This window comes from Vandammella animalimorsus (assembly GCF_002288875.1).
In the GTDB taxonomy this organism is placed as follows: Bacteria; Pseudomonadota; Gammaproteobacteria; order Burkholderiales; family Burkholderiaceae_C; genus Lampropedia; species Lampropedia animalimorsus.
Window position 1 is genome coordinate 1 of sequence record NZ_NTBH01000012.1, and the last position, 56,356, is coordinate 56,356.

A 56,356-nucleotide genomic window follows, 5' to 3' on the forward strand; every position below is an offset into this window, starting at 1 on the left:
CCGCCAAACTTCTTGGACAGCACGGTGGCGATCGCTGCAGTCAGCGTCGTCTTGCCATGGTCCACGTGACCAATCGTGCCCACGTTCACGTGGGGCTTGGTGCGCTCAAACTTACCTTTTGCCATTTCTCAAACCTCGAAAGAAATGAATTACCAGAGACAAAACAACAAAGCGCCACTGCAAGCGGCGAATTGGTGCCCATGGCGGGAATCGGACCCGCGACCTCTCCCTTACCAAGGGAGTGCTCTACCACTGAGCCACATGGGCACTTTGAAATCAAACAACCAGGGCTTGAACTACTCACCAAAACGCTGAGCAACGAACGGCGCGCGCTTTGGAGCGGGAGACGGGAATCGAACCCGCGTCATCAGCTTGGAAGGCTGGGGTTCTACCATTGAACTACTCCCGCACAGCCCAAATTCTCGAAACACCAATCCAAGCAAAAGCCTGCTGGTGGAGGGAGCTGGATTCGAACCAGCGTACTCGTAAGAGGGCAGATTTACAGTCTGCTGCCTTTAACCACTCGGCCATCCCTCCGAAACGTTGCACTATAGCACAAAATTTCTGGCAACAAACTTTTTTGCGTGCACTTTACACACAACGAGGCTGGTTGCCCCAATCTGCAGGGGTACACGGCGCTGTGATTGGCGCAGGCCTTCCTTTACGATGGCGGGCTGCTGTCATCTGGGCTGCGCCGCTCTGCAAAAAGAGGATTTCTTCAAGGCCTTGCCCTGTTCATCTCGCTTGCTTTGCCATGACCTCCGCCCCCAGGCCCCCTTCGCCACCCTCCAGCCCTGCTGCTGGCGCGGCTTACAAAGCGCCTCGCCTGCATTCGCCTGCACGCAGGCTGGTGCTGGGCGTGGCGCTGGCATTGGGCATTGTGGTTTCTCTTACGGTGGCCCTGTCCCAGCGCCTGGGCCGTGAGCACCATGCCGCAGCGCAACAGAACTGGCAGCTGCGCCAGGCTCTTGAACAGCTGCAGCACGCGCGCGATCTGAACGCAGAGCTGCTGCGCCAGACGCAACCGATCAAGTCGATCATTGATGCGCCAGCGGCCGTGCCGCACCCGCCAGGAGCCACGCCGCTGCCGTACTACAGCAATGAGCTGGTTTGGGCACTAGAAGATTTGCTTCGGTTGCTGCCAGAGGCATCAACAACGCAACCGTTGCTCATGCAAAGCCAGCAACGCGCGCTGGCCAACCATGCGCTGGCAAAAGACTGGATTGCAGCGCAAACAACCGATGCGCCCTCCAGCGGCCACACGGCAATGGACGCACTCTACAGCCTGCAGCAGCAGGCCGTGGCCATTGGCAATGATTTGCGCACCGCACAGATCATGCTCAATCAGGATTTGCGCGACGTTTCCACCCATGCGCTAACAAAAACCAGCCGCTACCTGAGCATCTGGTACCAGCTCAACCTGTTGTGCGCCGTGTTGTTTGTCACCTGGCTGGCTTGGTTCATCTACCGCCATTTGTACCGCCCCAGCACCGCATTGAGGCAGTTGCTGCACGCCTATGCTCAGCAGCATTACGAGAAGGCCAGGCAGATCGGCCCCACACTGCTGCAGGACATTTCTCCCCAGCTGCGCCCAGCGCTGGGCACCGTTTTGCGGCTGCTTACCGAAAGCGATCGGCTGGCCCAGGAGGTGGCACACCAGACCATGGGCATGCGCGTGTCGCAGCAATTGCTTGAGTTGGCCAAAACCATCCCTGGCGTGATTTTTCAGTACGAGTATCTGGCCGACGGCACCCGCATTTGCCATTTCGTCAGCCCCAAGGCCGCCACTTTCTTCGGCCAGCACAGCAGCAAGCAGCAGGATGGCCTGGACGAAATCGCGCTGGCTGCAGAGCACGCGCTGCCCACCAGCGATCACGCTGTACCTCTGGCGCTGACACGCAGCCTGGGCGCACGCATCATGCAACAGCCCCAGGCCACTGATGCCTTTTCCTACGACACGCGCATCGCCTTGTTCGACGACGAGCAATGGGTGCGCACCCTGGCCAACACGACCTTGCAAGCCAATGGCTCGCGTTGGGTCAACGGGGTCTGGCTGGATGTGACCGAACACATGGCGCAGGAGCGCGCATTGGCCCAGGCTCGCCATGAGGCCGAACACATGGCCGAGAGCAAGGCGCACATGCTGGCCGTGATGAGCCATGAAATCCGCACGCCGCTCAACGGCATCCTGGGCATGACGCAGCTGACCCTCAAGGGCCGCCTGGATGCTGCACAGCGCGAGCGCCTGGAACAAGTGCTCAGCGCAGGCCAGCACCTGCTGGGCATCATCAACGATGCGCTGGATCTTTCCAAGATCGAGAGCGGGCAGCTCACCATCGAGCAAACCCCCTTCTCGCTGCAGCGGCTGGTGGCCGATGTGGCCGACCTGCTGGCGCCGCGCGCGGCGGAAAAGGGCCTGGAGTTCTGGATCGACATCCCGCACACGCTGACCGACCAGCTCATCGGCGACCCCTATCGCATCCGCCAGATCCTGATCAATTTCGTGGCCAACGCCATCAAGTTCACGCCCGCAGGAGAGGTCTCCATCCGCGTCAAGCAGCTGGCCAATCAGGATTCGCACTCGCTGACGCTGATGTTCGAGGTGCACGACACCGGCATTGGCATTGCCCAGGAAGAGCAGCAAAACCTGTTCCAGGCCTTCCGCCAGGCCGATGCCTCCATCACCCGCCGCTATGGCGGCACCGGGCTGGGGCTGGCCATCTCCAACCAGCTGGCACAGCTGCTCGGCGGGCAGACCGGGCTGCACAGCCAACCTGGCTCGGGCAGCATGTTCTGGTTCAGTGCCCAGGTGCTCAAAAATCTCGAGCGCGTGGATGAACGCGAGCAGGTCCATCGGCAGAACAACTGGCTGCAAGGCCAGCGCGTGCTGGTGCTGGAGAGCCATCAGTTCGCGCGCGAAGTGCTCTGCAACGTGCTGCGCCACCACTTCAACTGCGAGGTGCTGGCATTCGGCTCGGGAGCACAAGCACTGGCCGCCCTACAGACGAGCGGCGAGGCTGGCGCCCCCGCCGCCCCATCTTTCGATCTGAGCATCATCGCTGCACGCCTGATCGATGGCGACGCATTCACCCTGCTCAAACAGGCCAGCGCCTGGCGGCGACAGCTGGGCAAAATCTGGCTGGCCGCACCCAAGGATTTCGGCGAGCTGCCCGCCCCGCTGGAGGCAGTGGGCGTTGCCCGCATCGTTTACAAGCCGCTGAGCGCCGCTGTGCTCTACAAAGCCGTCTGGGAAAAGGCTTCCGCACTGCCGCCGCTGCCCACGCCCAGCCCCAAGCCCCGTCCAGGCATCCGGCAATTCGTCGAGCCCTCCGCCGCTGCAGAGGCCCCACCGCCCGCGCGCGCCCAACCGCCAGCTGCCAGCGCAGCCCCGATACCGACCGCGCCCAGCCAGAGCCGGATGGCCGCTGCACCAGCCACACAGGCTCAGGCCGCAGACGCCCATGCCCAGCACAGCCACGACGAGCCCGCCGAACCCGCCGAACCCGCGCCGCTGCGCATTCTGGTGGTGGATGACAACGCGCTCAATCGCGACATCGCCCAGGCCTTCCTGCAAAGCCATGTGCGCATCCCCATCGCTGTGGACCTGGCCGACAACGGTCAAGCCGCCGTGCAGGCCATCGCCCAAAGCCCCCTGCCCTACCACGCCGTGCTGATGGACCTGCAAATGCCCATCATGGACGGCTACAGCGCCGCGCGCGCCATACGCGAGCTGCCCCAGGGCAAACGCACCCCCATCTTCGCCCTCTCGGCCTACCACGGCACCCAGGAGCGCAAGGCCGCGCTGGCCAGCGGCATGAACGATTTCATCGAAAAGCCCCTGGTCGAAGAGCGGCTGTGGCACATGTTGGAGCGCTGGGACATCCTGCCCGCCAGCGACGGTGCCGACACGACCCGCCGCGCGCACATCGACGCCAGCACCGCGCCTGCGGCGCTGCCGCCAGCAGCGCGTCCTGCCCCTGCAACGCCACCACAGCCATCACCGCAGCCAGCGGCTCCTGTCCCGCCCCCCTTCCTGCCCTCCGTCTGGCATGAGCTGTGCCAGGCGCTGGGCTCGGCGCGCGCGCAAGGTCTGGCGGAACAATTCCTGCAACAGACCGCACAGCTCATCGAACAATTCGACCACGCCGTACAACAGCAGGACTGGGCCCAGGCCCGCGCCGCGACCCACAAACTCAGCGGCACGGCCGGCTCCTTTGGCCTGCAGGCGCTTGGCCAGCAGGCCAGCGCGCTGGACGAAGCCCTCAAGCAACCCGCGCCCTCATTGCCCAGCGGCTGCGCCGCCGCCCTGGCCCAGACCTTTGCCAAAGGCCAGGCCGCGTTGCAGGCGGCCATGCAGGCCGGCTGCGATGCTGGGTGAGCGCCCCTGCTGTACCCCACCAGCAAAATCGCCCACGCACCACGCTCGCCCCAGGGCGCGCTGGGCGGCAAGACGCGGCCGGCCGGGGCCATGTACAGCGCCGATAGAATGGCGCGTTGCCACGACATCGCCCCATGCCCGGCACGCGCACCCAATCCATGCGCCCGGCGGTGTGCGGCGGATGCGCCCCTCAACCGGGGCGCGCTGCTTTTTCTCAGTCCATTCCCATGCAAGAAAAATACGATCCCGCAGCGGTCGAAGCCGCCGCACAGGCCCACTGGCGTGCACAAGATGCCTACCGCGTGCGCGAAGACGCGGGCAAACCCAAGTACTACGCCTGCTCCATGCTGCCTTACCCCAGCGGCAAGCTGCACATGGGGCACGTGCGCAACTACACCATCAACGACATGCTCACGCGGTCTTTGCGCATGCAGGGCCACAACGTGCTCATGCCCATGGGCTGGGATGCCTTTGGTCTGCCCGCCGAGAACGCCGCGCTCAAGAACAAGGTGCCACCGGCGAAGTGGACCTACGAAAACATCGCCTACATGAAGGGCCAGATGCAGGCCATGGGCCTGGCCATTGACTGGAGCCGCGAGATCGCCACCTGCGACCCCGATTACTACCGCTGGAACCAGTGGCTGTTTTTGAAGATGCTGGAAAAAGGCATCGCCTACCGCAAAACGCAAGTCGTCAACTGGGATCCGGTCGATCAAACCGTGCTGGCCAATGAGCAAGTGATTGACGGGCGCGGCTGGCGCACCGGCGCGCTGGTGGAAAAGCGCGAAATCCCTGGCTACTACCTCAAGATCACCGACTACGCGCAAGAGCTGCTCGACCATGTGCAAATGGGCAACCCCAAGGCCACGCTCACCGGCTGGCCCGACCGCGTGCGCCTGATGCAAGAGAACTGGATCGGCAAGAGCGAGGGCCTGCGCTTTGCCTTCACGCACAACGTCAAAGACGACAGCGGCGCGCTGATTGGCGATGGGCGCATGTACGTCTTCACCACCCGGGCCGACACCATCATGGGCGTGACCTTCTGCGCCGTGGCGCCAGAGCACCCGCTGGCCGCCCACGCCGCGCAAGGCAATCCGCAGCTGGCCGCCTTCATCGAAAAATGCCAACAGGGCGGCACCACCGAAGCCGAGCTGGCGCTGAAAGAAAAAGAGGGCATGGACACGGGCCTGACGGTGACGCACCCGCTCACCGGCCAAGCCGTGCCGCTGTGGGTGGGCAACTACGTGCTGATGAGCTATGGCGACGGCGCCGTGATGGGCGTGCCCGGCCACGACGAGCGCGACTTTGCCTTTGCGCAGAAATACGGCCTGCCCATTCAGCAAGTGGTGCAAGTAGGCGATGCCACCTACGACGCCAGCCAGTGGCAAGAGTGGTACGGCGACAAGGAACATGGCGTGTGCGTGAACTCCGGCCATCTGGACGGCATGAACTACGCCACTGCCGTGAACACCGTGGCCGCCGAGTTGGCCGAAAAAGGCCTGGGCGAGAAAAAAACCACCTGGCGCCTGCGCGACTGGGGCATCAGCCGCCAGCGCTACTGGGGCACGCCCATCCCCATCATCCACTGCGAGCACTGCGGCCCGCAGCCCGTGCCCGAGCAAGACCTGCCCGTGCGCCTGCCCGAAGACCTGGTGCCCGATGGCAGCGGCAACCCGCTGGTGAAAAGCGAGGCCTTCCACGCGGGCGTGACCTGCCCCAAATGCGGCGCGCCCGCGCGGCGCGAGACGGACACCATGGACACCTTCGTGGACAGCTCGTGGTACTTCATGCGCTACTGCGACCCGCACAATGCCGAGCACATGGTGGCCGAAGGCACGCAGCACTGGATGCCGATGGACCAGTACATCGGCGGCATCGAGCACGCCATCCTGCACCTGCTGTACGCGCGCTTCTGGACCAAAGTGATGCGCGACCTGGGCCTGGTCAAGATCGACGAGCCCTTCACCCGCCTGCTCACGCAGGGCATGGTGCTCAACCACATCTACAGCCGCCGCACCGCCAAGGGCGCCAAGGAATATTTCTGGCCCAAGGACGTGGAGCACGTGCTTGACGACGCCGGCAAGGTCATCGGCGCCAAGCTGAAAAACGCGGTGGACAGCGCCGACGGCCCGCTGCCCGCAGGCACGCCCATCGACTACGAAGGCGTGGGCACGATGAGCAAGTCCAAGAACAACGGCGTCGATCCGCAAGACCTCATCACCCAGTACGGCGCCGACACCGCGCGCCTGTACACCATGTTCACCGCGCCGCCCGAGCTGACGCTGGAGTGGAACGACTCCGCCGTCGAAGGCAGCTACCGCTTTTTGCGCCGGGTGTGGAACTTCGGCTTCAAGCTGCACGGCATGGCGGGCGTGACGGCCGCCATTGCCGCGCTGCCAGCGAAAGACGCGCCACAGGCCGATTTCGGCAAGGCCGCCAAGGCGCTGCGCCACGAAATCCACAGCGTGCTGCGGCAAGTCGATTTCGACTACCAGCGCATGCAGTACAACACCGTTGTCTCCGGCGCGATGAAGATGCTCAATGCGCTGGAGGCCTTCAAAGGCGATGCAGGCAATGCCAGCGCAGCCGCTGACGATGTTGCACTGGCCGAGGGTTTCGGCATCCTGCTGCGCGTGCTCTACCCGGCCACGCCGCACATCGCTCACGCGCTGTGGCAGGCGCTGGGTTATGCCAAGGCGCTGGGCGACTTGCTCGACGCCCCCTGGCCCAAGGCCGATGCCGCCGCGCTGGAGCAGGACGAGATCGAATACATGCTGCAAATCAATGGCAAGCTGCGCGGCAGCATCACCGTGCCGGCCAGCGCCGACAAGGCCGCCATCGAGGCCGCCGCGCTGGCCAGCGAGGCCTTTGCGCGCCAGGCCGCAGGCGCTGCGCCCAAGAAGATCATCGTCGTGCCCAAGAAGCTGGTGAACGTTGTGGTGTGATGCGCCCCGCGTCCATCCACCCCCATCCCCAGGTCACCCGAGGAGCCCCCATGCAACGCCGCCGATTCCTGACCATGAGCGCCGCCGCCGCGGCCAGCGCCACCGCCGCCGCCAGCCTGGGCGGCTGCGGCTTTGCGCTGCGCGGCTCGGCCAAGTACCCGTTCAAATCTGTGTTCCTGCATGCGCCCGAGGCCTCGCCGCTGGCGCGCCAGCTGCAGCGCACACTCGAAGGCGCGGGCCTGACCGTGCTGCGCACGCCCAGCGATCCGGCCCTGGCCGAGCGGGTGTTCGAGCTGCTGCAAGAGCAGCACGAGCGCGCCATCGTCAGCCAGACCTCAAGCGGCGCCGTGCGCGAAATGCAGCTGCGGCTGCGCGTGCTCTACCGCCTGCGCGATGGCGACGGCCTGCAAGCCAGCGCATCGGCCCAGGGCGCTCAAGTCGTGGAGCTGCTGCAAACCCGCGAGCTGAGCTACGACGAATCCCAGGCCCTGTCCAAGGAGGCCGAGCAGGAGCTGCTGTTCAAGGACATGCAGACCGAGCTGGTGGCGCAAATCGTGCGCCGGCTGGCGCACTGAGCGACCTGATCAAAGCGCCTGTTCAAGCGCTTGCACACGCCGGCCTGGGGCCATGGGCGGCGCGCCCTGCCGACCTGAGCCCGAGTCAGTAGAATCGCCGCCTTGTCTCCCAACCCGCCTGCGGATCCAGATTGCCGCCAGCGCACTGCCCCGCACGCCCTCTCCATGTCCAGCGACGCGACGCCTTCTGCACGAGAAATCTTCATCCTGGGGAAAACCAAGGATGGCCGGACCTTCCGCCCCAGCGATTGGTCCGAACGCCTGGCAGGCGTCATGAGCCAGTTTCGCCCCCCGGGCTCGCCGCGCAGCAGCCACCTGGTCTATTCCCCTTGGTGCGTGCCCACGGTGCTGGACGGCACGCGCTGCGTGGTCGTCAACACCGCCTTGCGCGAGCACGAGCCCATGGCCTGGAGCTTCGTGATGAACTTCGCCCGCGACAACGACCTGGAAGTGCTCGAAGCCTGCCTGCTGCCCGACTCCAAGGGCTGAGCACACAACCTGGGCACAAGGCCTTGCTGCTCCCGCCGCCCAACCACGGGAAAACCCCTGGCCCGCAACGGCCCGATCAGCTCTGAGCAGTCCCCATAATGGGCCGCCCATGCTGGCCTGTATGCGCCAGCCCCGCCAGCCCTTGTCGGGGCCGTTTGGCCCCGAGCCTGTCTGGCCTTTCAGCTCAGGAGACACCCATGACGCCCATCCGCTTGCGGCGTGCGCCGCACCGCCGCTTTTCTGCATCCCGCACTGGCGCGCCGTGGCCACACAGCATGCTGGCCGGGCTGCTGGCGCTGACGCTGGCCGCCTGCGGTGGCGGCAGTGACGGCGACGCCTTGCCTCCGCCCGCTGCCTTTGATTTCGAGCGCGCCGTACAACAGCTGGCCAGCGCCAGCGTGCCTGCCGCGCAGATTGGCCTGCCCACTTCGGGTGCGCAGGTGGTGGCCGTGGATGCGCCGACCCCGGTGCGCGGCGTGCAACCGCCTGCGGCCGTGCAGGCCAAAGTGCACATTGCAGCGGCGCGGGCCGGCGACCCGGCCATCCACATGGCGCTGCTGCTGCCCAAGCAATGGAATGGCAAGGTCGTAATGCTTGGCGGAGGGGGCTACAACGGCACGATCCCCAATCTGCACAGCTACTCGGCCGCGCCTGCGGATCAAGGCCCGTTCCCGCTGCTGGAAAAGGGCTATGCCGTCTTTGCCAGCGACTCAGGCCACCGTGCCAACGCCGCCGGTAGCCGCGACGGCAGTTTTGGCGTCAATGATGCGGCGCTGGAGAACTTCTCCTACGCGGCGCTGAAGAAGGTCAGCGACACGGCCAATGCGCTGCTCACCGGCTTTTATGGCCGCGCGCCCACGCAGCGCTATTTCATCGGCGGCTCCACCGGCGGGCGCGAGGCGCTGGCCGTGGCGCAGAAATGGCCGGCCGACTGGGATGGCGTCGTGGCCTGGTACCCGGCCTGGAATGCGGCCAGCCTGGATTTGCAGTTCGGCTGCATCAGCCGCGCCTTTGCCCAGCCCGATGCCTACCCCAGCCTGGCGCAGCGCAAGCGCCTGCGCCAGGCGGCCCTGGCCCAGTGCGACGACCTCGATGGCCTGAAGGACGGCATCATCAGCCACGTGGCAGCCTGCAATGCGGCCTTCGACCCGGCCACGGCGCAGTACCAGGGCCAGCCGCTGCGCTGCGCCTCGGGCGGCAATGAGAGCGATGACTGCCTCTCGGACGCCATGATCGCTGCGCTGAAGGTCTATGACAGCACGATCTCCTTTGCCGCCTTTGCCACGCCGCAAGGCAGCGGCGAGACCCAGTACCCGGGCTTCAACATCTGGGGCTCGGAGCTGGGCGAGGAGGGCAGCAGCCCTGTGCAGCCAGTGGTGAATCTGCTGGCCATGAACACCACGCCCCCGGCCAGCCCTGCACCACTGACAGCGCCGTATTGGGCGGTGTTCTGGGACCAGTGGGTGCGCCACTTCGTCACGCGCGATGCCGGGTTTGACTCCCTCTCGCTGGATCCGCAAAACCCCGGCCCCTGGGCCGAGCGCATCAATGCCCTGATGCGGCTGCAAGACGTCAACAGCACCGACCTGAGCGCCTTCGAGCGCAAGGGCGGCAAGCTGCTCATGGCCCACGGCAGCGCCGACGTGCTGGTCAGCACCCGCGCCACAGCGCAGTACTACCAGCGCCTGCAGACCACCATGGGCGCCGAGACCGTGCGGCGCTTTGCACGCTACTACGAGGTGCCTGGCTACGGCCATGCGGCCAGCACCACCTTCAATGCCAGCTGGGATGCGCTGGGCGCGCTCGATCGCTGGGTCACCCAGGGCCAGGCCCCCAGCGCGGAGATCGTCACAGACACGGTGGGCAAGCCCGGCCGTACCCGCCCGATGTGCGAGTACCCCAGCTGGCCGCGCTACAAGGGCCAAGGCGATGCAGACCGCGCCGAGAGCTTTGCCTGCGTGACGCAGTAAGCTGCCGTCTCTGGCCGGCGCACCAGCAAGACCGACGCCGGCCAGCCCCGCCGCACATCAGGCCGGCTGCGCTGTCTGGCTCGATTGCGAGGACTGGGGCGACTGCTCTGCCTGGGCCGGCTTCATGCTGCCGGTGCGGCTGGCGCGCGCATGCCAGGACAGCGCCTCGTCCAGCAGCATCGGCGTGTGCTTGCCAACGCTGCCATGCAGCGCGCGGTCGAAGTAGTCCTGCAGCAGCGGCTGGTAATCGGGCGCGGCGCAGTGGCCGATGATGGCCTGGGCGCGCTCTTTGGGCGAAAGGCCGCGCAGGTCGGCCAGGCCGCACTCAGTCACCAGGATTTGCACGTCGTGCTCGGTGTGGTCCACGTGCGAGACGGCTGGCACGATGCACGAGAGCTCGCCGCCCTTGGCCGTGGCATTGGCCATGAAGATCGACAGATAGGCATTGCGCGCAAAGTCGCCCGAGCCGCCAATGCCGTTCATGATCGACGAGCCATAGACGTGCGTGGAGTTGACGTTGCCGTAGATGTCGGCCTCGATCATGGCGTTCATGGCAATCACGCCCAGGCGGCGGATGAGCTCGGGGTGGTTGCTCATCTCCTGCGGGCGCAGCACTATCTTGTCGCGGTAGAAGTCGATGTGGTCGACGAACTCGCGCTCGCCCTCAGGGCTGAGCGACAGCGCCGTGGCCGAGGCGTGCACCAGCTTGCCAGAACGCAGCATGTGCAGCATGCCGTCCTGCAGCACCTCGGTGTAGGCCGTCAGCTGCTCGAACGGGCCATCGTTCAGGCCGGCCAGCACGGCATTGGCGATGTTGCCCACGCCCGATTGCAGCGGCAGCAGGTTCTTGGGCAGGCGGCCGAGCTTGACCTCATGCTTGAAAAACTCGATCAAATGCCCGGCAATTTGCTGCGAGGCCGCATCGGCAGGCTTGAAAGCCGAGCTGCGGTCGGACTTGTTGGTCGGCACCACGGCAATGACCTTGTTCGGATCGCAGCGCAGGTATTGCTCGCCGATGCGGTCCTGCGGGTGCAGCAGCGGAATGGGCACGCGGTTGGGCGGCACCTGGGTGCCGTAGTAGATGTCGTGCATGCCAGCCAGCGCCAGCGGCTGGTATTCGTTGACCTCCAGGATGACCAGGTCGGCCAGATCCAGCCAGGTCTTGTTGTTGCCCACCGATGTCGAGGGGATCAGCCGGCCATCGGGCAGAATGCCGGCGACCTCGATCACCGCCACGTCGAGCTTGCCGAAAAAGCCAAACCAGACATACTGCGCCACGTGCGAGAGGTGCATGTCGATGTACTGGATGCTGCCCTCATTGATGCGCTTGCGCCCGATCGGGTCGGACTGGTAGGGCAAGCGCGTGTGGATGCCGTTGACCTTGGCCAGCGCGCCGTCGATCTCCGGCGCCGTGGAAGCGCCAGTCCACAGGTCGATCTTGAAGTTCTTGCCCTGGGCATAGAGCCGCTCGATGCGCTCGGCCAGCGCCAGCGGCACGGCCTTGGGCGCGCCCGAGCCGGTAAAGCCGCTCATGCCCACATTGGCCCCCTCGGGGATCAGCTCGGCGGCCTGCTGGGCCGACATGATCTTGCTGTGCAAGGCGGGACATTGGATGCGATCAAAGGCTGGCACGGGGTTCTCCATCAAAACATCATGAACAGGGCTGGCGACAGGGATGCGCCGCCCATGGGTGAAAACCCTGATTTATAAGCCCTGTTCACACCGCCGAAAGCGATCGCGTTGGCGACGGCCGCGCCGCGACACAGCCGCTACGCTGCGCGGCCATGAGCCATACCACCCCATCCTCTGCCCCCGACACTGCCCCTTACGTGCCCGAGCTGCGCCGCTACCAAGCCTGGCTGGCGCAGCGCCACGGCCTGCACTTTGACGACTACGACGCGCTGTGGCGCTGGTCCACCAGCGAGCTCGAAGCCTTCTGGCAAAGCATCTGGGACTACTTCGACGTGCAATCGCCCACGCCGCACCAGCGGGTGCTGGCCGAGAACGTCATGCCCGGCGCGCGCTGGTTCGAAGGCGCGCAGGTCAACATGGTGCAGCAGATGCTGCGCCACGTGCAGCCAGCCCACGCCGCCGGGCTGCCGGCCATCATTGCCGACAACGAGCTGGGCCAGGTCACCACACTGAGCTGGCCCGAGCTGCGCCGCCAGGTGGCGGCGCTGGCGCTGCACATGCAGGCGCTGGGCGTTCAGCCGGGCGACCGCGTGGCCGCCTACCTGCCCAACATCGCGCAAACCATCATCGCCTTCATGGCCACGGCCAGCATTGGCGCCGTCTGGAGCGTGTGCGCGCCGGACATGGGCATCAACGCCGTGCTGGACCGCTTTCGGCAGATCGAGCCCGTGCTGCTGCTGACTGTGGACGGCGTGGTCTACGGCGGCAAACAGCTCGAACGCCAGCAGATCAGCGAGCAACTGCGCGCCGCGCTGCCCAGCGTGCGCCACGCCATCGTCGTGGGCAACCTCGATGCCGACGTGCAATGGGCGGGCTATGCCAACTTCGCCGAGCTCACCGCGCGCGACGATGCAGCCGTGCGCGACTTTGCGCCGCGCTGGCTGCCCTTCGACCACCCGCTGTGGATCGTCTACTCCAGCGGCACCACCGGCCTGCCCAAACCCATCGTGCATGGCCACGGCGGCATGATGCTGGTGCAGCTGCAATTGGGCGCGCTGCACAACGACCTGGGCTGCAGCTACGCGCCCAACAGCTTTGGCGAGCGCTACCACTGGTACAGCTCCACCGGCTGGGTGATGTGGAACGCCCAGGTCGCCGGGCTGCTGCGCGGCACCACATTGGTGATCTACGACGGCAGCCCCAGCGGCCCGCGCGAGCAACCGGACATGGGCGTGCTCTGGCGCTTTGCCGCGCGCCACCAGGTCACCTTCTTCGGCGTTGGCGCGGCCTTCTACGGCCTGTGCGCCAAGGCCGGCCTGAAGCCGCAGCAATGCGGCGACCTGCGCCGCATCCGCGCCCTGGGCAGCACCGGCTCGCCGCTGAGCGAGGAGGTGCAGAACTGGGGCACCGCCTTCATGCGCGAGGCCGGCGTAGCCGGCGAGAACGGCCAAGGCATCTGGTGGTGCAACGTCTCAGGCGGCACCGACTTTGCCGGCGCCTTCCTGGGCAGCCACCGCGACCTGCCGCAAACCCCAGGCCGGCTGCAATGTCGCATGCTGGGCGCAGCGGTGCAGGCCTGGGACGAAGCCGGCCAGGCCGTCATCGACCAGGTTGGCGAGCTGGTCTGCACCCAGCCCATCCCCTCCATGCCGCTGTACCTGTGGAACGACGCCGACGGCAGCCGCTACCACCACAGCTACTTCGACACCTACCCCGCCGGCAAGGGCCGCAACCCCCACGGCGGCGACCTGCCGCCACAGGCCGGCTCCGTCTGGCGCCACGGCGACTGGATCAGCATCGGCGCCGATGGCAGCTGCGTCATCTACGGCCGCTCCGATGCCACCATCAACCGCCACGGCCTGCGCATGGGCACCAGCGAGCTCTACAGCGCCGTCGAAGCCCTGCCCGAAGTGCTGGACTCGCTGGTCGTCGACCTCGAATACCTGGGTCGACCCAGCCACATGCCACTGTTCGTCGTGCTGCGCCCCGGCCTGGAGCTGGACGAAGCGCTGCGCCAACGCATCGCCCAGGCCATCCGCCAAGCCCTTTCACCGCGCTTCGTGCCCGACGCCATCGTGCAGGTGGCGCAAGTGCCGCGCACCCTCAGCGGCAAAAAACAGGAACTGCCCATCAAAAAACTGCTGCTGGGCCAGCCAGCCGAAAAAGTCATCCACCGCGAAGCCATGGCCAACCCGGAATGCCTGGACTGGTACCTGGCCTACGCTCAACAACATTGCCAAACCCAGGCCGCGCAGCAGTCGCCACAGACCTGAGGCCGCACCCGGCCACCCCCAGTGGCACAGCATCACAGCGACGCAAGGCGGCGCGGTCAGCAAAGCCCAGCCGCCCAAACAAAAGCCCAGCTTTGATTGAAGCTGGGCTTTTTAGGGTCTGCTCACCAAACGTCTTCGTTGTACTGGTCATAAATGACCACGCCCGGATAGTTTTCGCGCACGAATTCTCCGATCTGGATGATCTCGTCGGTAAAACGACGATCCGGATCATCGCCAAAACCAATGGCCAACTCCTTGTTGTAGGAGAGAAAGTTCTCGGGCAAGGCGGCTTTCTTCTTCAGGATTTTTTGCAGCGCCCCCAGGCTGAGCGTCATCGAGTCCTGCTCGCGAATTTCAAACTCCACCCGCCAGCCCTCTTTTTCCAGCACCACCAACGTCACATCCGGAAAATCCAGCTGCTCGGTGCAAACGGCGTATTGCCCGATCCACGGAAACTTCTGCTCCAGGTCATGCATGAGCGAGTCATTGTCGATGCAATCCGATGGATCGTACAAAAGGGCGAAAAGATTGAACATGGCGGATCAAGACGGGACATCATCAAACCATCGCTGCCGCTTCAATGGGAGCGCTCAATTCATACACTCAAATGACACCTGGACGCAAAACCAAGAGTCAACCAGCATGCACAAATTCACGAATCAGCCAAAGAGAGAAATTGCTTTACCAAAGGGTAAGAGCGGACCAGCTCCAGCTCGGCAGCATCACTTACCGGCTCGAATCTCTCTATCTTATAAGCCGCACAAGTCCAATATTTTGCCAAATCAGGATTCAAAGGCAATCCAAACCGCCCCAGCTCATAGCAACGGGAAATATAAAGGCATGCACTTGTCTGAAATCTATCGGCAGCCAACCTGATCAGCAACATACCAAGAGCCGGCTCAGCTTCGACCAACTCCTCTCCTTCGATCAACATGCTGCCCGCATTCCACAAGGACTCAACATATCCAGCGCATGCAGCTTTCAAATAGTATTTCATCGCCAATCTATTATCTATTGTCCCAAATCCTCCATTCGCAAAACAAACACCCTTATGGTTATATTTCCACAAAGCCTCGATCTCTTTATTAAACATAAATCAAACACTCGAACAAAATTCATTTATCTACCAGAACATCCCGCCACAACAAGAATTGAGTTGCATTGCGACAATTGACGGCCATGAATTTGGGGCACGGATTTTCAGTCCACCATGCCTTCGTACAGGTGTCAAGCTCGTAGGCCATGGCGCAAGGCTTCGCAGAACAAAAAAGCGCACGTCCCATGGCCGGGAAGTGCGCTTTTTGCGTCAGCCGCCCGCCGTTGGGCGGCTGCTGGTGTGGGCTTCAGCCCTGTGGGCGGATGAGCACGTATTGAGCCCAGTCATCACGGCGGATGAGCACGCTGATGGGGCGCTTGGCATCGGCCTTGCGCAGTGCGGCATCAAAGTCCTGGCGGTTGAGCACTTCGGTCTGGCCGATGGCCAGCACCACATCGCCCACCTCGATGCCGGCTTGTGCGGCAGCGCCGCTGACGGCGCTGATGCGCACGCCGCCGCGCACGCCGAGGTTTTTCTTCTCAGCCTCGCTCAAGTCCTGGGCGGCCAGGCCAAAAGCGTTGGCCTTGGCCTGTTCTTGCTGCGATGCGCCGCCGCTGCGCGGGCTGCCCGCTTCGTTGGCGCTGGCAGGGGTTTCGCCCACGGTGATGGCCAGCTGCTGGGTCTTGCCGTGGCGGAAGATTTGCAGCGTGCTTTGGCTGCCGGGGGCGGTGCTGCCGACCAGGCGCGGCAGGTCGGAGACGCTGTCAATGGCTTTGCCGTTGAAGTGGGTGATGATGTCGCCGGCCTGCAGGCCAGCGCTGGCCGCTGGCGAGTCGGGCTCCACGGCCGAGACCAGGGCACCGGCGTTGCGCCGCTCCAGCCCGAGGGATTCGGCCACCTCGGCGCTGACCGGGCCAATGCGCACGCCGATGCGCCCGCGCACAACGCGGCCGTTGCCTTTGAGCTGCTCGCTCACCTGCATGGCCTCGTCGATGGGGATGGCAAAGGAGATGCCCATGAAGCCGCCCGAGCGCGAGTAGATCTGGCTGTTGATGCCCACGACTTCGCCGCGCATGTTCAGCAGCGGCCCGCCGGAGTTGCCGGGGTTGACGGCCACGTCGGTCTGGATGAAGGGCAGGTAGCTGCCGGTGTCGCGCTGCTTGGCGCTGACGATGCCGGCGGTGACGCTGTTTTCCAGCCCGAAGGGCGAGCCAATGGCCATGACCCACTCGCCGACTTTGAGCTGCTCAACGTTGCCAATGCGCACTGTAGGCAGGTTGTGCGCTTCGATCTTGATCAGGGCCACGTCGGTGCGCTCATCGGAGCCTATGACCTTGGCCTTGAATTCGCGTTGGTCGGTGAGGGTGACGATGACATCTTCCGAGCCCTCCACAACGTGGTGATTGGTGAGGATGTAGCCATCGCCGCTGATGATGAAGCCCGAGCCAACACCGTTGGGCACGGTCCTTGATTCGGGTTCGCCGCCGCGTGGGCCGCGGCGCTGGGGCGGCATGCCAGGCACGGGCAGGCCGAACTGGCGGAAGAATTCCATCATGTCTTCGTCCATGCCGGGCAGGCCGCCACGCAGGCCGCGCATTGGCACGCGGGCAGTGGTGCGAATATTGACCACCGAGGGCCCCACGCGCTCGACCAGCTGTGTGAAATCGGGCAGGCCGCTGACCACGGGTGCGGGCATGGCGATCGCTGGCGCGGCCAGTTGCTCGGCCCGGCTGGGGCTGGTGTGCAGCGCCAAAGCGCCGCTGGCTGCCAGCAGCAGCGTTGCCACGGCGCCAGCCACGCGGTGCGCACGGCGCTGCGGCGGTACTGCGGCCTGGGCGGCGGAGGTAGTGGAAACGGTGTGATGGGAGTGGTGCATGGTGGATTCGACCTCTTGTGGTGCTGCAGGAAAAAATCCGGGGCCAGCCTTTGATGGATTACCTGGCCCTGCGGCCATGTCTGTGAAGCTGCCCAGGGCATTTGGTTCCAGCCGGCGGGTGAAAAAAGTGCGGCGCTGGGGTGCAGAGAAAAACTGAAAGCGGCCACGGAGCTCCGGCGAAACACAAAAGCCTGCCCTCACTGTTGACATGCACGCCGCACGCAATCACTCCGCACACGAGCTTGCAGCGTACAAAAGAGTAGGCCCGGCGCATGCCGGGCCTGTCGAGCTTCACAGGGGCTTACTAAACACGTTGCCGAGAAATGAACGCACAGCCCCATTGGCGCCTGTTCACCCTATGGCTTACTTCGCCCCGCCAAGCTGGCATTGCGCAGAAACGGGGCCGGCTGTTGCAGCGCCTGGGGGGTATTGGCGTAGTGGCGATTGAGCAGTTCGTCGAGTTGCGGATCGCGGATCAGCACACCTTGATCCAGCGCTGACGGCGCAGCCCCAATGGCGCCAGCAGTGACGGTGGTCAACGAGCTGGCTGGCGCGGCCTCTTGGCGTTGCGCCGGCGCACTGGCCAGTTGCTGACCGCCTTGGCCTGGGCCGGAAAGCAGCGAAAAGCCATGCCAGCCCATGGCGGCCACGGCCGCCACCGAGGCCAGGCCAGCAGCGACTTTCCAGCGCAGCACGGCGGCATTGGCGGCCTCTTGCGGCGCTTCGTCCGCAGTGGGCTGCAGCGCCTGGATACCAGGCTGCCCGGGCACGACAGCCTGAGATGCCTGCTGCGCTGCAGCGCGCGTCAAGGCCTCAGGGGTCTGCTCGGCCAAGCGCACTCGCAGACGCTGCAAAAAGACCGCCGCATCACTGGCAGGCGCTGCTGGCTCGGCCGGCCTGCGCAGGCATTGGCCGATGAGCTGGTATTGCTGCCAAGCCAGCAAGGGCTCGGGCAAGCCGCTATCGCCATGCGTGCGGCACTGGGCATCAATGTGCTGCATGAGCTGGTTGCACTGCTGGGCCTGCAGCTCACCATCGGCCAGCGCCGAGAGCCATTCACGCACTGTCTCTGGCGCAGCGCTGGCAGGCTGTGCGCCACCGTTCGCAGCGCGGGTAGGAGAAGGGCTAGGGGCAGTCATGGGCATTACCTGCTGGAGAGGACAAAGGCATTGATTGGGTTTTGAGGCGCTTTGGTTTGGAGCAAATGGGGCAAGGCGCTGCGGAGTGCTACCAGCGCTTGCCGCTGCGGTTTTCCAGCAATGGCTTGACTTTGCTGGCAATGGCTTCACGGGCGCGGAAGATGCGCGAACGCACGGTGCCAATGGGGCAGTTCATGGCCTGTGCGATGTCCTCATAGCTCAGGCCGTCGATTTCGCGCAGTGTGATGGCCTGACGCAAATCGTCGGACAGACCTTCCATGGCTGCATTGACGGCCGCCGCAACTTCCTTGGCGGCCATGATGGTTTCGGGCGTCTCCGCAGTGCTTGGTTCCCACAGCGGCGCAGAAGTTTCCTCTTCATCATCGCGCTGACGCAGCGCGCTTTCACTGATGGCCGGATTGCGTCGCTGATCGGCCAGGGCTTTCTTGGCGGTGTTGATGGCAATGCGGTACAGCCAGGTGTAGAACTGAGCATCGCCGCGAAATTGGTGCAGCGCACGGTAGGCGCGGATGAAGGTTTCCTGGGCAATGTCTTCGATCAGCCCAGGGTCACGCACCATGCGGCCGATGAGCCGTTCGATGCGACGCTGGTATTTGAGCACCAGCAACTCAAAACTGCGTTGATCGCCAGCCAGGGTGCGCTCGACCAGTTGCCAATCGCTGGAGGCTTCACGGGGTGCCGGGGGCGTGTCTGTCATGAGGGATGAAAAAGAAAACGGGCGCCTGCCGGGCATGGAGAGCATGTTGCTCAATGTCTCATCGCAAGCTTACGGGCGATCTGCTGCGATGCGCCAGGCGCCAGGAAGTTCAGTGCCTGGCCCCAGAGTAAGGGCGCAGGCGCTGCCAATGGTATAGCGTGCGCCGCACATCGCCCCACAGCGCAGGAGCCTGCGCCTGCTCGATCCATAACCAGCGAGGCGCAGCGCTGCCATCTGGTCTGCCTGGGGCCTGTAGCCATGCGGCGTTGCCTTGCCGCAGAAGCATGAAGTGCTGCCCATCCCAAACGATTTCAAGATCCAGCCCAGCCTGCGCATCAGCGGCGCTGGCCGAGCCGCCAGACTCAAGAATTTGCTGTTGACCTGCGGCCCAATGCCATGCCGCGCCATCCCAAAGCAGCATGCCTTGCGCACTGCGCAGCCAGTGCCGCCAGGCCAGGACGCTGCAGGCCAGCGAGGCTGCCATCAGCAACAGGCCAATCGCCAAAGCCTGTGGCCGGCCCTGCCAGCCAGCGTACAGGCTCCAGAGCAGCGGTGGCAGCAAGGCCATACTACAGGCGACCAAGACGAAGAACCCCGCCCTCGCGCTGCGGGTGACGGGGTAATGAAGGCTGTGAGGGGCGTAGCGCATGGGGGATGGCCTATCCACACCACACAGACCACGGTCACCACGCAGACGCGCGGTACCTGCTGAGTCTTAAAGCCTGTTCAAAGTCTCGGCGTGAGTGGGCAATAAGTGGTTTGGGAGGAGCTGCAAGGCACAAGACGCAGCCATAGCTGTGGCTATGGCAAGGCTTTGAATGCTGCAGACCGCCCCAATCCGCTTGGCAAACTACCGAGCAAAGACTTTGGGCCTGCTCTTAGACCCGCTTGAACACCAAGGTGCCATTGGTGCCGCCAAAACCGAAGTTGTTCTTGACGGCCACATTCAGCTTGGCATCCCGCGCAGTATTGGCGCAGTAGTCCAGATCGCACTCGGGATCGGGGTTGTGCAAGTTGATGGTGGGCGGGATTTTCTGATCGTGCAGCGCCATCACGGTAAAAACGCTCTCCAGCCCCCCGGCGCCGCCGAGCAAATGGCCTGTCATGGACTTGGTGGAGCTGACCACGAGCTTGTGCGCATGGTCGCCGAAGGCCGCCTTGATGGCATTGCTCTCATTGACATCACCCAGGGGCGTGGAGGTGCCATGGGCATTGAGGTAGTCCACCTCGTCGAGGTTGACGCCGGCGTTGCGCAAGGCATTGAGCATGGCTCGGCGCGGCCCATCGATGTTAGGGGCGGTGATGTGGCTGGCGTCGGCGCTCATGCCAAAGCCGGCCACTTCGGCATAGATGCGCGCGCCGCGCGCCTTGGCATGCTCGTACTCTTCCAGCACCAGAATGCCTGCGCCTTCGCCCAGCACGAAGCCATCGCGATCCTTGTCCCAGGGCCGTGAAGCAGCCTGCGGATCGTCATTGCGCGTGGACAGCGCCTTCATCGCGGCAAAACCGCCAATGCCCAGCGGGCAAACGGTGGACTCCGCGCCACCAGCCAGCATCACGTCCGCGTCGCCATACTCGATCAGTCGGGCCGCATCGCCAATGCAGTGCAGGCCCGTGGTGCAGGCCGTGACCAGCGACAGGTTCGGGCCCTTGAGACCGAGCCGGATGGAAACCTGACCCGCCACCAGATTGATGATGGTGGAGGGCACGAAGAATGGAGAAATGCGTCGCGCCCCACGGGTCATGAAGTCGCCGTGGTTGGCCTCGATCAGCGGCAAGCCGCCGATGCCCGAGCCAATGACGGCCCCGAAGCGCTCGGCCTGCGCATCGCTGAGCGCTTCGCCCACTGGCAAGCCCGCATCGGCATAGGCCTGGTGTGCTGCCACGATGCCGTAATGGATAAAGGTATCCATCGTGCGGGCTTCTTTGGCATTGATGTAGGGGCTGATGTCCAGATCGCGAACTTCCCCGGCGATTTTGGCGGCGAAGTCCGACACGTCGAACTTGGTGATGGGGCCGATGCCCGATTTGCCGGCCAGGATATTGGCCCACGCTTGCGGGACCGTGTTGCCCACCGGGCTGACACAGCCCAGCCCAGTGACAACGACTCTGCGTCGACTCATGCGGTGAGATCCTTCAACGGTGTAAGCGCAACCCTGCCCGCGTCAAGCCAAAGAAAAGGCGCCCGGGCAGGCGGCGCGCTGTGCTTGCCAAGCGAAAAGCCCGGATCAGGCCTTGTGGTGGGAATTGGCGTAGTCGATGGCGGCTTGAACGGTGGTGATCTTCTCAGCGTCCTCGTCCGGAATCTCGATTTCGAACTCGTCTTCCAGCGCCATGACCAATTCCACGGTGTCCAGAGAATCAGCGCCCAGATCTGTCACGAAGGACTTCTCATTGGTCACCTGGGACTCTTCAACGCCCAGCTGCTCTGCAATGATTTTCTTAACGCGTGCTTCGATATCGCTCATGTATGGTCCCTTGAGGGTAGTCAATGTGAACCCGGAATTTTAGTCGTTCCCACATCGGCTGCAGAAAAAACCGGCCGCCCGGGCAATGCGGCACAAGAAAAGAAAACGACACCTCGCCAGCTTGGCGGGTATCAACACGGCCGTAATAGTACCGTAGAACCTGTTTTCGCCCCGGACGCCGCTATTAGTGGCAACCCGCTGTCACACAGCGCAAAAACACGCTAGGGAAGAGGGATCTGCGCAAACTTGCGGCCAGCGGGCCGGACGCACCACAGGGCGGCATCACATCAGCATGCCGCCGTTGACCTGCAGCTCCTGACCGGTCACATAGCCGGCGCGCGGCGAGGCCAGGTAGGCCACGGCAGCGGCGATGTCCTCGGGCGCGCCCATGCGCCCCAGCGGAATCTGGGCCTTGAGGGCTTGATGCTGGGCCTCGGGCAGGGCGGCGGTCATGTCGGTGGCAATGAAGCCCGGCGCCACGCAGTTGACGGTGATGCCACGGCTGCCCAACTCGCGCGCCAGCGCGCGGGTCATACCGGCCACGCCGGCCTTGGCGGCAGCGTAGTTGGCCTGGCCGATGTTGCCCATCGCGCCAACCACGCTGGTGATGCTGATGATGCGGCCGTAGCGCTGCTTCATCATGGGTTTGATGGCCGCGCGGCTGATGTGGAAGACGGCGTGCAAATTGGTGTCCAGCACGGCATCCCAATCCTCGTTCTTCATGCGCATGGCCAGGGTGTCGCGCGTGATGCCAGCATTGTTGACCAGCACGTGCAGCGCCCCATGCTGCTTGACGATGTCCTCGATCAGCGCCTCGCTGGCTGCGGCGTCGTTGACGTCGAGCACCGCGCCGCGGTGCTCACCTCCCAGCGCAGCGCCGATCTTCTCGGCGCCAGCGGCGCTGGTGGCGGTGCCGATGACGCGGTAGCCCTGCGCGGCCAATTCTTTGGCAATGGCTGCGCCAATGCCGCGCGAAGCCCCGGTGACCAGGGCGATTTGTCCGGTGGTGGTGTCTGTGCTCATTGCAATGCTTCCTTTGCTGTTTGCAGGCTGGCGGGGTCGCAGATGGCTGCGGCCTGCACCTGGCCGTCGGGGATGATGCGCCGCACCATGCCGGTCAATACATTGCCAGGCCCGCATTCGATGATGTGATTCAGGCCACGGCGCTGCATGGCCTGCACGCATTCGACCCAGCGCACCGGGCCAAAAGCCTGGCGGTACAGCGCATCGCGGATGGCATCGGCCTCGTGCTGCACGGCCACGTCGATGTTGTTGATGACGTCGATGCGCGGCGTCTGAATGTCCAGCTGCTGCAACGCCTCGCGCAGCTTTTCGGCTGCCGGCCGCATCAGGCTGGAATGAAACGGCGCCGACACCGGCAGTGGCAGCACCCGCTTGGCGCCGGCCTTCTTGAGCGCTGGCGCTGCCGCATCGACCCCGGCCTTGGTGCCGGCGATGACGGTCTGGTTCGGATCGTTGAAGTTCACGGCCTCGACCACATCGGCGCTGCCCTGGGCCTGCAGTTGCTGTGTGGTCTGTGCGCACACGGCCTGCACCTGCTCGGCGGCCAAGCCCAGCACAGCGGCCATGGCGCCCGCACCGACGGGCACGGCCTCCTGCATGGCTGCAGCGCGCAAGCGCACCAGCGGCGCTGCCTGGGCCAGTGTCAGCGCGCCAGCGGCCACCAGGGCCGAGTACTCGCCCAGCGAGTGGCCGGCCAATACCATTGGATCAGCACCGCCTTCGGCCTTCCAGGCGCGCCAGGCTGCGATGCCTGCCACCAGCATGACCGGCTGGGTGTTGGTGGTCAGGGCCAGGGCCTCCTTGGGGCCTTCGTGGATCAGCCGCGCCAGGTCTTCGCCCAGGGCCTCGCTGGCTTCTTGCAGGGTTTGTGCCACGGCGGGGTGATCGCCCCAGGCGTCGAGCATGCCAACGGCCTGAGAGCCTTGGCCGGGGAAAACGAAAGCGAATGCGCTCATGATCGCTCCATCAAGCTGCAAATGAATCGAGAAGGGATGACAGTGGGCGCTCTACGCCATGCTGCACGACGCAGAACGCGCTGGGTTACATCTGCACCAGCACCGAGCCCCAGGTAAAACCGCCGCCCACGCCTTCCATCAGCACGCGCTGGCCAGCCTGGATCTGCCCGGCGCGTACCCCATGATCCAGCGCCAACGGGATCGAGGCGGCCGAGGTGTTGCCGTGCTCATGCACGGTCACGACGACGCGCTCGGTGGGCACCCGCAGCTTGCGGGCCGTGCTTTGCATGATGCGGATATTGGCCTGGTGCGGCACCAGCCAGTCGATGTCGCTGAGCTGCAGGCCGGCCTTATCCAGCGTTGTGCGTGCGGTTTTTTCGAGCACGCCAACGGCCAGCTTGAAGACGGCCTGGCCGTCCATGTGCAGCAGCGGCGTGCCCAGCACCTGGCCGCCATAGACGTTGCCTGGCACACACAAAATCTCGCGATGCCGACCATCGGCATGGATGTCGCAGGCCAGCACGCCCGGCTGTTGCGAGGCCTCCAGCACCACAGCCCCAGCCCCATCGCCGAACAGCACACAGGTGGTGCGGTCGTTGAAGTCCAGAATGCGACTGAACACCTCTGCTCCGACCACCAGGGCCGTGCGGGCGCTGCCGGCACGGATCATGGCATCGGCCACGGTCAGGGCATAGATGAAGCCGCTGCACACGGCCTGCACATCAAAAGCCGGGCATCCGCTGATGCCCAGCTTGTTCTGCAAAATGCTGGCCGTCGATGGGAACACCATGTCGGGCGTAGAGGTGGCAACGATGATCAGGTCCAGCTCCTGCGCTTCTCGGCCTGCTGCCTGCAGGGCCTGCTGGGCCGCAGGCAAGGCCAGGGCACTGCTGGGCACATCGCGCTCGGCGAAGTGACGCGCCTGGATGCCAGTGCGCTCGACGATCCATTCGTCCGAGGTTTCAATGCCGCGCTGGGCCAGCTGCTCGGCCAGCTGCTGATTGGTCACCCTGTTGGGCGGCAGGTAACTGCCCGTGCCGGTAATTCTGGAGTAGGTCTGCATGACTAGGGCCTGTGGTGCGTGCGGTGCCCGCCACGGTTCAAAACAGCGTGGCGGCCTGTTGCACCCGGTGTTGGATTTTCTGCAGCAATTGGTGCTCGGCAGCGTCGATGGCCTTGCTCAAGGCGTGCTCGAATGCCAACTGGTCGGCGCTGCCGTGGCTTTTGAACACCAGGCCGCGCAGGCCCAGCAGGGCCGCGCCGTTGTGGCGCCGGTGGTCTACGCGGCGCTTGAAGGCATTGAGCACCGGCATGGCGCACAGGGCCGCCAGGCGCGTGAAGGCATTGCGCGAGAACTCCTGCTTGAGGATGGTCGAAACCATGGAAGCCAGGCCCTCGGTCGCCTTAAGCGTGACGTTGCCGACAAAGCCGTCGCAGACCACGATGTCGGTCGTCCCCTTGAAAATGTCGTTGCCTTCGACGTTGCCGTAGTAGTGGATCAGCGATTTCTGATCGGCCTCGCGCAGCAGCTCGGCCGCGCGCTTGATCATGTCATTGCCCTTGATGGCTTCGGAGCCGATGTTGAGCAGGCCCACACTGGGCTTGTCGCGCGATTTCAGCGCCATGTCCAGCGCCGAGCCCAGCACGGCAAACTGCAGCAGATGGTGCTCGGTGCAGTCCACATTGGCGCCCAGATCCAGCACAGTGGTGGCGCCACCGGTGACATTGGGCAATGGATAGGCAATGGCCGGGCGCTCGATGCCATCGAGCGTCTTGAGCACGTAGCGCGCAATGGCCATCAGCGCGCCTGTGTTGCCTGCCGAAACCGCCGCCTGGGCGCGCCCTTCCTTGACCAGCTCCAAGGCCACGCGCATGGAGGAGCGCTTCTTGTGGCGCATGGCAACCTCGACCGGGTCGTCCATGGCAACCACTTCCTCAGCATGCACCAGCTCGGCACGCGGGTGTGCGATTGCCCCAAGGGCATCGCTGCGCCCCACCAGCAGCAGGCGCAGCTGAGCATGGCGCTCCAGCAATGCCAGGCAGGCGGGTAGGGTCACGCTGGGGCCATGGTCGCCCCCCATGCAATCGACGGCGATGGTGGTTGCTTGATCAGCCAAGAGCTTGCTGTCCTTATGCGAATGCGTGGCAGGTAAGCGCCGCTGTTGGCGCCTGCTGTCAGCGTTGCGCCCAACCGCCCGCACACCGGCCAGCCCGGAAAAAGCCCAAGGGCATGGTCTGCGCTTGGGCGGGGTGGTGTCTCTGTGGCAATACGGCGGATTAGGCCGGCATCTGCGGCGCCATGGCAAAAGCCATGCGATCAAAACTGCTGCAGGCAAACAATGAAGAGGCACGAATGCTTCAACCTGGCAGCCGCTTGCCCGGCGCGGGCCGTGCGCCCAAACACAGACTAGGGTGCTGCAACGCCCCAGCCAGACACTGTGGTGGATTGGGCCTGCGCCCGATCAGACCTCTGCAGACTTGCTCTTGAGCACGCGGCGGCCACGGTAAAAGCCGTCCGGGCTGATGTGGTGGCGCAGATGCACTTCGCCGGTGGTTGGCTCAATGGCCATGCCAGGGGCCTTCAGCGCATTGTGCGAACGGTGCATGCCACGCTTGGAAGGCGACTTTTTGTTTTGTTGAACGGCCATGATCGGCTCCTGAAAAAAGACGCACGCCCCACTTGACTGGCCATTGGCAACCTTGGCGGCCAATAGGCAAAGCAGCGTGCGAGATGGATGAATGGGAAATGGCGCGGCGCAAAAAACAGCCTTAAAGGCCTGCACTTTTTGCGCAAAAGTCGGCAATTATAGGCGATGCCGCCCGGCACTGCCAAGGCGCACGGCGCTCTGCCTCAAAGGAAGGCCGGGGTCTGCCTGGATCAATCGGCTTGCTCGCCACCGTCACCACCATTGCCTGCCTGCAAGGGCCGGGTGGCCAGGTGGGCCAGCTGGGCGAATGGATTGCGCTTTTGCGCCTGAGCGGCGTCGAAGGCGGCGTCCTGGTGCACCAGCGGCGCGGGCGGCACGCAGTCCGCATGCTTGGCCACCGGGGGCAGGGCCATGAGCAAGTCGTCCTCGATCAGCGCCAGCAGATCCAGCGGGCCGCCTTCGAGCGACAGCACGTCCTCTTGCGCGTCTTCGTCCTCGACCTCGGCCTGGGCCTCGGTGGCGACGAAGCGAAACCACTGGTCGCTGCTGACGGTGATGGGCACGGGCTGCAGGCAACGCTGGCATTGCAGCAGCAAGATGGTCTGGACCTGGCAGTGCAGCCACGGCACAGCCTGGCCCCCTGCGCTGCGGCGCATGCTGGCCTGCGCCTGCCAGTGCACGCTGGCAGGCGCAGCATCGCCCAAGGATCCGTCCAGGGATTCGCGCGCCAGACGCGGGAATTCATGCAGTGCCGTCTCATGACTGATCTGGCCGCCTGCCTGGGCAAAGGCCAGCACGTCCAGCCGGCGTGGGTTGATGTTTTTTTCCATGTGTCGATGAAGAAGAAAGGCGGGGGCGCCATCGCGCTGGCTATGGCGCGGCTTGCTTTGACAGGCGCTCAACCAAACAAATCGCCGCCCTGGCGCTCGGGGGCCAGCAGGCCAAAGTGGCGGTAGGCGGCGGCCGTGGCCACCCGCCCGCGCGGCGTGCGCTGCAAAAAGCCTTGCTGGATCAGGTAGGGCTCGATCACATCTTCAATGGTGCCAGGCTCCTCGCCAATGCTGGCGGCAATGTTGTCCAGGCCGACTGGGCCACCGTCGAAGCGCTGCAGCACGGCCTCCAGCAGCTTGCGATCCATCAGGTCAAAGCCTTCCGGGTCCACGTCCAACAGGGCCAGCGCCTGGCGCGCCATGTCCAGCGTGATGCGGCCTGTGCCCTTCACGTCGGCATAGTCACGGATGCGCCGCAGCAGGCGGTTGGCAATGCGCGGCGTGCCGCGCGATCGCCGCGCCACTTCCAGGCTGGCGTCGTCGTCAATGGGCGCGTCCAGCAGGCCTGCGCTGCGGCGCACGATGAGCGCCAGCTCCTCGGGGCTATAGAACTCCAGCCGCGCCACGATGCCGAAGCGGTCGCGCAAGGGGTTGGTGAGCATGCCCGCGCGCGTGGTCGCGCCCACCAGCGTGAAGGGCTGCAGGTCGAGCTTGATGCTGCGTGCCGCTGGCCCTTCGCCGATCATGATGTCGATCTGGTAGTCCTCCAGCGCGGGGTAGAGGATTTCCTCCACCACCGGGCTGAGGCGGTGGATTTCGTCGATGAACAGCACATCGTTCTTTTCCAGACCGGTCAGCAGCGCCGCCAGATCGCGGGGCTTTTCCAGCACCGGGCCGCTGGTCTGGCGCAGGCTTACCCCCAGTTCTGTGGCGATGATGTGGCTGAGCGTGGTCTTGCCCAGGCCGGGCGGGCCAAACAACAGCACGTGGTCCAGCGCTTCGCCGCGCTTGCGCGCCGCGCCAATGAAGATGTTCAATTGCTCGCGCGCCTTGGCCTGGCCCACGTACTCCTGCAGGGCCTTGGGGCGCAACGCGCGCTCGAGCGCCTCCTCGCGGCCTGAGCGCAGCTCGGCGCTGATGAGGCGTTCGGCCCGTGGGGCGGGCCCGTCTGCGGCCCAGCTGTCGGTCTGGATGCTCATGGTGCAAAAAGAGGGAGAAAACGCCTGCGCAGGCCGGGCGGGGTTGCGCCGCCGATTCTGCCATGCCTGCCGCAGCGGGCGCAGGCGGCGCGGCCTGCGCTTCATTGCGATAATGCGCGACTGTGAAGTAGGCCAGGCCGCCGCTGATGCCAAGGTGGCAACACAGGCATTGGAGGAACGTCCGGACTGCACAGGGCAGCGTAGCAGGTAACACCTGCCCACCGTGAGGTGAGGATCAGAGCAACAGAGACGAGTCGCCCTGCAGCGCGCTGCGGGGCGGGTGAAACGGGCAATCTCTACGCGCAGCAATACCAAATAGGCATGCGATGAACTGGCTCCGGCGAGCATGCGGGTAGGTAGCACCGAGCTGGCAGGGCGACCGCCAGCCCAGATTAATGGCGGCCACGCGGCCATGCACATGGCCGTGCACAGAATCCGGCGTATCGGCCTGCTTCACACTTTTTTCTTCGGGCCTGCTCACGCAATGGCGCGGCGGCGGCGCGCATCGCGGCTGCGGCGCGCCAGCGTGGCCGAGGCCAGTTGCACTACGTCCAACGCCACGCTGGGGTGGCGTTGGTACAGCTCGGTGAACTTCAGGCGCGAGAGCTGCCAGGCGCGCCCGGCAGTAGCCACCTGCGCCGAAGCCTGGCGCGGCATATTGCCCAGGAAGCTGGCCTCGCCAAACACTGTGCCTGAGGACACCAGCGCCACGCGCAGCGTGCCTTTTTCGTTTTCGTAGTGGATGGTCACACGCCCGCTTTCGAGGAAGTACAGGCTGCGCTCGTCGCGGTAGCGCTGAAACAGCGTCTCGCCCTCCATCAGGTTTGTGGGCGTGAGAAAACCAGCCAGAAGTTCCCAATGATTTGCTGCCAGGGGCTTGCCGATGGCCTCGGGGTCCAGTGGCGCGGCAAAGGCCGCAGCCAAATCTGCCAGGCGCATGTTGCTCATATCGTCAATCCTTAGAACCTGTTCATATCGTTGCCCACTGCGCGCAAGATTATGTGGGCAAAGCCCGGCGCAGGCCTCATGGGGTTTTGCCGGGCGGCACAGCACGCTGCGTTAGGATTGCCGCCTTTTCGTTCTCCACGTCCTTGGCAGATGCGTGCTGCGTGCATACGCCGATCGCCATGCCAAGGGCGGCACAGTATGCAGGATCAGCACTTGAATGCCCGGCCGCAACGGGCCTCCTCTTTTCCTGGCCAGGCCCCCCTGCGCCAGCTGACACAAACAGCGTGCCGCATCACATGGGCCAGCTTGCTCTGCAGCGGCGCGGCTGGCACTGCGCTGGCCCAAAGCGCATCGACCTGGGACGTCAATCGGGCCGAGCCGCTGGTGCTGACCGAAATCGCCTTCGGCCTGGAACAACCTTGGGCCATGGCCTTTCTGCCAAGCGGCGATTTCCTGGTCACCGAACGCGAGGGCACGATGCGCGTGGTGCAGGCCAATGGCCGCATCGGCCACCCCATTGCTGGCGTGCCGCCCGTGGCCGCGCAAGGCCAAGGCGGTTTGCTGGATGTGGTGCTGGACCGGCAGTTTGCACAGAACCGCAGACTGTTTTTCTGTTTCTCCGAGCCTGACCCCAGCAATGCCAGCCGCAGCAGTACGGCGCTGGCCTCGGCCAGGCTCAACGAACGCCACACCCGCCTGGAGAATGTGCAGGTCATCTTCCACCAAATGCCGCGCGTGCGCAGCGACGCCCACTTTGGCTGCCGCATCGCCCAGGCGCAAGACGGCTCACTGTTCCTGGCCCTGGGCGAGCGCTCCATCGCGCGCGAGCAGGCCCAGCGCACCAGTAATCACCTGGGCTCCATCGTGCGCCTGCAGCCCGATGGCAAGCCCTTTGCCGACAACCCCTTGGCCAGCACCAAGGGCAAAGGCCTGCCCGAAACCTGGAGCTGGGGGCACCGCAACCCGCAAGGGCTCACCATCACCCCTGATGGCGAGCTGTGGGCGCATGAGCATGGCCCGCAAGGCGGTGACGAGTTCAACCACATCCGCGGCGGCGCCAACTACGGCTGGCCGCTGGTGACCTATGGCCGCGCCCAAGGCGCTGGCCCGCGCGCCGGCCAGCCACGCAAAAATGCTGCGCTGGAGGCGCCCGTGCATTACTGGGGCCGAGCCATCGCGCCCTCGGGCCTGACCTATCTGGACAGCAGCCGCTACGGCGCCCAATGGCAGGGCAGCTTCTTCGTCGGCTCGCTGCGTCATGGCGCGCTGGTGCGCTTGAAAGTGGCGGACGACACAGTGCAGCAGGAATCCTGGCACCGCATTGCCGAAGGCGAGCAGGTGCGCGACGTGCGCCAGGGCCCGGACGGGCTGCTCTACGTGCTGACCGACCGCCCTGATGGCCGCCTGCTGCGCGTGGAGCCCCCCAAGGCGCCTGAGCCCGAGCAGGCCGCCAGCTCGGCCCACCCCCCTGCCGTACCCCAGCCTTCCTCTGGCGAATTCGAGCCGGTGCAAATCACCACCACCCCGCCTGTCGCCCCTCAAGCTGCTCCATGATGGCTGCGCAGGCCGCAGCCACATCACCACCATCAGCCGCCGTGAACGCACAAACCGAACGAATCACCCTCAGCGGCGCTGCCGGCGCCATCGAAGCCCTCAAAGACTACGCCCAGTTGCCGGACGGCGCGGCCAAAGCCGGCAGCGCCATCATCACCCACCCGCACCCGTTGTTTGCCGGCACGATGAACAACAAGGTGGTGCAGACCCTGGCGCGCGCCATGGTGGCCACCGGCTGGGATGCCTATCGCTTCAACTTCCGCGGCGTGGGCCAATCCGAAGGCGTGTACGACGAGGGCCGGGGCGAAGCGCAGGATCTGCTGCAGGTCATCGAGCAAGTGGCGCCGCAAGGGCCGCTGGTGCTGGCGGGCTTTTCGTTCGGCACCTACGTCATCAGCCAGGTGCTGGCACAACTGCAGGCCAGCGGCCGCATCGAGGCTGTGGTGCTGGTAGGCACCGCCGCCAGCCGCTTTGCCGTAGCCCCCATCCCCCAGCCCCTGCACGTGCGCAGCCTGGTGGTGCATGGCGAGCAGGACGACACCGTGCCCATCGGCCCCGTGCTGGACTGGGCGCGGGAACAATCGCTGCCGCTGACGGTCATCCCCGGCGGCGAACACTTCTTCCATGGCCGCCAGGTGCAGCTCAAGGAGCTGGTGGTGCGCCACATGTTGGCCGTGCGGCAGATGCCCCCGCCCGCGCAGCCATGACCTTCCACATCCCGGCCTACCGCCCCGGCCAGCAGCCACCATTCAGCCCGGGCCGCACGCCATTTGCCTTTTACCGAACACCGTGACCATGCTCAACATCCGAAGACTTCACCCCTGGTATTGGGCGCACTGCGCCGCGCTGCTGTGCACCTGCCTGCTGATGCTGCTGGGCGCCACCAGCGCCCGGGCGCAACTGCCCGCACCGCCAGAAATTGCTGCACGCAACTACCTGTTGCTCGACGTCACGGCCAACCAGGTGCTGGCCGCCAAAGACATCGATGCGCCCGTCGAGCAGGCCTCGCTGACCAAGCTGATGACCGCCTACATCGTTTTTGACGCGCTGCGCGCGCGCAAGATTACGCTGGAGCAAAAACTGCCGGTCAGCGAGCGGGCCTGGAAAATGCCCGGCTCGCGCATGTTCATCGACCCCAAGATGCAAGTGCCCATTGACGACCTGCTCAAGGGCATGATCGTGCAGTCGGGCAACGACGCCACCATCGCCCTGGCCGAAGGCGTGGGCGGCACCGTCGAGCACTTCGTCAAGCTCATGAACGACCAGGCCAAGGCCCTGGGCATGGCCCGCACCCAGTACATGAACCCCGAGGGCCTGACCGCGCCGGGCCACCTGACCACGGCGCGCGACCTGAGCGTGCTGGCCGTCAGCCTGATGCGTGAATTCCCCGAATACATGCACTACTACGCCACCAAGGAGTACCGCTACCCCGGCACGCCCGCGGCCAACGGCAACAACCGCAACCTGCTGCTGTTTCGCGACCCTACGGTCGATGGCCTGAAAACCGGCTACACCCAGGCAGCGGGCTTTTGCCTGGTGGCCACGGCGCAGCGCGAGGCCGCCAACATCGGCGCGCGCCGCCTGCTGTCCATCGTGCTGGGCACAGAAAGCGAAAACGCCCGCGCCAACGAAAGCCAGAAACTGCTCAACTGGGGCTATACCGCCTTCGACCTGGTCAAACTCTTCGACGCCGGCCAGGCCATGGAAACCCCCGAGCTGTGGAAAGGCGAGCGCGAAAGCGTCAAGATCGGCAGCCACGAGGCCGTGTACCTGGCGCTGCCCACCGGCTCGGCCGGCCAAGTGCGCACCGTCATCGAGCGCCCTGACCCGCTGCTGGCGCCTGTGCACCTGGATCAGTCGCTGGGCATGCTCAAGATCAGCATCGGCAACCAGGCCCTGAAGGACGTGCCCGTGGTCGCGCTGGAAAACGTGGGCGAGGCCGGCTTCTTTGGCCGCATGTGGGACTCCATGCTGCTGTGGATCAAATAACCCCCGACTGGCCTCAACACACTCGAAAGGACGCCGCCATGACCCTGCCCGCCCAAGCCCTTGCAGCCTTTGCCCCCACAGGCCGGCTGCGCGCCGCCATCAATCTGGGCAACCCCATTCTGGCCAGCCTCGATGCCTCGGGCGCGCCCTGCGGCGTGTCCGTCGATCTGGCCGGCGCGCTGGCGCAGCGCCTGGGCCTGGAGCTGGAGCCGCTGGTGTTTGAAAAGGCCAGCCAATCGGTCGAGGCCGTGACCTCGCAAGCGGCCGACATCGGCTTCTTCGCCATCGACCCGGCGCGCGGTGCGGGCATCGCCTTCACCGCCCCTTACGTGCTGATCGAAGGCTGTTATCTGGTGGCGCAGGACTCGCCCATCCAGACCAATGCCCAGGTTGACCAGCCCCAGCACCGCGTGGTGGTGGGCGCGGGCAGCGCCTACGACCTGTATCTGACGCGCACGCTGCAGCAGGCCCAGCTGGTGCGCGCCAGCAATTCGCAAACCGTGGTTCAGACCTTTCTGGAGCAGCAGCTGGAGGTGGCCGCCGGCGTGAAGCAGCAGCTCGAGGCCGACGTGCAGCGCCTGGCCGGCCAGCACGCGCTGCGCATGCTGCCCGAGAGCTTCATGGTCATCGAGCAGGCCATGGGCCTGCCCAAGGCGCGCGGCCCCGAGCTGGCCCAGTACCTGGCCGCCTTCGTCGAGGACATGAAGGCCAGCGGCTTCGTCGCCCAGGCCCTGCAACGCCACCACATCCACGGCGCCCGCGTCGCGCCCGCCGCCACGGCTGGTACTGGCGCTGGCGCTTGAGCGGCAGTGCGCCTCTGCTGCCGATCTGCAGGGCTGCGCGGCCGCCGTGCACAGGCAACAGGGTGGCCAGTCACAACCGCCCGCATTGAGGGCACGGTCCGAGGCCGGGATATGCGCCCGGCGGCGCACCTACTTTTCTTGTCTCGCCAAGAAAAGTAGGCAAAAGAAGGCGACCCCACTGCCTGCGTCCCCTTCGCTGCGCTACGGGGCAACCTGTGCCGGTGCCTGGCCAGGGCGGGTGCTGCGGAAACTCGCTGCGCGGCTTTGCCGCTACGCTCAAACAGCCGCAGCGAAATTTGATTTTTGGAAGCAGGCCCACTGTGTGTGGGCCTGCCCGCCCTGGCCAGGCACCGTCACAGGCGCAGGCAGAAGGGGGCTCTATTCGGGCCATTGCTGCGCTCGGCCCTTGGGTGGGTGCTGACGCACCCATTTGTACTGCCCCATTGACAATGGCTTTGCTCACACCCACAAAAGCCTGCTGCCCTCCGCTGGCTGGGCGGCTATGCATCCCCGTGACTCTGGCAAAGGGCTTCACAGCTCATACGTGAGCTGCAGCAGCATGTCGAGGATGAAGAAGTGGTCGTCGAAGAAGCGCTCGGGCTGGCTGGCCACCTGGGCGATGGGCAGCCACAGCGCGGCGCGGGCGTCGTCGGCGCCGTGCACTGGCGGCAACGCGCCATGGCCCAGATCAAAGTGAAAGACGTGCGTGATGGTGCGCCCGCGCAGGCTGCGGCCGGGGTGGTCAAACACGCGGCTGCCACGCAGCGCAGCGCGCCAGGCGGCCTCCGGCAGCGCCAGCGCGGTTTCCTCACGCAGTTCGCGCAGACAGGATTGCCACAGCGTATCGCGCGGCTCCAGAAAGCCGCCGGGCAGTGCATACAGGCCCTGACCGGGCGGCTGGCCGCGCTCGACCAGCAGCACATGGCCCTGGCATTGCACCAGTGCATCAACAGTCACGAAAGTCGGCGGGAAGGGCGCTGCCGCCCAGGATTGCCGGTAGGCGCGCAGCATCTGCCACTCCTGGCGCAGACTTTGGAAAATCGCGCCACTGCGCCACTGCAACAGCCATTGCGCCACGCCTGGCGGCAGGTGTGCCTCCAGCAGTTGCTGCAATTGCGTCTGGGCGCTGGCGTCGGCATCGGGCGCGGTGGCGAAACAGGCTTCGCGCACCAGTGTGGCGTCGGTCTGGTTCTGGCGCGGCAGGTTCAGCAGCGCCCAGTCGGGAAATTGCGCCAGGTAAGCGCTGCTGTCGTCCTTGAAGTGGCCCACCAGCGCAATGCGCGGCGCGGCCGGCAAGGCCAGCGGCGCCAACAAGGCCTGCACGCCCTGGCGCACGGCCTGCACCCAGCGCGCCTCGTCGTAGAAGTCGCGCATGGGCAGGATGTGCACGCGCTGGCGCTCATCGGGCGTCAGCGCCGCTTGCAGCATGGCCTGGCGCTCCTGCCAAGTAAAAGGGTTCTTGGGGCTGCGCGCCTGGTGGGCCGAGCCAAGCACGACAACGGCCTGCGGCGCCACGCGCAGCGCATGGCGCAGCATGGCCAAATGGCCGTTGTGCGGCGGCTGCAGGCGGCCGATGAAGACGGCGGCGTCGTACTGGGGCTGCGGCGCGGCGCTCATGGCCCTGGCCCTCAGGCGCGCGCAGCGCCCGCACTCTCGGGGGGGACGTTGAAGACCTGGCGCAGATAGTCCAGGAAGGTCTGGTCATCGCACAGCAGTTTGCCCGGCGAGTCCGAGAGCTTGGCCACCGGTTGGCCGTTGGCGCTGGTGAGCTTCATGACGATGGACAGCGGCTCCAGCCCCATGTCATTGGTCAGCTGCGTGCCGATGCCAAAGCCGCATTGCGTGCGGTCAGCGAAGTGGTGGTAGATGCGCAGCGCCTCGGGCACGTTCAGCCCGTCGGAGAACACCAGGCGCTTGGTGTGCGCGTCGATGCGCAGCTGCGCGTAGTGCGCCAGCGCCTTTTCGCCCCAGACGATGGGGTCGCCCGAGTCGTGGCGCAAGCCGTCGAAGAGCTTGGCAAAGTACAGGTCGAAGTCGCGGATGAAGGCGTCCATGCCGACGGTGTCGGTCAGTGCAATGCCCAAATCGCCGCGGTATTCCTGCACCCAGCTCTCCAGCGCTGCTTTTTGGAAGTTGCGCAGCTGCACCACGCCCAGCGCCTGGTAAGTCTGGAAGTATTCATGCGCCATGGTGCCAATGGGCACTATGCCTAGCTCCATGGCCAGGCGCACGTTGGAGGTGCCCTTGAACCACTGCGGGGTTTGCTCGGCAAAGGTCTTGACCACGTGGTGCTGCCAGTCGCGCGAGTAGCGCCGCCGCACGCCGAAATCGAACAGCTCGAAGGGGTGGCGCAGCGCCGCCTCGCGCCCCAGGGTCTTGAGTTCCTCGACCTTGACGGCCAGGCGCTTCTTGCCCTCGGCCAGCGCGGCCTGGGCGTCGAACTGGCGGAAGTACAGCTCGTTGACGATGGCCAGCACGAAGATCTCGAAGGCCATGACGTGCACCTGCGGGCCTGTGGCCTCGATGTGCAGCTCATCGCCCTCGGCATAGGCGCGGATGAAGGCGCGCTGGAACTGGAAGATGCGCAGAAAGTCGATGAAGTCCGACTTGATGAATCGCAGTGCGCCCAGATAGCGCAGCTCCTGCTCGGTAAAGCGCAGCTGGCAGAGATGATCGAGCTCGCGGCTGACCGCATCGAGCAGGCCGCTGAGCGGGATCTTGGGCGGCTTGCGGCAGACGAAGCGGTATTGGGCCTGCACCTGCGGATGCCGGTGCAGCATGGCCTGCCACATGGTGAACTTGTACAGGTCGGTATCAAGCAGGCTGGTGATGATCGGGCTGGACATGGCGGCAGCTCCTGGGCATGGCGGCGCGCCAGCGCCACCGGCCATTCATTCGGTTGGGCACGAAACCGGGCGCCTGGGCCCACAGGCCATGGCAGCCCGGCACGGCTTGGGACGGGCTCAGTACTGGTACACGCCGCGCTTGGTCTTGCGGCCCAGGTAGCCGGCGGCAACCAGCTCGCGCAGCAGCGGCGCGGGGCGGTACTTGCTGTCGCCAAACTCCTCCAGGTACACCTCCATCACGGCCAGGCACACATCCAGGCCGATCAGGTCGGCCAGCGCCAGCGGGCCAATGGGGTGGTTGGCGCCGAGTTTCATGGCCTCGTCGATGGCCTCGGGCTCGGCCGAGCCTTCGGCCAGCACGAAGAAGGCCTCGTTGATCATCGGCACCAGGATGCGGTTGACGACAAAGCCCGGCGCGTTCTTCACGGACACCGGCGTCTTGCCCAGCGTGCGCGCCAGCTCGGTGACGGCATCGTGCGTGGCATCGCTGGTCTGCAGGCCGCGGATGACTTCCACCAGCGCCATCATCGGCACCGGGTTGAAGAAGTGCATGCCAATGAAGCGCTCGGGCTCGCGCGTGTGCGCGGCCAGCTTGGTGATTGAGATCGACGAGGTGTTGGAAGCCAGGATGGTGCCCGGCGCGGCCACGTCCTCGACCTGTTTGAGGATCTTGAGCTTGAGTTCGTAGTTCTCGGTGGCGGCCTCGATGATGATCTGCGCCGGCTTGAGCGCGGCATAGTCCGTCGCGCCCTGCACACGCCCGAGGATGGCGGCCTTGTCGGCCTCACTGATCTTTTCCTTCTTGACCAGGCGATCCAGGCTGGTGCCAATGGTGGCCAGGCCCTTGTCCACCGCCGCCTGAGAAATGTCCACCATGATGGCCTGCAGCCCTGCAGCTGCCACTGCCTGTGCGATGCCGTTGCCCATGGTGCCTGCGCCGATGATGCCTACTGTCTGGATGCTCATGTTCGTACTGCCTGATGTCTTGCCACTGGCAAGTGGTTGAAGAAAGAGGGGAAAAATGCGCCGCTGCAGCCAAGGCGCGACCAAAGCGCGGCACTTGTGGGCGCAGTGCAATGCCTAGCAAAGGCCTGTTCGAATTGCAGCGCACACTTTGTCGCTGGTTTCGTACAGCCCATCCATAGCCTGCGGCGGGCCCGCGCGGGCTGCCGCCCGGCCCGCCGGGACTTTACACTACGCAGCCCGCTGCACCGGCCATCGCTGCTTGTGCGGCCGCCCGCTCGTGTCCCGCACGCGCGCCCTGCCCCACACACGCCAACGCCACACCATGCCCAGCCCTGCCGCCTTGCACCAGCCTGAACTCGACCCTCGCGCCTTTTTGCGCCAGCACATCCGCACCGTGCCCGATTGGCCCAGCCCGGGCGTGCAGTTTCGTGACATCACGCCGCTGCTGCAAAACCCGCAGGTGTTTCGCGTGCTCATCGACGTGCTGGTGCAGCGCTACAGCGCCGCCGGCATGCGCCCGGATGTGGTCGCAGGGCTGGACGCTCGCGGCTTCATCATCGGCTCGGTCGTGGCCTATGCACTGAACGTGGGCTTCATCCCCATCCGCAAGAAAGGCAAGCTGCCCTTCACCACGGTGGAGGAGACCTACGAGCTCGAATACGGCAGCGCCACCGTCGAGCTGCACACCGACGCCGTGCACCAGGGCCAGCGCGTGCTGCTGATCGACGACCTGATCGCCACTGGCGGCACGATGATGGCCGGCATCAAGCTGCTCGAACGCCTGGGCGCTCAGGTCATGGAATGCGCCGTCATCGTCGATCTGCCCGAGCTGGGCGGCTCGGCCAAGGTACGCGAGCGCGGCACGCCGCTGCTGACGCTGGTGCAGTTCGACGGGCATTGAGCCCCAAGGCCGGGCGCAGGCCGGCAAAACACTTGCGCAGGCCCAATGGCCAATGCCTGCAATGCCTGGTAATGCCTGCGCTGCACGGTCGTTGCCCACCGCGCCGAGACTTGGAACGCGCTCCAGGGGTTGTTGAGGTTGAGTGTTGCAGCGGTGTTTTCGGCCCAAGCGCCGCATCTGCTGCGTTGAGAATGCGTGCGCGGTGCGCGGCCTTGCGCGCATGTTGGCTTGGCATCTGCAGCTTTTGCCTCGCAAAACCGCTTCGCCAGCCGAATCCCAACACCCCCTAATCCACGTGCAGGTCCAGGCCTTCCTCGCGCAGCTGGGCGCGGTAGCGCTGGCGGGCTTCTTCCTCCGTTTCAGGCACGATCTGCGCGCCGAGCTGGGCGCGCAGCATGGCGTTCATGCTGGGGAAGGCGCCTGGCGCCGACTGCGCCTCGGGCCGCCACAGGCGGGCGCGCATCAAGGCCTTGGGGCAGTGCAGGTAGGCCTCTTGCACGGCCATTTCGATGACCAGGCGCGGCGGCCGGATGCCGCCTGCCGCAAAGCGCTGGGTGAAGGCGGCTTCGTCACGCAGACGCGCCGTGCCGTTGACGCGCAGCACCTCGTCCACACCGGGCAGCAGGAACAGCAGGCCCAGGCGCGGGTCGGCCAGCAGGTTTTCCAGTGTGTCCAGGCGGTTGTTGCCCGTGGCGTCGGGGATGAGCAGGGTGCGCGCATCGGGCGCTTGCACGAAGCCGGGCAGGCCGCCGCGCGGCGAGGCGTCCAGCAGGCCCTGCCCGCTCGCGCCCGCGCTGGCGAGGATGCACAGCGGCGCGTGGGCGATGAAGCGGCGCATGGTGGCGTCCAGATGGTCCAGCTGCTTGGCGCGCGAGCGCGCCGAGGCTTGCGGGTAGAGCTGGCGCAGGGCTTGCAGTGATTCGATCATGGCGGGGCGGGCCTTTCTTGCTTGGGTGGGATGAATGAAAAACAGCGCCACCGCCCTATTGGCGGGCGATGGCGCTATTTTTTCAGGAGCGGCCCAGCACTTTTTCCGGGCTGCGCCGTGGCTGTGGTGCGGCCTGGAGCACGCCCCGATCAGGCATGCAGGCCGCGTGCTGCTTGGAGCCTGGTCAAGACCCCGGCGTGCGTGGGCAACAAGCGGTTGGGGATGGGATGCCAGGCGCAGACCGCCCCAATCCGCTTGAGCGCCCGCCGCGCCAGGGTTTTGAGCCGGCTCTTAGAGCCTGTTCAAAATCTCGGCGCGAGTGGGCAAGAAGCGGTTTGGGGTGGGCTGCAAGGCGCAAAACGCAGCCATAGCTGGGGCTATGGCGAGGCTTTGCAACGCAGCAGAGCGCCCAAATCCGCTCTCTTGACCGCCGTGCAAAGATTTTGAACAGGCTCTTACAGCAGCTCCACCGTCATTGCCGTGCCCTCGCCGCCGCCGATGCACAGCGTGGCCAGGCCTTTCTTCAGGCCGCGGCTTTTCAGGGCGTACAGCAGCGTGACCAGAATGCGCGCGCCGCTGGCGCCGATGGGGTGGCCCAGGGCGCAGGCGCCGCCGTTGACGTTGACTTTGTCGTGCGGCACGTTCAGCTCGTGCATCAGCGCCATGGGCACGACGGCGAAGGCTTCGTTGATTTCCCACAGGTCCACGTCCTCGACCTTCCAGCCGGCCTTGTCCAGCGCTTTCTGGCTGGCGGGCACGGGGGCGGTGGTGAACCAGCCGGGCTCTTGCGCGTGCGTGGCGTAGCTGACGATGCGCGCCAGGGGCGTCAGGCCCAGGGCCTTGGCCTTGCTTTCGGTCATCAGCACCACGGCGGCAGCGCCGTCGTTGATGCTGGAGCTGGCCGCGGCGGTGATGGTGCCGTCCTTCTTGAAAGCGGGCTTGAGGGTGGGGATCTTCTCGGGGTTGATGCGGCCGGGGCCTTCGTCGGTGTCAACCACGCGCTCGCCCTTGCGCTCCTTGACGGTGACGGGGGTGATCTCTTCCTTGAACGCGCCGTTGGCGATGGCGGCCTGGGCGCGCTTGACGCTGGCCATGGCGAACTCGTCCTGCGCCTGGCGCGTGAAGTTGTATTTCTCGGCGCAGTCCTCGCCGAAGGTGCCCATGCTGCGGCCTTCTTCATAGGCGTCTTCCAGGCCGTCGAGCATCATGTGGTCATAGACCTTGTCGTGGCCCAGGCGGTAGCCGCCGCGGCCTTTTTTCAGCAGGTAGGGGGCGTTGGTCATGCTCTCCATGCCGCCGGCGACGATGACCTCGGCCGAGCCGGCCTTGAGCATGTCGGCGGCCATCATGATGGTTTTCATGGCCGAGCCGCAGACCTTGTGCACGGTCACAGCGCCGGTGGACAGCGGCAGCCCGCCCTTGAGCGTGGCCTGGCGCGCCGGGGCCTGGCCCTGGCCTGCCATCAGCACGTTGCCGAAGATGACTTCATCGACCTGCTCGGGTTTGACACCGGCGCGCTGAACGGCGGCCTGGATGGCGGCGCCGCCCAGATCGTGCGCGGCCAGCGCGGCGAAGTCGCCCTGAAAGCTGCCCATGGGGGTGCGGGCGGCGGAGACGATGACGATGGATTCGGACATGGGTTCAGTGCTCCTTTGGCAATGAGGGAAGGGAAACGGGCGGCAAGGCCGCCCAACGTGAAAGATCAAAACGGTATAGCTGCATGCCGCCGCCGGTAAGGACGGCGGTCAGGCGCAGTTCGTCCGCAGCGTCCAGCGCGGCGCCGTCCATGCGGGCCATGCCTTCGACCAGGGTAACGGGCGCGCTGCCGTCGGCGCGCGCCAGCAGCAGGCGGCGCTGGTCGCTGGGGCTTAGGCGGCCATCGCCGTTGCTATCTTGACTCACCACTTCATAAAGGCGTGCGCGCACGGCAGGCGGCGGCCGCTCATCGGTTTCAGGCCCATAGGTTCTGCTCACCGCGCCGTCACCACGTACGGCCCAGACTTGCACGACCAAGCCGCGATCATCGGGCAACAGGCGCGCGCTGCTGCCATCGGCCACGTTCACGAACAACTGGTTGCGCATGACGCCCGAGGCTGTTTTGGAGCCCAGCGCCTGCTCGATCTGCTGGTCGGCCACCACGTCCAGCACCACCACCTGGCCCTGAGTATGGCGCAGGCGGTAGGACAGGCGCTCGCGCTGTACATGGCCGCTCACGTCCGTGGCCACCAGGTTAACCACCGGCACCGGGCGCGCACGCCGCCATTCCCAAGCCAGCAGGGCCAGGCCCACGAGCAGCAGCACCGAAGCCAGCGCACAGGTGATGAGGATGAGGTAGGCGTTGATGCGCCAGATGGTCTGGGGTTGCGCAGTGGGCAATGTCATGGTTGCAAGGCGGCTAGCGGGCAGGCGCGGCAAGCAAGAGGGCTATTCATAAGACTCAAAGCGCATCTGCCAACGCCAGACGGCGCGGCGCGCGCTGACGCTCAGGCGGGCACATTGCCGCTCTGGGCCGTGCCACCGGGCGGAGCCAGTGCGGCGGCATCGGCAGGCGCTGCGCCGCCTTCGTCCGCAAAGCGGCTGCTGCCGTCGTAGGGGAACACATCGTACACATGGCCTTGCTGGATGCGCTCCTTGTGCTGCTGCCAGAACTGCGGCTCCAGCAAATCGCCGTGGTGCTGCATGAAGATGTCGCGCACGCGCGGGTTGCCCAGCAGAAAGGGGCCGAAGGTCTCGGGGAAGACGTCGTTCTTGGCCACGCTGTACCAGATCTCGCCGCTCATTTCTTCCTCCTCGTTGCGCGGCGCGGGCACTTTGCGGAAGTTGCAGTCGGTCAGGTATTCGATCTCGTCGTAGTCGTAGAACACCACCTTGCCGTGGCGCGTGACGCCGAAGTTCTTCCACAGCATGTCGCCGGGGAAGATGTTGGCCGCCACCAGGTCCTTGATGGCGTTGCCGTATTCGATGACGGCGTGCGCCATCTGGCGCTGCGCGCGCGCGTCGCCCTCGCCGGCGTCGAAGGTCTCCTGCAGGTAGATGTTCAGCGGGATCATGCGCCGCTCGATGTACAGGTGCTTGAGGATGACCTCGATGTTGCCGTCGCCGTCGCGGTCGGAGATCTCCAGCTGGCTGGGGGCGAACTTCTGGATTTCCTCGATCAGCTCGTCCTCGAAGCGTGCGCGCGGGAAGGCCACCTCGCTGTATTCCATGGTGTCGGCCATGCGGCCCACGCGGTCGTGCTGCTTGACCAGGCGGTACTTGCCCTTGATCTGCTCGCGCGTGGTTTCTTTCTGCGGCGGGTAGTAATCCTTGATGAGCTTGAACACGTAGGGAAAGCTCGGCAGGTCGAACACCAGCATCACCATGCCCTTAATGCCCGGCGCGATGCGGAACTTGTCGGTGGAGCTGCGCAGGTGGCTGAGAAAGTCGCGGTAGAACAGGTTCTTGCCCTGCTTGGCCAGGCCCAGCGAGTTGTAGATCTCGTTGCGCGGCTTGCGCGGCATGATGCTGCGCAGAAACTGCACGTAGGCCGAGGGGATTTCCATGTCCACCATGAAATAGGCGCGCGAGAACGAAAACAGCGTGTGCATGTCGCGCTCGGTATGCAGCAGCGCGTCCACGTACAGGCCGCCGTGCTCATCGTGCAGGATGGGCAGGCAAATGGGCATCTCGTCAAAGCCGTTGATGAGCTTGCCCACCAGGTAAGCGCCCTTGTTGCGGTAGAACAGGCTGGAGAGCACCTGAATCTGGAAATTGGTGCGGATCTTGGCATCGCCCAGCAGCGCCGACAGCGCCTGCGCCACGCGCCGCACGTCGCGCGCGCGGTCGGTGAAGGCGCGCTGCAGGCGGCAGTCCTCCAGCATCTGCGCCACCACCTCCTCCAGCGCATCGCGCCGCGGGTAATAGCAGCGGAAGGTGGTCGATTCCGAGGGCTCGTCGATCTGGATGTACTCCGTGCTGATGGCCGGGCGCACGAACAGGAAACTGTTCTGGAAATACGTGCGGTGCAGGATCTTGGTCGTCACCGAGTTGAAGAAGGTCTCGGCCAGCTCCGGCTGGAAATGCCCCACCAGCAGGCCGATGTAGAGCAGCTTGGCCTCGTACCAGACCTCCATGGGCTGCGAGCCGGCGCGAAACTCTTTTTCCAGCCGCTGCACGCACTCGCGCACGCGCACGTCGTAGAACTCGATGCGCTCGCGCTGGCCGCGCTGCTGGCCATGCCAATCGGCCGTCTCGAAACGGTGCTTGGCGCGCGCCGTCTCCTGCCGAAACAGGCGGTAATGGCGGTTGAAGCCATCCATCATCGCCTTGGCAATGTCGCGCGCCAGCGAAGACTCCAGCGACTGGGGCAGCGCCCCGCCCCCCTGCACGGCGGCCGCCTGCGGCTGCGCCACCACCTCCTGCGCGGCCAAGGCCGCCTGCTTGCGCCCGCTGCGCGGGTTGGATTGCTGTTTGCTCATAGCTGGCCTGAATGGGCCACTCCAGCCTGCGCAAGCCCCAAACGGGCGGCGCAGGCGGCTGGCCTTAGGAAAAGCAAAAAAACGCCACGGCCGGCGCCAAGGGCGAACAGGCCATGCAAGGCGCATTGTGCCGCGCCTGGAGCCTTGCCAAGGCGTTCATGCAGGCGCAGGTCAGTCGCCGTCCTGCAAATCGTCAATCACCAGCTCGCTGGGCAGCGGGTCGGAGCGGCGCGGGTAGCGCTTGATGGCGGCGCGGTAGACCTCCAGCACCTGTTCGCGGCCGGTCATGGTCACGCCCAGGTCCTTGACCTTGCCGTCCTTGAGGCCGTAGCACCAGCCGTGCACGGCCACTTGCTGGCCGCGCGCCCAGGCGTCCTGCAGCACGGTGCTGGTGGCGATGTGGCCGACCTGTTCGATGACGTTCATCTCGCACAGCGCGTCTTCCTGCTCGTGGCGGCACAGGTGCATGAGGCGGCCGCGGTGGCGCATTTTCACGTCGTGCACGTGGCGCAGCCAGTTGTCGGCCAGGCCCACGCGCGTGCCGTGCAGCGCGGCCAGCACGCCGCCGCAGCCGTAGTGGCCCACGACCATGATGTGCTCGACCTTGAGGTAATCGACCGCGTACTGGATGACCGAGAGCGCGTTCAGGTCGGAGTGCACGACGACGTTGGCCACGTTGCGGTGCACAAAAACTTCGCCCGGCGCCAGCGCCACGACCTGGTTGGCCGGCACGCGGCTGTCGGAGCAGCCGATCCACAAATATTTGGGCGTTTGCTGGTGCGCCAGGTTCTCGAAGAAGCCGGGCCTGTCGCGCGCCACCTGCTCGGCCCAGGCGTGGTTGGCGTCGATGAGGTGTTGGAGGCTGTTGGGTTTGGTCATGGGGGTATGCGATCAGGGCCTGTTCCGGGCCCTGGCGTGGGCAGGTTTCAAAGCCTCGCAAGTTAGCATGAACTGGGCGCGCCGCCACGCCTGCGATGGCTGTCTGGCCTGCAGAGGTGGCTAAGAGCCTGTTCAAAATCTCGGCGCGAGTGGGCAAGAAGCGGTTTGGGGTGGGCTGCAAGGCGCAAAACGCAGCCATAGCTGGGGCTATGGCGAGGCTTTGCAACGAAGCAGAGCGCCCAAATCCGCTCTCGTGACCGCCGTGCAAAGATTTTGAACAGGCTCTAAGTGCAGGGCCAATGCCAACGCGAAAACATGCGCCGCGCTACCATGCTCGCGCATGCGCCGCCGCATCAGGCCAGGCCATGCGCCCTCTTCCCTCGATGAAAGCACCCTTTATGTCCGCCCCCACGATTTACGAAGCCCTGCGCGAAAGCCACAACATCCAGCGCGAATGGTGTACCCGCCTGACGCGCACCCGCGCCACCAACCCGCAGGGCCGGCGCGATGCTTTTCTGATGCTCAAGCTGGAATTGGCCGCCCACGCGGCCGCCGAAGAGCGTTTTCTGTATTCGCCCATGATGATGGACGACATGGGCCTGGACAGCGCGCGCCACGCCCTGGCCGAGCATCACGAACTGGACGAACGGGTGGCCGAGCTGGGCGCGCTGGCGCCCGAAGGCCAGGCCTGGGGCGAAAAGGCCAAGGCGCTGGCGCACGAGGTGCGGCACCACCTTAAAGAAGAGGAGCGCGGTTTTTTCCAGGTCAGCGGCAAGATCCTGACCGACGCGCAAAAAACCCGCCTGGGTTCGCAATACCTGCGCGACTACGCGCGCATGAAGCGCAAGTACGCGGCCGATTGGGGCTACGCTGCCGAGCGCGTCGGGCAAACCAACACCCCCGCCGTGCGGCGCGCCACTGGCCGTACCGGGCGCTCACGCTAAAACGATGGCAGCCCCGGCCCGGTTTTTGCGCCCCGGCATGGGGCGGGGGCCGGCACCCAGGCGTGGTTGGCGTCGATGAGGTGTTGGAGGGAAGAAGTCATGCCCTGGCTTTCAAATTTGGTTGGGGGGCGGCTTGAGCCCTCCCGCCCAGGTGTCCCGGTAGGCGGCCCATAACACGGTATCGACGGCACGTCCTTTCTTGAGCGCACTCATGCGCAGCAGCCCCTCGCGCACAAAGCCGTTTTTTTCGCACACCCGCTGTGAGGCGATGTTTTCCGGGCGAATGGGAGCCACCACACGCATAACGCAAGGGTCTTGAAATGCCTCTATCGTCAGACAACGCACGATGCGCGTGCCCACACCCTGGCCCCAGAAAGAGCGGCCCAGCCAGTAACCGATCATGGCGTTGCACGCATCGCCATGGGGGTGGATGCCCGCCGACCCCACGGCCTGCGCACCGTGGGCGACGGCCCAACTACGGCCCGGCATGGCCAGCGCACCGCCACTGACCCAATCCTGGGCCATTTCCATGGTGTATTCGTCGGGCATCCAGTCGCCCAGCCAGCGGGTGACATCGGGTTGGTTGATGTGCAGATGCAGGTTGGCTGCATCGGAGGCTTGCCACCCGCGCAGACACCAGCCGTCCAGTCCAAGCGGCAGAACAGGCAAGGCCAACGCCTGAGGGCGGCAAGCATTCGACGTCATCACATCGTCTCGGCAAACAGCTCGCGGCCGATGAGCATGCGGCGGATTTCGCTGGTGCCCGCGCCGATTTCGTACAGCTTGGCGTCGCGCCACAGGCGGCCCAGCGGGTATTCGTTGATGTAGCCGTTGCCGCCAAAGAGCTGGATGCCGTCGCCGGCCATTTTGGTGGCCTGCTCGGCGCACCAGAGGATGACGGAAGCGCAGTCCTTGCGCACCTGGCGCACGTGCTCAGTGCCCAGCACGTCCAGGTTCTTGCCGATGGTGTAGAGAAAGGCCCGGCCCGCTTGCAGCACGGTGTACATGTCGGCCACCTTGCCCTGCACGAGCTGGAATTCGCCAATGCTTTGACCGAACTGCTTGCGGTCGTGGATGTAGGGCACGACGTTGTCCATCACGGCCTGCATGATGCCGATGGGGCCAGCGGCGAGCACGGCGCGCTCGTAGTCCAGGCCGCTCATCAGCACTTTCACGCCATTGTTGAGGCCGCCCATGACGTTCTCGGCGGGCACTTCGACGTTGTCGAACACCATCTCGCCGGTGTGGCTGCCGCGCATGCCCAGTTTGTCCAGCTTTTGCGCGGTGCCAAAGCCCTTCATGCCTTTTTCGACGATGAAGGCGGTGATGCCGCGCGCGCCCAGCTCAGGCTCGGTCTTGGCGTAAACGACCATGGTGTCGGCATCAGGCCCGTTGGTGATCCACATCTTGCTGCCGTTGAGCAGGTAGTAGCCGCCCTTGTCCTCAGCCTTGAGCTTCATGCTCACCACGTCGCTGCCTGCGCCGGGCTCGCTCATGGCCAGCGCGCCCACGTGCTCGCCGCTGATCAGCTTGGGCAGGTATTTCTTCTTCTGCTCCTCGTTGCCGTTGCGCTTGATCTGGTTCACGCACAGGTTGGAGTGCGCGCCGTAAGACAGGCCCACACTGGCGCTGGCGCGGCTGATTTCCTCCATGGCGATCATGTGCGCCAGGTAGCCCATGTCGGCGCCGCCATAGCTTTCTGGCACGGTGATGCCCAGCACGCCCAGCTCGCCCATCTTGGGCCACAGATCCATGGGGAACTGGTCGCTCTTGTCGATCTCGGCCGCGCGCGGGGCGATCTCGGCCTCTGCGAAGCTGCGCACGGCGTCGCGCAGCACGTCGATGTCTTCGCCAAGCTGGAAGTTCAGGCCGGGCAGGTTGCTCATGGGGGGTGTCTCCTTCAAGGGTGTGTTGGACAAAACGGCCGTGCAAGAGCACGGCTGCGCTGCGCGCAGGCAGCGCGCATTGTGCCTGCTGCACATGGGCATGGGAGTTTTGCCCTGCCATGCTTGGCACGAAACGCAACCCCGTTTGCAGGCTTGGGCGCTGCCCCTGAAAGATGGTCTGCACCACCAATCATCCTTTGCACCAATGGCCTTGCCTGGCGCTTCGCGCACAATGCAAGGCTTTGCTTGACCACAGCCGATCGATCATCAATGTCTTTGTCACTGCCATCACTGCCTTTGCCCGCCGCCCGCTGGCTGTGCGCGCTGGCTCTGGCCCTGCCCGGGGCCGTGCTTGCGCCACAGGCTGCGGCCGCGCCCGATGCCACCATCCATGCCGACGACGACGCCCCGCCGCCGCTGGCCCAGGCAGCAACCCCTGCCGCGCCTGAGGGTTGCCGCAATACCGGGCTGGACGTGGTGGTGCTGGGTTCGGGCGGGCCGGAGCTGGGCGATCGGCGCGCCTCCAGCAGCTATCTGTTGCGCGAGAATGGCCAGGCGCGCTTTCTGATCGATCTGGGGCCAGGCGCGGCGCTGAATTTCGAGCGCGCCCAGGGCCGCATCGAGGATGTGCAGGCGCTGCTGTTCACGCATTTGCACGTGGACCACGTCGGCGATTTGCCGGCGCTGATCAAGGCGGCCTTTTTCAGCCGGCGCAACCAGGATTTGCCGCTGTACGGGCCCACGGGCAGCGAGCTATTCCCGACTACGCCGCTGTTCGTGCAGCGCCAGTTTGGCCCGCAGGGCGTCTACCCTTACCTGGCCGATTACCTCAGCGGCGATGAGTCCTTCACGCTCAAGCCCGTGGCCGTGGCCGCTGACCGGGCACAGCCCGTGCCGTTTCGCACCGAACTGGCGGGATTTGCGCTCACGGCCATGCCCGTCGAGCATGGGCTGGTGCCGGCGCTGGCCTGGCGCATTGAAAAGGATGGCTGCGCGCTGGTGGTCTCCGGCGATACCAGCAACCGCGGCCGCACGCTCGATGCGCTGGCCCAGGGTGCGGATGTATTCATCGCGCACAACGCCATCCCGGAGGACAGCGAAGACCGCATTGCCCGGCTGCTGCACATGCCGCCTTCGGAGATCGGCCGCATTGCCGCCCAGGCCGGCAGCCGCAGCCTGGTGCTGTCACACTTCATGCGCCGCACCGAGGGCGTGCAGCAGGCCACAGCCCAGGCCATCGCCAGGCACTACGGCGGCCCGCTGGCCTTCGCGCAGGACTGCGACATCTACGCGCTGCACAGCGGCGCCAGAATCGGCCAGTGCCCGGCTCGGGCCGACGGCAGATGATTCACAAGGCCTGGCGCGCAATGGCTATGCCTGCAGTGGCTATGCCTGCAACGGCTGAGCGCGCAATTGCAGTCGCAGCGTGTCGCCCAGCATGTGCATGCCGTGCCAGTGCAGGCGCGCAGCCTGCTCCAAGCGGCTCCAGGGTTGTGGCAGCGCCGCAATGGGGCGGCCGGCGCCAAGCAATTGCGGCGCCAGATAGACCAGCCATTCATCAACCAGCCCAGCCTGCAGCAGGCCGCCGTTGAGGCGCGCGCCGGCTTCGACGTGGATTTCGTTGACCGGCAGGCGGCCCAAATGGGTGATGAGCGCGGCCAGATCCAGGCCTGGGCCACCGCCTTGCTCCCCACTGCCAACCTCCACCGCCCCCTGCCCATCCAGCGCCACAACCTGCGCGCCCTGGGCCTGCAGCGCCGCGCGCCGCGCCTGCCAGGCCTGCCGTTGCGCAGCAGCCTGCGGCGGGCGGCCAAACACCAGCACCTGCCGGCCTGGCACCTGCCACAGCCTGGCCTGCAGCGGCGTGCGCAGTGCGCTGTCGGCAATGGCCAGATGGGGCTGGCGCGCGCTGGGCCAGTCGCGCACGTTCAGCAGCGGGTCGTCGGCCAGCACGGTGCCAATGCCCGTCAGCACCACGCAGGCGCGCTGGCGCCAGGCCTGGCCGTCGCGGCGCGCCTGCGCGCTGGTGATCCACTGGCTCTGGCCATTGGGCAAGGCCGTCATGCCATCGAGTGAGGCCGCGGCCTTGGCGCGCACCCAGGGCCGGCCCGTGGCCATGCGCTGCAAAAAGCCGATGTTGATATCGCGCGCCTGCGCCTGGCCATCGCCCAGCTCTACGGCGATGCCGGCCGCGCGCAGGCGCGCCAGGCCCTGGCCGGCCACTTGCGGGTTGGGGTCGGCCAGCGAGGCCACGACCCGCGCCACGCCAGCGGCCACCAGCGCATCGCAGCACGGCGGCGTGCGGCCATGGTGGGCGCAGGGCTCGAGCGTGACGTAGACCTGCGCGCCGCGCACGCTGTGACCGCGCGCGGCCGCATCGCGCAGCGCCATGACCTCGGCGTGCGGCCCGCCCACGGCTTGGGTATGGCCCTGGCCGAGCAGCGTGCGGCCATCGGCGCTGACGATGACGCAGCCCACCGCCGGGTTGGGGTTGGACAGGCCAATGGCCTGCCGCGCCAGCGCCAGGCTGCGCTGCATCCATTCGCTGGGCTGGGCGGCGGCGTGGCTGGCGGCATCGGCAGCGGCCAGATCGGCCAGAGGATCGACGCCGCCAGCGGGGGGCGCGGCGTGCGGCATTCAGAATTCCTCCTGACGGCCCTGAATGCGTTCGAGCACGCCGTTGAGCACCTCGATGGAGGCAAACGGGATGCGGATTTCACCCGACTCCTGGATCTGGCCGTCCTTCTTTTTGGTGCGCTTCTTGATCTGGATGTCCACCTGCGCCATCAGCAGGTCGGAGAGGATTTCCTCCACCCGGCGCACGTCGCCGCTCTTGCGGTTGCTGGCTTTCCTGGCCGCTTCAGCGCCCTTGCCCTGGGCCAGGCGCTTGACCAGGGCCTCGGTCTCGCGCACGCTGAGTTTGCGCGCCACGATCTCGTGCCCAGCGGTGATTTGTTCGGCCTTGCCCAGCGCCAGCAGCGCGCGCGCATGGCCCATTTCGATGTCGCCGGCCATCAGCAGGGTTTGCACTGCCTCGGCCAGGTTCAGCAGGCGCAGCAGGTTGCTGGCGGCGCTGCGCGAGCGGCCTACGGCCTGGGCGGCCTGCTCGTGCGTCAAGCCAAATTCCTGCACCAGGCGCTGCAGGCCGCGCGCTTCTTCCAGCGGGTTCAAGTCCTCGCGCTGCATGTTCTCGATCAGCGCCATGGCGGCGGCGCTGCGGTCATCGACCTCGCGCACCAGCACCGGCACCGATGTCAGCCCGGCCAGCTGGCTGGCGCGGTAGCGGCGCTCGCCAGCAATGATTTCATAGCGCCCGGCATGCTCGCCCTGTTGCAGCTTGCGCACCAGCAGCGGCTGCATCACCCCCTGCTTCTTGATGCTTTCGGCCAGTTCGTAGAGAGCGCCCTCGTCCATGTGCGTGCGCGGTTGGTATTGGCCAGGCACCAGTGCGTCGATGTCCAACTCGCGCGGCGCGCCATGGGCCTGGGCAAAGGCCGATTCATCGCCCCCAAGATCGCTGACCTGCGGGCCCAGCAAGGCGCCCAGGCCACGGCCCAGCCCCTTGGTTGCTTTCTTGTTTGTCATTGTTTGCACTCCTCGAAAAATCGCTGAAATCCATTTGCGGCCAGGCGTTGGGGACAGGCCCCGGGCGCTTGTTGAAGGCAGTGGCAGCGCCCCAGCGCGGCCGACTTCAATCTGTGGGCCAATGCGTCCCCTGCCCCGGCAAGGCCGCCGTCACGCTGGCCAGCACCTCCTGCAAGACCAGCCTCAGGGAGCGGAGCAGGGCCTCTTGCGGCTGCGGCCCTTGCCCTTCATCGATCCAGCGCAGGCTGCTGCCCCAATGCGCGGCCATCTGCTGCATGCGCTGCAGCGGCTCGCCCGCCATGGGCCAGGGCAACAGCAACTGGCTGGCAAAGGGCAAGGGCATGCGCGCCATGGGTTGCCAGCTGGGCAGCTGGTGCTGGTATTGCGCAGTCTCGACATCCAGCGGCGCCAACAGCAGCGCCGCCAACACGCGCCGGGCATGGCGGCTGTGCTGTGCCCAGCGCGCCACCAGTTGGCAGCCCAGGCCTTCGGCCAGCAGTACGACGGGCAGCTGGCTGTGCAGCACTGCCTGTTCCAATTGAATCTGCCAGTCACCACTGCGCGGGCGCTGCCAATCGTGCTGCGGCACACAGGGGTCGCCATAGGCCGTCTGCCAAAGCGATAGCACGCCAGTAGGCGCAGCAGCATCCATGCCTGCAGCTTTGTGTGCAGGCAGTAGCAGCAGCTGCACGGCCGGCGCTGCAACACTCATGATGAGGCCGAGGGCTTGCGCAGCCCCAGTGGCACACCACCGCCTGGCGAACTGGCAGGCGCTGGTGCAGGCTTTTGCTCCTCGTCCGCAGCTTGGCTGGGCGCATCGCCCTGCTCCTGAGCAGGCTGGGTCTGGGGCACAGCGCTTGGGGTGCGCTGTTGGCCAGAGCGGCGCTGACTGAGCTCCTGCGCGAACTGCACAAAGGCTTTGCTGCCCTTGGCGCTGGGGTCATAGACCACGCCGGGCAAGCCATGGCTGGGCGCCTCAGCCAGGCGCACGTTGCGCGGAATGATGGTGTCGAACACCTTGCCGCCAAAATGCTGTTTGAGCTCCTCGCTAACCTGCTGTTGCAGCGTGACGCGAGCATCGAACATGACGCGCAAAATGCCGATGATTTTCAGCTCACGATTGAAGTTGGCATGCACCTGCTTGATGGTGTTGACCAAGTCCGTCAGGCCTTCGAGCGCGTAGTACTCGCACAGCATGGGCACGATCACGCCATGCGCCGCACACAAACCGTTGAGGGTGAGCAGGCCCAGCGAAGGCGGGCAGTCCATCAGGATGAAGTCGAACTGATCCTGTAAGTCGGCCAGTGCATCGCGCAGGCGGTGTTCGCGCCGCGCCAGGTCAACCATCTCGATCTCGGCGCCAGCGAGCTCTCGGTTGGCTCCCAACACCTGGAAATCGGCCGCCGGCGAGCTGACCAAGGCCTGCACTGCCAGGCACTGGCCCAGCAGCACGTCGTACACCGAATGCTGCAACGCGCGTTTGTCCACACCGCAACCCATGGTGGCATTGCCCTGCGGATCCAGATCGACCAGCAGCACGCGCTGCCCGATCAGGGCCAGCGCCGCTGCCAGGTTCACGCTGGTGGTCGTCTTGCCCACCCCGCCCTTTTGGTTTGCCACACAGTAGATTTGCGCCATGGTCTGCTCTGTCTTTTCAATGCATGTCGATGGCATGCGGCCCTGGCAATAGCCACTACCAGCGCCCAGCCCAGACATCAAAAGCCGCGATCATAGCGGCATTGCACTTCACCCCAATAAGCTGCTCAAACCACCTCGTCGCTCTGGCGCATCCAGACGATGCAGCGTTCGGCTGCCACGCCTGGCACCTGCAACTGTTCCACGTGAAACACCTGCACACCCGGCGGCAAGGCTTCAATTTCCTCTTGCGGATACTTGCCTTTCATGGCCATCCATACGCCAGCGGGCGCCAGGCGCTCGCGCGTCAGCGCAACAAAATCCGACAGGCTGGCAAAGGCCCTGGAGGCAATGATTAAATACCGCCCGGGCAGCGCCTCCACTCGAGCGTGCCTAGCCTTGAGGTTGGGCAGCCCCAGCGCCCCGGCCACCTGCTGCACAAAGGCCATTTTCTTGGCCACGGCATCGACGCATTGCACCTGTGCCTGCGGGCAACAAATAGCCAGCACCACACCCGGCAAGCCGCCGCCCGCCCCAACATCCAGTACCGGCACGGATGCAGCATCGGCCTGGGTTTGGGTTTGGGTTTGAATCCAAACCTGCTGTTCGCGCAGCGCCCGCAGGAAACCCGGCACCGCCGCCAGGCAATCGAGCAGGTGCAGATGCAGCATCTCCTGCGGGTTGCGCACTGCCGTGAGGTTATAGACCTGGTTCCACTTCTGCAGCAGCTGCAGGTATTGCAGCAGTTGGCGCTGCTGCTGCGCATCAAGCGGCACCCCCAGCGCATCGGCGCCAGCCTGCAGGCAGCGCTGCAGCGGCTCAACACTCATGACGCCACCTCATCCGCAATCCCTGGCGCCCATTTTTTACCCATTTTTTTCAGGTGGATCAGCAACAACGACACGGCCGCCGGCGTAACGCCCGAAATGCGCGAAGCCTGGCCCAGCGTACGGGGGCGATGCTGCGCCAGTTTTTGCCGCACCTCGAACGACAAGGCTGTGACCTCGGCGTAATCCAGATCGTCGGGCAATAGCAGATTTTCGAAATGCAAGGCTCGCTCGACCTCGTCCTTTTGACGGTCGATGTAGCCGCTGTATTTGGCGGCAATCTCGATCTGCTCAACCACTGGAGCATAGAGTTCGCCCAGTGTTTCACGTGAAACAGCCTCATTGCCAATCGCCAGGCTGCTGGCCTGAGGCTCGGGCTTCAGGCCCATCAACGCTTCATAGCCAATGCCTGGGCGGCGCAATAAATCGAACAGGTTGTACTCGCGCTCGATGGCCTTGCCCAGCACGCGCTCGGCCTCGGTCTGCGGCAGATTTCGCGGCGTGACCCAGGTGGCCTTCAGGCGTGCTGATTCGGCCTCGATGGCGTCGCGTTTACGGCAAAAGGCATCCCAACGCGCATCGTCCACCAAGCCCAAACGGCGCCCTGCTTCGGTCAGGCGCATGTCGGCATTGTCCTCGCGCAGTTGCAGACGGTATTCGGCCCGGCTGGTGAACATGCGGTAAGGCTCGGTCACGCCCTTGGTAATCAAATCGTCGACCAGCACGCCCAGATAGGCTTCATCGCGCCGCGGCAGCCAAGGGGCCTCGCCACGGCATTGCAAGGCAGCGTTCAGGCCAGCAAACAGGCCCTGGGCGGCGGCCTCTTCGTAGCCGGTGGTGCCGTTGATCTGGCCGGCAAAGAACAGGCCCTGAATTTGCCGCGTCTCGAAGCTGCTCTTGAGGGCGCGCGGATCGAAATAGTCGTACTCGATGGCGTAGCCAGGTCGCAGAATATGGGCATTTTCCAGCCCCGGCATGGAGCGCACCAACGCATACTGCACGTCGAACGGCAGACTGGTGGAGATGCCATTGGGGTAGATTTCGTGCGTTTCCAAGCCTTCGGGCTCCAGGAAGATCTGGTGGCTGTCCTTGTCGGCAAAGCGGTTGATCTTATCCTCAACACTGGGGCAGTAACGTGGCCCCACACCCTCGATCCGGCCGGTGAACATCGGGCTGCGATCAAAACCGCTGCGGATGATGTCGTGCGTGCGCGCATTGGTGTGCGTGATCCAGCAGGAAATCTGCCGCGGGTGCATGGCACGGCTGCCCATGAAGCTGAACACCGGCATATGATCGGGCCGGTCGCCGCCGGGAACGCCGTCGCCAGGCTGCTCGGTGCATCGGGAAAAATCAATGCTGCGCCCATCCAGCCGTGGCGGCGTACCGGTCTTGAGTCGCCCCTGGGGCAGCTGCAATTCTTTCAGGCGCGCCGACAAGGTCACCGCTGGCGGATCCCCTGCCCTGCCAGCCTGGTAGTTGCTCAGGCCCACATGGATGCGGCCATCGAGAAAAGTCCCTGCCGTCAGTACCACGGCTCGGGCGCGAAAACGCAAGCCCAGCTGAGTGATTGCACCGGCCACGCGGTCGCCTTCGATGAGCAAATCGTCCACCGCCTGCTGGAACAGCCACAGATTGGCCTGGTTCTCCAGCATGTGGCGGATGGCCGCCTTGTACAACACACGATCGGCCTGGGCGCGCGTGGCGCGCACCGCTGGACCCTTGCTGCTGTTGAGCGTACGAAACTGGATGCCGCCCAAATCAGCGGCCAGCGCCATGGCGCCGCCCAGGGCATCGACCTCCTTGACCAGATGCCCCTTGCCGATGCCGCCGATTGATGGGTTGCAGCTCATTTGCCCCAGGGTTTCGATGTTGTGCGTCAGCAGCAAGGTTTTGCAACCCATGCGCGCAGCGGCCAACGCCGCCTCGGTGCCAGCATGGCCGCCGCCAACGACGATGACATCAAATTCCTGTGGATAGGTGTAGTGATTGCTTGAATCAGACATGGCAATGTCCATTCGGCGGGGCCGATTGAAAAGGCGCGATTTTACCGGCCTGTCATTTTTAGAACCTGCCACCAAGCCCTGCGCCAGTCATCAAGGGCTGTTCCACGTGAAACAAAGCGCGCACTGAACAAGTTGTGCACAAGCCTTTGGGTTGGCATGGGATGGAATGCGCACAACTGCTCCGGCGCTGGTAAGTGCCGTTTTTATCCCCAATTGCAGCCCAAGCTGCACGGCAGTCGCGCACAGGCTTTTTTGCCCCGCAAGTGTTTGTTTTTTCACGCACCAAGGCAGTTATCCACAAGCCAGGCAGCAATCTACTACTACGACTACTTTTTTAAAAAAAGTTTTGCAGTGATGGTAGCGAGAGATCGCGCGGCAAATCCGGAAATTGGAACCGGCATGCCTTGCAATGGAATGATTTTTGCCCCGGCTGGCCTGTGGACTGATGCGCCATGAAATGGGCATACAGCGCTTTTGTGGCCACAGATACGAGGGTAAAAAAATGGCCGCATCCTGATGGATGCGGCCAGCGCAAGTGGTGCAAACGGTTGCAGTACGTGCCTGCGGATGAGGGGCTGGGTAGGCCTTCAGAACAAGGCCATCAGCCTGACAAGGCCTCCCAGCGTTCCAACGCCTGCATCAGCTCCTCCTCGATGGCCACACTGCGTTCGGACAATGCCGCTGCGCGCTGGTGGTCGCTGGCGTACAGGCTGCCATCGGCCAGTTCGGCCTGGATTTGGACCTGCTCGGCCTCCAGCGCATCGATGCGCCCAGGTAAGGCCTCAAGCTCGCGCTGCTCCTTGTAGCTGAGTTTGCGCTTGCCTGCAGGCGCGGCGCTGGGTGTTGGCGCCGGGGCCGAAGCTGGCGGCGTGGCCGGTTCAGCAGCGGGCGCTTGCTGGCCGGCCTGGCGCTGCGCGGCCAGGGCGCGGCTGCGCTGCGATTGCAGCAGCCAGTCCTGCACGCTGCCCTCATACTCGCGCCACAGGCCCTGTCCTTCGGCAGCAATGGTGTGCGTGACCACGTTGTCCACAAAGCTGCGGTCGTGGCTGACCAGCAGTACCGTGCCGTCGTAGGTCTGCAGCAGCTCTTCCAGCAGCTCCAGCGTTTCCA

Annotated in this window: 49 protein-coding genes, 3 tRNA genes and 1 other RNA gene (1 of these 53 cut by a window edge); 15 read left to right on the plus strand and 38 right to left on the minus strand. The window is 65.2% G+C overall.

Annotated features, from left to right (window positions below):
- The 4 genes from CLI93_RS13520 to CLI93_RS13535 all read right to left on the minus strand — a co-directional run.
- On the minus strand, positions 1-125 hold a 125-nt coding region (locus tag CLI93_RS13520), incomplete at its 3' end, for a GTP-binding protein (protein ID WP_229427325.1).
- 67 nt (positions 126-192) lie between these two features.
- Positions 193-267, minus strand: a tRNA-Thr gene (locus CLI93_RS13525).
- Between the two features lie 68 nt (positions 268-335).
- A tRNA-Gly gene (locus CLI93_RS13530) sits at positions 336-409 on the minus strand.
- A gap of 42 nt (positions 410-451) precedes the next feature.
- A tRNA-Tyr gene (locus CLI93_RS13535) sits at positions 452-537 on the minus strand.
- A 217-nt stretch (positions 538-754) separates the two neighbouring features.
- Here CLI93_RS13535 and CLI93_RS13540 point away from each other — a divergent pair.
- The 5 genes from CLI93_RS13540 (at position 755) to CLI93_RS13560 (ending at position 10,357) form a co-directional block, all read left to right on the plus strand.
- The gene (locus CLI93_RS13540) at positions 755-4,378 is read left to right on the plus strand and encodes a hybrid sensor histidine kinase/response regulator (RefSeq protein WP_095543253.1); all 3,624 of its coding nucleotides are present in this window, start codon (positions 755-757) and stop codon (positions 4,376-4,378) included.
- A gap of 227 nt (positions 4,379-4,605) precedes the next feature.
- A complete protein-coding gene (leuS, locus tag CLI93_RS13545; protein WP_095543254.1) occupies positions 4,606-7,323 on the plus strand; it encodes a leucine--tRNA ligase in 2,718 nt (905 codons plus the stop codon).
- A 50-nt stretch (positions 7,324-7,373) separates the two neighbouring features.
- A complete protein-coding gene (locus CLI93_RS13550) occupies positions 7,374-7,898 on the plus strand; it encodes an LPS-assembly lipoprotein LptE (protein WP_095543255.1) in 525 nt (174 codons plus the stop codon).
- A gap of 165 nt (positions 7,899-8,063) precedes the next feature.
- Positions 8,064-8,387 (plus strand): DUF3579 domain-containing protein, encoded by a 324-nt coding sequence (locus CLI93_RS13555; RefSeq protein ID WP_095543256.1) that lies wholly within the window; start codon positions 8,064-8,066, stop codon positions 8,385-8,387.
- 275 nt (positions 8,388-8,662) lie between these two features.
- A complete protein-coding gene (locus CLI93_RS13560) occupies positions 8,663-10,357 on the plus strand; it encodes a tannase/feruloyl esterase family alpha/beta hydrolase (protein WP_095543289.1) in 1,695 nt (564 codons plus the stop codon).
- 57 nt (positions 10,358-10,414) lie between these two features.
- Here CLI93_RS13560 and CLI93_RS13565 read toward each other — a convergent pair whose 3' ends face one another.
- A complete protein-coding gene (locus CLI93_RS13565; RefSeq protein ID WP_420823130.1) occupies positions 10,415-11,941 on the minus strand; it encodes an acetyl-CoA hydrolase/transferase family protein in 1,527 nt (508 codons plus the stop codon).
- Between the two features lie 200 nt (positions 11,942-12,141).
- Between CLI93_RS13565 and CLI93_RS13570 the strand changes: the two genes are divergently transcribed.
- Complete coding sequence (locus CLI93_RS13570) at positions 12,142-14,262, plus strand: acetoacetate--CoA ligase (protein ID WP_095543258.1); 2,121 nt, start codon at positions 12,142-12,144, stop codon at positions 14,260-14,262.
- A gap of 122 nt (positions 14,263-14,384) precedes the next feature.
- Here CLI93_RS13570 and CLI93_RS13575 read toward each other — a convergent pair whose 3' ends face one another.
- From CLI93_RS13575 to ruvB, 15 genes are all read right to left on the minus strand, one after another.
- On the minus strand, positions 14,385-14,738 hold the full coding sequence (locus tag CLI93_RS13575; RefSeq protein WP_143326106.1) for a hypothetical protein: 354 nt from the start codon (positions 14,736-14,738) through the stop codon (positions 14,385-14,387).
- A 176-nt stretch (positions 14,739-14,914) separates the two neighbouring features.
- Complete coding sequence (locus CLI93_RS13580) at positions 14,915-15,355, minus strand: tetratricopeptide repeat protein (protein WP_143326105.1); 441 nt, start codon at positions 15,353-15,355, stop codon at positions 14,915-14,917.
- Between the two features lie 250 nt (positions 15,356-15,605).
- The gene (locus CLI93_RS13585) at positions 15,606-17,174 is read right to left on the minus strand and encodes a DegQ family serine endoprotease (RefSeq protein ID WP_095543261.1); all 1,569 of its coding nucleotides are present in this window, start codon (positions 17,172-17,174) and stop codon (positions 15,606-15,608) included.
- Between the two features lie 356 nt (positions 17,175-17,530).
- Positions 17,531-18,313 carry a sigma-E factor negative regulatory protein gene (locus tag CLI93_RS13590; protein ID WP_172424341.1) on the minus strand — a complete coding sequence of 261 codons (783 nt, stop codon included), beginning with the start codon at positions 18,311-18,313 and terminating at the stop codon, positions 17,531-17,533.
- 88 nt (positions 18,314-18,401) lie between these two features.
- Positions 18,402-19,031 carry an RNA polymerase sigma factor RpoE gene (rpoE, locus tag CLI93_RS13595; RefSeq protein ID WP_095543263.1) on the minus strand — a complete coding sequence of 210 codons (630 nt, stop codon included), beginning with the start codon at positions 19,029-19,031 and terminating at the stop codon, positions 18,402-18,404.
- A gap of 109 nt (positions 19,032-19,140) precedes the next feature.
- A complete protein-coding gene (locus CLI93_RS13600; RefSeq protein ID WP_095543264.1) occupies positions 19,141-19,599 on the minus strand; it encodes a hypothetical protein in 459 nt (152 codons plus the stop codon).
- A gap of 310 nt (positions 19,600-19,909) precedes the next feature.
- A complete protein-coding gene (gene fabF / locus CLI93_RS13605; RefSeq protein WP_095543265.1) occupies positions 19,910-21,154 on the minus strand; it encodes a beta-ketoacyl-ACP synthase II in 1,245 nt (414 codons plus the stop codon).
- Between the two features lie 105 nt (positions 21,155-21,259).
- Positions 21,260-21,499: an acyl carrier protein gene (gene acpP, locus CLI93_RS13610; protein ID WP_095540350.1), complete on the minus strand. Its 240-nt coding sequence runs from the start codon at positions 21,497-21,499 to the stop codon at positions 21,260-21,262.
- 282 nt (positions 21,500-21,781) lie between these two features.
- Positions 21,782-22,522 carry a 3-oxoacyl-ACP reductase FabG gene (fabG, locus tag CLI93_RS13615; RefSeq protein ID WP_095543266.1) on the minus strand — a complete coding sequence of 247 codons (741 nt, stop codon included), beginning with the start codon at positions 22,520-22,522 and terminating at the stop codon, positions 21,782-21,784.
- Positions 22,519-23,478, minus strand: a complete 960-nt coding sequence (fabD, locus tag CLI93_RS13620) for an ACP S-malonyltransferase (RefSeq protein ID WP_095543267.1) — start codon at positions 23,476-23,478, stop codon at positions 22,519-22,521. The genes fabG and fabD overlap by 4 nt, the downstream gene beginning before the upstream one ends.
- 85 nt (positions 23,479-23,563) lie before the next feature.
- Positions 23,564-24,541: a beta-ketoacyl-ACP synthase III gene (locus tag CLI93_RS13625; RefSeq protein ID WP_095543268.1), complete on the minus strand. Its 978-nt coding sequence runs from the start codon at positions 24,539-24,541 to the stop codon at positions 23,564-23,566.
- A gap of 37 nt (positions 24,542-24,578) precedes the next feature.
- Positions 24,579-25,595: a phosphate acyltransferase PlsX gene (plsX, locus tag CLI93_RS13630; RefSeq protein WP_275249662.1), complete on the minus strand. Its 1,017-nt coding sequence runs from the start codon at positions 25,593-25,595 to the stop codon at positions 24,579-24,581.
- Between the two features lie 345 nt (positions 25,596-25,940).
- Positions 25,941-26,126 (minus strand): 50S ribosomal protein L32, encoded by a 186-nt coding sequence (gene rpmF, locus CLI93_RS13635; RefSeq protein WP_095540413.1) that lies wholly within the window; start codon positions 26,124-26,126, stop codon positions 25,941-25,943.
- A 230-nt stretch (positions 26,127-26,356) separates the two neighbouring features.
- Positions 26,357-26,956 carry a YceD family protein gene (locus CLI93_RS13640; RefSeq protein ID WP_095543270.1) on the minus strand — a complete coding sequence of 200 codons (600 nt, stop codon included), beginning with the start codon at positions 26,954-26,956 and terminating at the stop codon, positions 26,357-26,359.
- A 68-nt stretch (positions 26,957-27,024) separates the two neighbouring features.
- A complete protein-coding gene (ruvB, locus tag CLI93_RS13645; RefSeq protein WP_095543271.1) occupies positions 27,025-28,095 on the minus strand; it encodes a Holliday junction branch migration DNA helicase RuvB in 1,071 nt (356 codons plus the stop codon).
- 124 nt (positions 28,096-28,219) lie between these two features.
- On the opposite strand from ruvB, the gene rnpB reads away from it, so the two are divergent.
- An RNA gene (gene rnpB, locus CLI93_RS13650) (RNase P RNA component class A) lies at positions 28,220-28,554 on the plus strand.
- An 18-nt stretch (positions 28,555-28,572) separates the two neighbouring features.
- Here the strand turns inward: rnpB and CLI93_RS13655 are convergent.
- Positions 28,573-29,043 carry a Crp/Fnr family transcriptional regulator gene (locus CLI93_RS13655; RefSeq protein ID WP_095543272.1) on the minus strand — a complete coding sequence of 157 codons (471 nt, stop codon included), beginning with the start codon at positions 29,041-29,043 and terminating at the stop codon, positions 28,573-28,575.
- 306 nt (positions 29,044-29,349) lie between these two features.
- On the opposite strand from CLI93_RS13655, the gene CLI93_RS13660 reads away from it, so the two are divergent.
- From CLI93_RS13660 to CLI93_RS13675, 4 genes are all read left to right on the plus strand, one after another.
- Positions 29,350-30,597 carry a PQQ-dependent sugar dehydrogenase gene (locus CLI93_RS13660; protein ID WP_238945903.1) on the plus strand — a complete coding sequence of 416 codons (1,248 nt, stop codon included), beginning with the start codon at positions 29,350-29,352 and terminating at the stop codon, positions 30,595-30,597.
- A gap of 41 nt (positions 30,598-30,638) precedes the next feature.
- On the plus strand, positions 30,639-31,304 hold the full coding sequence (locus tag CLI93_RS13665; protein ID WP_095543290.1) for an alpha/beta hydrolase: 666 nt from the start codon (positions 30,639-30,641) through the stop codon (positions 31,302-31,304).
- A gap of 160 nt (positions 31,305-31,464) precedes the next feature.
- Positions 31,465-32,586, plus strand: a complete 1,122-nt coding sequence (locus CLI93_RS13670) for a D-alanyl-D-alanine carboxypeptidase family protein (RefSeq protein WP_095543291.1) — start codon at positions 31,465-31,467, stop codon at positions 32,584-32,586.
- Positions 32,587-32,624: 38 nt separating this feature from the next.
- A complete protein-coding gene (locus CLI93_RS13675) occupies positions 32,625-33,389 on the plus strand; it encodes an ABC transporter substrate-binding protein (protein WP_095543274.1) in 765 nt (254 codons plus the stop codon).
- Positions 33,390-33,920: 531 nt separating this feature from the next.
- Here the strand turns inward: CLI93_RS13675 and CLI93_RS13680 are convergent.
- The 3 genes from CLI93_RS13680 to CLI93_RS13690 all read right to left on the minus strand — a co-directional run bounded on the left by CLI93_RS13680 (position 33,921) and on the right by CLI93_RS13690 (position 37,201).
- Positions 33,921-35,006, minus strand: coding sequence for a bifunctional nicotinamide-nucleotide adenylyltransferase/Nudix hydroxylase (locus tag CLI93_RS13680; RefSeq protein ID WP_095543275.1), 1,086 nt, complete (start codon positions 35,004-35,006; stop codon positions 33,921-33,923).
- 11 nt (positions 35,007-35,017) lie between these two features.
- On the minus strand, positions 35,018-36,235 hold the full coding sequence (gene pncB / locus CLI93_RS13685; protein ID WP_095543276.1) for a nicotinate phosphoribosyltransferase: 1,218 nt from the start codon (positions 36,233-36,235) through the stop codon (positions 35,018-35,020).
- Positions 36,236-36,352: 117 nt separating this feature from the next.
- The gene (locus tag CLI93_RS13690; RefSeq protein WP_095543277.1) at positions 36,353-37,201 is read right to left on the minus strand and encodes a 3-hydroxybutyryl-CoA dehydrogenase; all 849 of its coding nucleotides are present in this window, start codon (positions 37,199-37,201) and stop codon (positions 36,353-36,355) included.
- Between the two features lie 322 nt (positions 37,202-37,523).
- Here CLI93_RS13690 and CLI93_RS13695 point away from each other — a divergent pair, with 322 nt between their 5' ends.
- Positions 37,524-38,102: an adenine phosphoribosyltransferase gene (locus tag CLI93_RS13695; RefSeq protein ID WP_095543292.1), complete on the plus strand. Its 579-nt coding sequence runs from the start codon at positions 37,524-37,526 to the stop codon at positions 38,100-38,102.
- 286 nt (positions 38,103-38,388) lie between these two features.
- Here the strand turns inward: CLI93_RS13695 and CLI93_RS13700 are convergent, their stop codons facing one another.
- The 5 genes from CLI93_RS13700 to can all read right to left on the minus strand — a co-directional run bounded on the left by CLI93_RS13700 (position 38,389) and on the right by can (position 44,366).
- The gene (locus CLI93_RS13700) at positions 38,389-39,030 is read right to left on the minus strand and encodes an MSMEG_1061 family FMN-dependent PPOX-type flavoprotein (protein WP_095543278.1); all 642 of its coding nucleotides are present in this window, start codon (positions 39,028-39,030) and stop codon (positions 38,389-38,391) included.
- 455 nt (positions 39,031-39,485) lie between these two features.
- Positions 39,486-40,667, minus strand: coding sequence for an acetyl-CoA C-acyltransferase (locus tag CLI93_RS13705; RefSeq protein ID WP_095996012.1), 1,182 nt, complete (start codon positions 40,665-40,667; stop codon positions 39,486-39,488).
- Between the two features lie 4 nt (positions 40,668-40,671).
- Positions 40,672-41,412 carry a hypothetical protein gene (locus CLI93_RS13710; RefSeq protein WP_095550698.1) on the minus strand — a complete coding sequence of 247 codons (741 nt, stop codon included), beginning with the start codon at positions 41,410-41,412 and terminating at the stop codon, positions 40,672-40,674.
- A gap of 101 nt (positions 41,413-41,513) precedes the next feature.
- A complete protein-coding gene (aceK, locus tag CLI93_RS13715) occupies positions 41,514-43,331 on the minus strand; it encodes a bifunctional isocitrate dehydrogenase kinase/phosphatase (protein WP_238946648.1) in 1,818 nt (605 codons plus the stop codon).
- Positions 43,332-43,658: 327 nt separating this feature from the next.
- Positions 43,659-44,366 carry a carbonate dehydratase gene (gene can / locus CLI93_RS13720; protein WP_095543282.1) on the minus strand — a complete coding sequence of 236 codons (708 nt, stop codon included), beginning with the start codon at positions 44,364-44,366 and terminating at the stop codon, positions 43,659-43,661.
- Positions 44,367-44,764: 398 nt separating this feature from the next.
- Here can and CLI93_RS13725 point away from each other — a divergent pair, with 398 nt between their 5' ends.
- Entirely contained in the window at positions 44,765-45,310 is a 546-nt protein-coding gene (locus CLI93_RS13725; RefSeq protein ID WP_095543283.1) for a hemerythrin domain-containing protein, read from the plus strand.
- A gap of 111 nt (positions 45,311-45,421) precedes the next feature.
- Here the strand turns inward: CLI93_RS13725 and CLI93_RS13730 are convergent, their stop codons facing one another.
- Positions 45,422-45,979: a GNAT family N-acetyltransferase gene (locus CLI93_RS13730; protein ID WP_172424342.1), complete on the minus strand. Its 558-nt coding sequence runs from the start codon at positions 45,977-45,979 to the stop codon at positions 45,422-45,424.
- Positions 45,980-46,014: 35 nt separating this feature from the next.
- Positions 46,015-47,196, minus strand: coding sequence for an isovaleryl-CoA dehydrogenase (locus tag CLI93_RS13735; protein ID WP_095543285.1), 1,182 nt, complete (start codon positions 47,194-47,196; stop codon positions 46,015-46,017).
- Positions 47,197-47,466: 270 nt separating this feature from the next.
- On the opposite strand from CLI93_RS13735, the gene CLI93_RS13745 reads away from it, so the two are divergent.
- Positions 47,467-48,543: an MBL fold metallo-hydrolase gene (locus tag CLI93_RS13745; protein ID WP_095543287.1), complete on the plus strand. Its 1,077-nt coding sequence runs from the start codon at positions 47,467-47,469 to the stop codon at positions 48,541-48,543.
- Between the two features lie 39 nt (positions 48,544-48,582).
- On the opposite strand, the gene ribD is transcribed toward CLI93_RS13745, so the two are convergent.
- From ribD to mnmG, 6 genes are all read right to left on the minus strand, one after another.
- The gene (gene ribD, locus CLI93_RS13750) at positions 48,583-49,734 is read right to left on the minus strand and encodes a bifunctional diaminohydroxyphosphoribosylaminopyrimidine deaminase/5-amino-6-(5-phosphoribosylamino)uracil reductase RibD (RefSeq protein WP_095996018.1); all 1,152 of its coding nucleotides are present in this window, start codon (positions 49,732-49,734) and stop codon (positions 48,583-48,585) included.
- 99 nt (positions 49,735-49,833) lie between these two features.
- Entirely contained in the window at positions 49,834-50,781 is a 948-nt protein-coding gene (locus CLI93_RS13755) for a ParB/RepB/Spo0J family partition protein (RefSeq protein ID WP_095543396.1), read from the minus strand.
- A gap of 106 nt (positions 50,782-50,887) precedes the next feature.
- On the minus strand, positions 50,888-51,493 hold the full coding sequence (locus CLI93_RS13760; protein WP_095543395.1) for an alpha/beta hydrolase: 606 nt from the start codon (positions 51,491-51,493) through the stop codon (positions 50,888-50,890).
- A complete protein-coding gene (locus CLI93_RS13765; RefSeq protein ID WP_095543399.1) occupies positions 51,490-52,419 on the minus strand; it encodes a ParA family protein in 930 nt (309 codons plus the stop codon). The genes CLI93_RS13760 and CLI93_RS13765 overlap by 4 nt, the downstream gene beginning before the upstream one ends.
- Positions 52,420-52,544: 125 nt before the next feature.
- Complete coding sequence (gene rsmG / locus CLI93_RS13770) at positions 52,545-53,246, minus strand: 16S rRNA (guanine(527)-N(7))-methyltransferase RsmG (RefSeq protein WP_095543394.1); 702 nt, start codon at positions 53,244-53,246, stop codon at positions 52,545-52,547.
- The gene (gene mnmG / locus CLI93_RS13775) at positions 53,243-55,246 is read right to left on the minus strand and encodes a tRNA uridine-5-carboxymethylaminomethyl(34) synthesis enzyme MnmG (RefSeq protein WP_095543398.1); all 2,004 of its coding nucleotides are present in this window, start codon (positions 55,244-55,246) and stop codon (positions 53,243-53,245) included. Before mnmG ends, rsmG begins: the two co-directional genes overlap by 4 nt.
- 156 nt (positions 55,247-55,402) lie before the next feature.
- On the opposite strand from mnmG, the gene CLI93_RS15010 reads away from it, so the two are divergent.
- Complete coding sequence (locus CLI93_RS15010) at positions 55,403-55,702, plus strand: hypothetical protein (protein ID WP_143326454.1); 300 nt, start codon at positions 55,403-55,405, stop codon at positions 55,700-55,702.
- A gap of 145 nt (positions 55,703-55,847) precedes the next feature.
- On the opposite strand, the gene CLI93_RS13780 is transcribed toward CLI93_RS15010, so the two are convergent.
- Positions 55,848-56,356 carry the 3' end of an ATP-binding cassette domain-containing protein gene (locus CLI93_RS13780; protein WP_095996015.1) on the minus strand. Its footprint extends 1,387 nt past the window's final position, so only the last 509 of its 1,896 coding nucleotides appear in the window; the start codon falls outside the window, past its right edge; it ends in the stop codon at positions 55,848-55,850.

What these genes read in the sequence shown, in the direction of transcription:
- CLI93_RS13540 (WP_095543253.1), top strand. Translation starts at nt 755, where the DNA reads ATGACCTCCGCCCCCAGGCCCCCTTCGCCACCCTCCAGCCCTGCTGCT.
- leuS (WP_095543254.1), top strand. Translation starts at nt 4,606, where the DNA reads ATGCAAGAAAAATACGATCCCGCAGCGGTCGAAGCCGCCGCACAGGCC.
- CLI93_RS13550 (WP_095543255.1), top strand. Translation starts at nt 7,374, where the DNA reads ATGCAACGCCGCCGATTCCTGACCATGAGCGCCGCCGCCGCGGCCAGC.
- CLI93_RS13555 (WP_095543256.1), top strand. Translation starts at nt 8,064, where the DNA reads ATGTCCAGCGACGCGACGCCTTCTGCACGAGAAATCTTCATCCTGGGG.
- CLI93_RS13560 (WP_095543289.1), top strand. Translation starts at nt 8,663, where the DNA reads ATGCTGGCCGGGCTGCTGGCGCTGACGCTGGCCGCCTGCGGTGGCGGC.
- CLI93_RS13565 (WP_420823130.1), bottom strand. Translation starts at nt 11,941, where the DNA reads ATGTCGGCCCAGCAGGCCGCCGAGCTGATCCCCGAGGGGGCCAATGTG.
- CLI93_RS13570 (WP_095543258.1), top strand. Translation starts at nt 12,142, where the DNA reads ATGAGCCATACCACCCCATCCTCTGCCCCCGACACTGCCCCTTACGTG.
- CLI93_RS13575 (WP_143326106.1), bottom strand. Translation starts at nt 14,738, where the DNA reads ATGCATGACCTGGAGCAGAAGTTTCCGTGGATCGGGCAATACGCCGTT.
- CLI93_RS13580 (WP_143326105.1), bottom strand. Translation starts at nt 15,355, where the DNA reads ATGTTTAATAAAGAGATCGAGGCTTTGTGGAAATATAACCATAAGGGT.
- CLI93_RS13585 (WP_095543261.1), bottom strand. Translation starts at nt 17,174, where the DNA reads ATGCACCACTCCCATCACACCGTTTCCACTACCTCCGCCGCCCAGGCC.
- CLI93_RS13590 (WP_172424341.1), bottom strand. Translation starts at nt 18,313, where the DNA reads ATGACTGCCCCTAGCCCTTCTCCTACCCGCGCTGCGAACGGTGGCGCA.
- rpoE (WP_095543263.1), bottom strand. Translation starts at nt 19,031, where the DNA reads ATGACAGACACGCCCCCGGCACCCCGTGAAGCCTCCAGCGATTGGCAA.
- CLI93_RS13600 (WP_095543264.1), bottom strand. Translation starts at nt 19,599, where the DNA reads ATGGCCTTGCTGCCACCGCTGCTCTGGAGCCTGTACGCTGGCTGGCAG.
- fabF (WP_095543265.1), bottom strand. Translation starts at nt 21,154, where the DNA reads ATGAGTCGACGCAGAGTCGTTGTCACTGGGCTGGGCTGTGTCAGCCCG.
- acpP (WP_095540350.1), bottom strand. Translation starts at nt 21,499, where the DNA reads ATGAGCGATATCGAAGCACGCGTTAAGAAAATCATTGCAGAGCAGCTG.
- fabG (WP_095543266.1), bottom strand. Translation starts at nt 22,522, where the DNA reads ATGAGCACAGACACCACCACCGGACAAATCGCCCTGGTCACCGGGGCT.
- fabD (WP_095543267.1), bottom strand. Translation starts at nt 23,478, where the DNA reads ATGAGCGCATTCGCTTTCGTTTTCCCCGGCCAAGGCTCTCAGGCCGTT.
- CLI93_RS13625 (WP_095543268.1), bottom strand. Translation starts at nt 24,541, where the DNA reads ATGCAGACCTACTCCAGAATTACCGGCACGGGCAGTTACCTGCCGCCC.
- rpmF (WP_095540413.1), bottom strand. Translation starts at nt 26,126, where the DNA reads ATGGCCGTTCAACAAAACAAAAAGTCGCCTTCCAAGCGTGGCATGCAC.
- CLI93_RS13640 (WP_095543270.1), bottom strand. Translation starts at nt 26,956, where the DNA reads ATGGAAAAAAACATCAACCCACGCCGGCTGGACGTGCTGGCCTTTGCC.
- ruvB (WP_095543271.1), bottom strand. Translation starts at nt 28,095, where the DNA reads ATGAGCATCCAGACCGACAGCTGGGCCGCAGACGGGCCCGCCCCACGG.
- CLI93_RS13655 (WP_095543272.1), bottom strand. Translation starts at nt 29,043, where the DNA reads ATGAGCAACATGCGCCTGGCAGATTTGGCTGCGGCCTTTGCCGCGCCA.
- CLI93_RS13670 (WP_095543291.1), top strand. Translation starts at nt 31,465, where the DNA reads ATGCTGCTGGGCGCCACCAGCGCCCGGGCGCAACTGCCCGCACCGCCA.
- CLI93_RS13675 (WP_095543274.1), top strand. Translation starts at nt 32,625, where the DNA reads ATGACCCTGCCCGCCCAAGCCCTTGCAGCCTTTGCCCCCACAGGCCGG.
- CLI93_RS13680 (WP_095543275.1), bottom strand. Translation starts at nt 35,006, where the DNA reads ATGAGCGCCGCGCCGCAGCCCCAGTACGACGCCGCCGTCTTCATCGGC.
- pncB (WP_095543276.1), bottom strand. Translation starts at nt 36,235, where the DNA reads ATGTCCAGCCCGATCATCACCAGCCTGCTTGATACCGACCTGTACAAG.
- CLI93_RS13690 (WP_095543277.1), bottom strand. Translation starts at nt 37,201, where the DNA reads ATGAGCATCCAGACAGTAGGCATCATCGGCGCAGGCACCATGGGCAAC.
- CLI93_RS13695 (WP_095543292.1), top strand. Translation starts at nt 37,524, where the DNA reads ATGCCCAGCCCTGCCGCCTTGCACCAGCCTGAACTCGACCCTCGCGCC.
- CLI93_RS13700 (WP_095543278.1), bottom strand. Translation starts at nt 39,030, where the DNA reads ATGATCGAATCACTGCAAGCCCTGCGCCAGCTCTACCCGCAAGCCTCG.
- CLI93_RS13705 (WP_095996012.1), bottom strand. Translation starts at nt 40,667, where the DNA reads ATGTCCGAATCCATCGTCATCGTCTCCGCCGCCCGCACCCCCATGGGC.
- CLI93_RS13710 (WP_095550698.1), bottom strand. Translation starts at nt 41,412, where the DNA reads ATGACATTGCCCACTGCGCAACCCCAGACCATCTGGCGCATCAACGCC.
- aceK (WP_238946648.1), bottom strand. Translation starts at nt 43,331, where the DNA reads ATGATGGATGGCTTCAACCGCCATTACCGCCTGTTTCGGCAGGAGACG.
- can (WP_095543282.1), bottom strand. Translation starts at nt 44,366, where the DNA reads ATGACCAAACCCAACAGCCTCCAACACCTCATCGACGCCAACCACGCC.
- CLI93_RS13725 (WP_095543283.1), top strand. Translation starts at nt 44,765, where the DNA reads ATGTCCGCCCCCACGATTTACGAAGCCCTGCGCGAAAGCCACAACATC.
- CLI93_RS13735 (WP_095543285.1), bottom strand. Translation starts at nt 47,196, where the DNA reads ATGAGCAACCTGCCCGGCCTGAACTTCCAGCTTGGCGAAGACATCGAC.
- CLI93_RS13745 (WP_095543287.1), top strand. Translation starts at nt 47,467, where the DNA reads ATGTCTTTGTCACTGCCATCACTGCCTTTGCCCGCCGCCCGCTGGCTG.
- ribD (WP_095996018.1), bottom strand. Translation starts at nt 49,734, where the DNA reads ATGCAGCGCAGCCTGGCGCTGGCGCGGCAGGCCATTGGCCTGTCCAAC.
- CLI93_RS13755 (WP_095543396.1), bottom strand. Translation starts at nt 50,781, where the DNA reads ATGACAAACAAGAAAGCAACCAAGGGGCTGGGCCGTGGCCTGGGCGCC.
- CLI93_RS13760 (WP_095543395.1), bottom strand. Translation starts at nt 51,493, where the DNA reads ATGAGTGTTGCAGCGCCGGCCGTGCAGCTGCTGCTACTGCCTGCACAC.
- CLI93_RS13765 (WP_095543399.1), bottom strand. Translation starts at nt 52,419, where the DNA reads ATGGCGCAAATCTACTGTGTGGCAAACCAAAAGGGCGGGGTGGGCAAG.
- rsmG (WP_095543394.1), bottom strand. Translation starts at nt 53,246, where the DNA reads ATGAGTGTTGAGCCGCTGCAGCGCTGCCTGCAGGCTGGCGCCGATGCG.
- mnmG (WP_095543398.1), bottom strand. Translation starts at nt 55,246, where the DNA reads ATGTCTGATTCAAGCAATCACTACACCTATCCACAGGAATTTGATGTC.
- CLI93_RS15010 (WP_143326454.1), top strand. Translation starts at nt 55,403, where the DNA reads ATGGGATGGAATGCGCACAACTGCTCCGGCGCTGGTAAGTGCCGTTTT.